The 57,671-nt window shown below is 67.1% G+C and carries 53 protein-coding genes (2 of these 53 cut by a window edge); 29 read left to right on the forward strand and 24 right to left on the reverse strand.

The genetic code is table 11. The features are described 5' to 3' along the window. The 7 genes from J2853_RS47140 to J2853_RS47170 form a co-directional block, all read left to right on the forward strand. Positions 1 to 836: the 3' portion of a DUF8094 domain-containing protein gene (locus tag J2853_RS47140; protein WP_307569373.1), read on the forward strand. It extends 247 nt beyond the left edge of the window; only the last 836 of its 1,083 coding nucleotides appear in the window; its start codon lies beyond the left edge, outside the window; the stop codon is at positions 834 to 836. A gap of 161 nt (positions 837 to 997) precedes the next feature. After that, the gene (locus J2853_RS47145; protein WP_307569375.1) at positions 998 to 1,486 is read left to right on the forward strand and encodes a hypothetical protein; all 489 of its coding nucleotides are present in this window, start codon (positions 998 to 1,000) and stop codon (positions 1,484 to 1,486) included. Continuing rightward, positions 1,483 to 2,478 (forward strand): DMT family transporter, encoded by a 996-nt coding sequence (locus J2853_RS47150; RefSeq protein ID WP_307569377.1) that lies wholly within the window; start codon positions 1,483 to 1,485, stop codon positions 2,476 to 2,478. Before J2853_RS47145 ends, J2853_RS47150 begins: the two co-directional genes overlap by 4 nt. Positions 2,479 to 2,547: 69 nt before the next feature. Next, the gene (gene speD, locus J2853_RS47155) at positions 2,548 to 3,078 is read left to right on the forward strand and encodes an adenosylmethionine decarboxylase (protein ID WP_307569379.1); all 531 of its coding nucleotides are present in this window, start codon (positions 2,548 to 2,550) and stop codon (positions 3,076 to 3,078) included. A gap of 131 nt (positions 3,079 to 3,209) precedes the next feature. After that, positions 3,210 to 3,740: a DMT family transporter gene (locus J2853_RS47160; protein WP_307569381.1), complete on the forward strand. Its 531-nt coding sequence runs from the start codon at positions 3,210 to 3,212 to the stop codon at positions 3,738 to 3,740. 26 nt (positions 3,741 to 3,766) lie between these two features. Continuing rightward, positions 3,767 to 4,552, forward strand: coding sequence for an MFS transporter (locus J2853_RS47165; protein ID WP_307569383.1), 786 nt, complete (start codon positions 3,767 to 3,769; stop codon positions 4,550 to 4,552). A gap of 564 nt (positions 4,553 to 5,116) precedes the next feature. Further along, positions 5,117 to 5,458 (forward strand): histone-like nucleoid-structuring protein Lsr2, encoded by a 342-nt coding sequence (locus J2853_RS47170; RefSeq protein WP_307569386.1) that lies wholly within the window; start codon positions 5,117 to 5,119, stop codon positions 5,456 to 5,458. A gap of 285 nt (positions 5,459 to 5,743) precedes the next feature. Here the strand turns inward: J2853_RS47170 and J2853_RS47175 are convergent, their stop codons facing one another. The 3 genes from J2853_RS47175 to J2853_RS47185 all read right to left on the reverse strand — a co-directional run bounded on the left by J2853_RS47175 (position 5,744) and on the right by J2853_RS47185 (position 9,915). Continuing rightward, complete coding sequence (locus J2853_RS47175; protein WP_307569388.1) at positions 5,744 to 7,960, reverse strand: hypothetical protein; 2,217 nt, start codon at positions 7,958 to 7,960, stop codon at positions 5,744 to 5,746. 291 nt (positions 7,961 to 8,251) lie between these two features. Continuing rightward, a complete protein-coding gene (locus tag J2853_RS47180) occupies positions 8,252 to 8,755 on the reverse strand; it encodes a DUF6283 family protein (RefSeq protein ID WP_307569390.1) in 504 nt (167 codons plus the stop codon). A 14-nt stretch (positions 8,756 to 8,769) separates the two neighbouring features. Then, positions 8,770 to 9,915, reverse strand: coding sequence for a coiled-coil domain-containing protein (locus tag J2853_RS47185; RefSeq protein ID WP_307569392.1), 1,146 nt, complete (start codon positions 9,913 to 9,915; stop codon positions 8,770 to 8,772). Between the two features lie 323 nt (positions 9,916 to 10,238). Between J2853_RS47185 and J2853_RS47190 the strand changes: the two genes are divergently transcribed. From J2853_RS47190 to J2853_RS47205, 4 genes are all read left to right on the forward strand, one after another. Then, the gene (locus J2853_RS47190) at positions 10,239 to 10,493 is read left to right on the forward strand and encodes a hypothetical protein (protein WP_307569394.1); all 255 of its coding nucleotides are present in this window, start codon (positions 10,239 to 10,241) and stop codon (positions 10,491 to 10,493) included. Between the two features lie 111 nt (positions 10,494 to 10,604). Further along, complete coding sequence (locus tag J2853_RS47195; protein ID WP_307569396.1) at positions 10,605 to 11,171, forward strand: hypothetical protein; 567 nt, start codon at positions 10,605 to 10,607, stop codon at positions 11,169 to 11,171. Positions 11,172 to 11,213: 42 nt separating this feature from the next. Continuing rightward, on the forward strand, positions 11,214 to 11,621 hold the full coding sequence (locus J2853_RS47200; protein ID WP_307569399.1) for a hypothetical protein: 408 nt from the start codon (positions 11,214 to 11,216) through the stop codon (positions 11,619 to 11,621). Positions 11,622 to 11,810: 189 nt separating this feature from the next. Further along, entirely contained in the window at positions 11,811 to 12,014 is a 204-nt protein-coding gene (locus J2853_RS47205; protein ID WP_307569401.1) for a hypothetical protein, read from the forward strand. 211 nt (positions 12,015 to 12,225) lie between these two features. Here the strand turns inward: J2853_RS47205 and J2853_RS47210 are convergent, their stop codons facing one another. Continuing rightward, a complete protein-coding gene (locus tag J2853_RS47210) occupies positions 12,226 to 12,405 on the reverse strand; it encodes a hypothetical protein (RefSeq protein WP_307569403.1) in 180 nt (59 codons plus the stop codon). 98 nt (positions 12,406 to 12,503) lie between these two features. Then, positions 12,504 to 12,818, reverse strand: coding sequence for a hypothetical protein (locus J2853_RS47215; RefSeq protein WP_307569405.1), 315 nt, complete (start codon positions 12,816 to 12,818; stop codon positions 12,504 to 12,506). Between the two features lie 333 nt (positions 12,819 to 13,151). On the opposite strand from J2853_RS47215, the gene J2853_RS47220 reads away from it, so the two are divergent. Beyond that, positions 13,152 to 14,243 carry a site-specific integrase gene (locus tag J2853_RS47220; RefSeq protein WP_307569406.1) on the forward strand — a complete coding sequence of 364 codons (1,092 nt, stop codon included), beginning with the start codon at positions 13,152 to 13,154 and terminating at the stop codon, positions 14,241 to 14,243. Between the two features lie 215 nt (positions 14,244 to 14,458). On the opposite strand, the gene J2853_RS47225 is transcribed toward J2853_RS47220, so the two are convergent. Continuing rightward, a complete protein-coding gene (locus tag J2853_RS47225) occupies positions 14,459 to 15,304 on the reverse strand; it encodes a hypothetical protein (RefSeq protein ID WP_307569408.1) in 846 nt (281 codons plus the stop codon). A gap of 554 nt (positions 15,305 to 15,858) precedes the next feature. On the opposite strand from J2853_RS47225, the gene J2853_RS47230 reads away from it, so the two are divergent. Continuing rightward, positions 15,859 to 17,952, forward strand: a complete 2,094-nt coding sequence (locus J2853_RS47230) for a hypothetical protein (protein WP_307569411.1) — start codon at positions 15,859 to 15,861, stop codon at positions 17,950 to 17,952. A gap of 50 nt (positions 17,953 to 18,002) precedes the next feature. Here J2853_RS47230 and J2853_RS47235 read toward each other — a convergent pair whose 3' ends face one another. Beyond that, complete coding sequence (locus tag J2853_RS47235) at positions 18,003 to 18,410, reverse strand: hypothetical protein (RefSeq protein ID WP_307569412.1); 408 nt, start codon at positions 18,408 to 18,410, stop codon at positions 18,003 to 18,005. 401 nt (positions 18,411 to 18,811) lie between these two features. Here J2853_RS47235 and J2853_RS47240 point away from each other — a divergent pair, with 401 nt between their 5' ends. The 8 genes from J2853_RS47240 to J2853_RS47275 all read left to right on the forward strand — a co-directional run bounded on the left by J2853_RS47240 (position 18,812) and on the right by J2853_RS47275 (position 27,209). Then, positions 18,812 to 20,149 carry a helix-turn-helix transcriptional regulator gene (locus tag J2853_RS47240; RefSeq protein WP_307569414.1) on the forward strand — a complete coding sequence of 446 codons (1,338 nt, stop codon included), beginning with the start codon at positions 18,812 to 18,814 and terminating at the stop codon, positions 20,147 to 20,149. A gap of 12 nt (positions 20,150 to 20,161) precedes the next feature. Beyond that, the gene (locus tag J2853_RS47245; RefSeq protein ID WP_307569416.1) at positions 20,162 to 20,770 is read left to right on the forward strand and encodes an HAD family hydrolase; all 609 of its coding nucleotides are present in this window, start codon (positions 20,162 to 20,164) and stop codon (positions 20,768 to 20,770) included. Between the two features lie 589 nt (positions 20,771 to 21,359). Then, positions 21,360 to 21,698: a hypothetical protein gene (locus J2853_RS47250; protein ID WP_307569418.1), complete on the forward strand. Its 339-nt coding sequence runs from the start codon at positions 21,360 to 21,362 to the stop codon at positions 21,696 to 21,698. Positions 21,699 to 22,243: 545 nt separating this feature from the next. Next, the gene (locus tag J2853_RS47255; RefSeq protein ID WP_307569420.1) at positions 22,244 to 22,390 is read left to right on the forward strand and encodes a hypothetical protein; all 147 of its coding nucleotides are present in this window, start codon (positions 22,244 to 22,246) and stop codon (positions 22,388 to 22,390) included. Between the two features lie 160 nt (positions 22,391 to 22,550). Continuing rightward, complete coding sequence (locus J2853_RS47260) at positions 22,551 to 23,978, forward strand: coproporphyrinogen-III oxidase family protein (protein WP_307569422.1); 1,428 nt, start codon at positions 22,551 to 22,553, stop codon at positions 23,976 to 23,978. Next, positions 23,975 to 25,120, forward strand: coding sequence for a pyridoxal phosphate-dependent aminotransferase (locus J2853_RS47265; RefSeq protein ID WP_307569424.1), 1,146 nt, complete (start codon positions 23,975 to 23,977; stop codon positions 25,118 to 25,120). Before J2853_RS47260 ends, J2853_RS47265 begins: the two co-directional genes overlap by 4 nt. Then, on the forward strand, positions 25,120 to 26,172 hold the full coding sequence (locus tag J2853_RS47270; RefSeq protein WP_307569426.1) for a hydroxymethylglutaryl-CoA lyase-like TIM-barrel protein: 1,053 nt from the start codon (positions 25,120 to 25,122) through the stop codon (positions 26,170 to 26,172). The genes J2853_RS47265 and J2853_RS47270 overlap by 1 nt, the downstream gene beginning before the upstream one ends. Next, complete coding sequence (locus tag J2853_RS47275) at positions 26,169 to 27,209, forward strand: pyridoxal phosphate-dependent aminotransferase (RefSeq protein WP_307569428.1); 1,041 nt, start codon at positions 26,169 to 26,171, stop codon at positions 27,207 to 27,209. The genes J2853_RS47270 and J2853_RS47275 overlap by 4 nt, the downstream gene beginning before the upstream one ends. 22 nt (positions 27,210 to 27,231) lie before the next feature. On the opposite strand, the gene J2853_RS47280 is transcribed toward J2853_RS47275, so the two are convergent. Beyond that, positions 27,232 to 27,942 (reverse strand): DNA alkylation repair protein, encoded by a 711-nt coding sequence (locus J2853_RS47280; RefSeq protein WP_307569430.1) that lies wholly within the window; start codon positions 27,940 to 27,942, stop codon positions 27,232 to 27,234. Between the two features lie 43 nt (positions 27,943 to 27,985). On the opposite strand from J2853_RS47280, the gene J2853_RS47285 reads away from it, so the two are divergent. The 6 genes from J2853_RS47285 to J2853_RS47310 all read left to right on the forward strand — a co-directional run bounded on the left by J2853_RS47285 (position 27,986) and on the right by J2853_RS47310 (position 34,289). Then, positions 27,986 to 29,248, forward strand: coding sequence for an ATP-grasp domain-containing protein (locus tag J2853_RS47285; protein WP_307569432.1), 1,263 nt, complete (start codon positions 27,986 to 27,988; stop codon positions 29,246 to 29,248). Between the two features lie 36 nt (positions 29,249 to 29,284). Further along, on the forward strand, positions 29,285 to 29,683 hold the full coding sequence (locus J2853_RS47290; protein ID WP_307569434.1) for a VOC family protein: 399 nt from the start codon (positions 29,285 to 29,287) through the stop codon (positions 29,681 to 29,683). Positions 29,684 to 29,773: 90 nt separating this feature from the next. After that, complete coding sequence (locus tag J2853_RS47295) at positions 29,774 to 31,048, forward strand: cation:proton antiporter (RefSeq protein WP_307569436.1); 1,275 nt, start codon at positions 29,774 to 29,776, stop codon at positions 31,046 to 31,048. Between the two features lie 109 nt (positions 31,049 to 31,157). Further along, positions 31,158 to 32,375, forward strand: coding sequence for a HEPN/Toprim-associated domain-containing protein (locus tag J2853_RS47300; protein ID WP_307569438.1), 1,218 nt, complete (start codon positions 31,158 to 31,160; stop codon positions 32,373 to 32,375). Between the two features lie 741 nt (positions 32,376 to 33,116). After that, entirely contained in the window at positions 33,117 to 33,377 is a 261-nt protein-coding gene (locus J2853_RS47305; protein ID WP_307569440.1) for a tyrosine-type recombinase/integrase, read from the forward strand. 75 nt (positions 33,378 to 33,452) lie between these two features. Continuing rightward, positions 33,453 to 34,289 carry a hypothetical protein gene (locus J2853_RS47310; RefSeq protein WP_307569442.1) on the forward strand — a complete coding sequence of 279 codons (837 nt, stop codon included), beginning with the start codon at positions 33,453 to 33,455 and terminating at the stop codon, positions 34,287 to 34,289. A 463-nt stretch (positions 34,290 to 34,752) separates the two neighbouring features. Here the strand turns inward: J2853_RS47310 and J2853_RS47315 are convergent, their stop codons facing one another. The 8 genes from J2853_RS47315 to J2853_RS47350 form a co-directional block, all read right to left on the reverse strand. Further along, positions 34,753 to 37,830, reverse strand: coding sequence for a type I restriction endonuclease subunit R (locus tag J2853_RS47315; protein WP_307569444.1), 3,078 nt, complete (start codon positions 37,828 to 37,830; stop codon positions 34,753 to 34,755). 3 nt (positions 37,831 to 37,833) lie between these two features. Then, the gene (locus J2853_RS47320) at positions 37,834 to 39,030 is read right to left on the reverse strand and encodes a restriction endonuclease subunit S (RefSeq protein ID WP_307569446.1); all 1,197 of its coding nucleotides are present in this window, start codon (positions 39,028 to 39,030) and stop codon (positions 37,834 to 37,836) included. Then, positions 39,023 to 40,624 carry a type I restriction-modification system subunit M gene (locus tag J2853_RS47325; RefSeq protein WP_307569448.1) on the reverse strand — a complete coding sequence of 534 codons (1,602 nt, stop codon included), beginning with the start codon at positions 40,622 to 40,624 and terminating at the stop codon, positions 39,023 to 39,025. Before J2853_RS47325 ends, J2853_RS47320 begins: the two co-directional genes overlap by 8 nt. Before the next feature lie 138 nt (positions 40,625 to 40,762). Continuing rightward, complete coding sequence (locus tag J2853_RS47330) at positions 40,763 to 42,220, reverse strand: phospholipase D-like domain-containing protein (RefSeq protein WP_307569450.1); 1,458 nt, start codon at positions 42,218 to 42,220, stop codon at positions 40,763 to 40,765. Continuing rightward, positions 42,217 to 45,669, reverse strand: a complete 3,453-nt coding sequence (locus tag J2853_RS47335) for an AAA domain-containing protein (RefSeq protein ID WP_307569452.1) — start codon at positions 45,667 to 45,669, stop codon at positions 42,217 to 42,219. The genes J2853_RS47330 and J2853_RS47335 overlap by 4 nt, the downstream gene beginning before the upstream one ends. 300 nt (positions 45,670 to 45,969) lie before the next feature. Beyond that, positions 45,970 to 46,299, reverse strand: a complete 330-nt coding sequence (locus tag J2853_RS47340) for a hypothetical protein (protein WP_307569454.1) — start codon at positions 46,297 to 46,299, stop codon at positions 45,970 to 45,972. A 282-nt stretch (positions 46,300 to 46,581) separates the two neighbouring features. Then, positions 46,582 to 46,719 (reverse strand): hypothetical protein, encoded by a 138-nt coding sequence (locus tag J2853_RS47345; RefSeq protein WP_307569455.1) that lies wholly within the window; start codon positions 46,717 to 46,719, stop codon positions 46,582 to 46,584. Next, positions 46,716 to 48,620, reverse strand: a complete 1,905-nt coding sequence (locus J2853_RS47350) for a hypothetical protein (RefSeq protein WP_307569457.1) — start codon at positions 48,618 to 48,620, stop codon at positions 46,716 to 46,718. Before J2853_RS47350 ends, J2853_RS47345 begins: the two co-directional genes overlap by 4 nt. A 795-nt stretch (positions 48,621 to 49,415) precedes the next feature. On the opposite strand from J2853_RS47350, the gene J2853_RS47355 reads away from it, so the two are divergent. Next, complete coding sequence (locus J2853_RS47355; RefSeq protein ID WP_307569459.1) at positions 49,416 to 50,345, forward strand: hypothetical protein; 930 nt, start codon at positions 49,416 to 49,418, stop codon at positions 50,343 to 50,345. 90 nt (positions 50,346 to 50,435) lie between these two features. Here J2853_RS47355 and J2853_RS47360 read toward each other — a convergent pair whose 3' ends face one another. The 7 genes from J2853_RS47360 to J2853_RS47390 form a co-directional block, all read right to left on the reverse strand. Next, on the reverse strand, positions 50,436 to 51,107 hold the full coding sequence (locus J2853_RS47360; RefSeq protein ID WP_307569461.1) for an HAD family hydrolase: 672 nt from the start codon (positions 51,105 to 51,107) through the stop codon (positions 50,436 to 50,438). Between the two features lie 133 nt (positions 51,108 to 51,240). Beyond that, the gene (locus J2853_RS47365) at positions 51,241 to 51,495 is read right to left on the reverse strand and encodes a lantibiotic dehydratase (RefSeq protein ID WP_307569463.1); all 255 of its coding nucleotides are present in this window, start codon (positions 51,493 to 51,495) and stop codon (positions 51,241 to 51,243) included. Positions 51,496 to 51,638: 143 nt separating this feature from the next. Then, positions 51,639 to 51,800 carry an FDLD family class I lanthipeptide gene (locus tag J2853_RS47370; RefSeq protein ID WP_307569465.1) on the reverse strand — a complete coding sequence of 54 codons (162 nt, stop codon included), beginning with the start codon at positions 51,798 to 51,800 and terminating at the stop codon, positions 51,639 to 51,641. A 196-nt stretch (positions 51,801 to 51,996) separates the two neighbouring features. After that, positions 51,997 to 53,235, reverse strand: a complete 1,239-nt coding sequence (gene fxlM, locus J2853_RS47375; protein ID WP_307569467.1) for a methyltransferase, FxLD system — start codon at positions 53,233 to 53,235, stop codon at positions 51,997 to 51,999. Positions 53,236 to 53,341: 106 nt separating this feature from the next. Continuing rightward, the gene (locus J2853_RS47380) at positions 53,342 to 54,004 is read right to left on the reverse strand and encodes a 3'-5' exonuclease (RefSeq protein ID WP_307569469.1); all 663 of its coding nucleotides are present in this window, start codon (positions 54,002 to 54,004) and stop codon (positions 53,342 to 53,344) included. A 332-nt stretch (positions 54,005 to 54,336) separates the two neighbouring features. Continuing rightward, positions 54,337 to 55,008, reverse strand: a complete 672-nt coding sequence (locus tag J2853_RS47385; RefSeq protein WP_307569471.1) for an HAD family hydrolase — start codon at positions 55,006 to 55,008, stop codon at positions 54,337 to 54,339. 367 nt (positions 55,009 to 55,375) lie between these two features. Beyond that, positions 55,376 to 56,410 carry a phosphotransferase enzyme family protein gene (locus tag J2853_RS47390; protein WP_307569472.1) on the reverse strand — a complete coding sequence of 345 codons (1,035 nt, stop codon included), beginning with the start codon at positions 56,408 to 56,410 and terminating at the stop codon, positions 55,376 to 55,378. A gap of 244 nt (positions 56,411 to 56,654) precedes the next feature. Between J2853_RS47390 and J2853_RS47395 the strand changes: the two genes are divergently transcribed. Then, positions 56,655 to 57,392 carry a phosphotransferase family protein gene (locus J2853_RS47395; protein WP_307569474.1) on the forward strand — a complete coding sequence of 246 codons (738 nt, stop codon included), beginning with the start codon at positions 56,655 to 56,657 and terminating at the stop codon, positions 57,390 to 57,392. 173 nt (positions 57,393 to 57,565) lie between these two features. On the opposite strand, the gene J2853_RS47400 is transcribed toward J2853_RS47395, so the two are convergent. Then, positions 57,566 to 57,671, reverse strand: the end of a protein-coding gene (locus tag J2853_RS47400) for a methyltransferase domain-containing protein (protein ID WP_307569476.1). 686 nt of this gene lie beyond the right edge of the window; 106 of the gene's 792 nt are visible here — the last part of the coding sequence; its start codon lies off the right edge, out of view; the stop codon is at positions 57,566 to 57,568.

Here is a 57,671-nt window from a genome sequence, read left to right on the forward strand (position 1 = left end):
AAATCTACAGTGTAAAGGGGAAGGGTCTGGAGAAGATCCTCTCCAAGCTCGCTCTGGAGATCAGCCGGGCCGACTACCGACTTGCCCAGTTGGAAGGATGGAAACCCTCCGACTCGGGCCGGGTCGCCGCGGTCGAGGTGACCATCGCGCGGGTACCGGTCGGCCACGCGCGATGGTTCGTGGCGACGCTCACCTATGCGAATGCGCGTACGGCGCGCACGCATCTGATTTTCCAGGAGGGCCCATCGGGCGCAGGGGAGATGGAGGGGTGGCGAGTGGTGGCCGGCTCCACCGCGGCGGCCGGACAGGCGCTGCCACGCGTGGCCCGTAATGGTGACGGCGTTGCCGAGGCACTGGCGGAGGATGTGGAGGGCCTGGTCGCCACGCCGCGGCAGGTTGCCGAGGCGCATGCGACATGGATATCGCATCTGGATGGCGAGACCGGCTCAGGGAGAGTGCTGGCGGCCGATGGATATACGAAAGACGCGGTAACAGATCGACGAGCTGAACGCGCGAAGCTGCGTGGCCAGTGGACGTTGAGAATGCAGACGAGTAACCCCGGGACGGTGTATGCGCTGCGCACGCAGGACGGGGGAGCGCTGGTGTGGTATGCGCTGCGTGAGCAGCACACCTATAGCGTCGCGGTGCCCGGAGCCGGGCAGATCAGTTTCAGCAAGCGCGGGCCTCGACTGCTGAGTGCCGGCCGCCAATATACGCACACCGCGCAGGTGCGGTTCGCGGGATGGTTTTCAGCGGTCGTTCCGTCCAAGTCCGCAGCTACTAAGGCAATGGTCGTCGGCGACTGGTATAGCGCGCTCAGCGTTCGCGGTTCGTGACCTTTGGTGACTCCTGCGATGGAATCACATACCTCGCATGAAATCCCCGAAGCGGTCTAAATTATTTTTCGGCACAGATTGCGGAAATGAAGATATATCAAATTTCGACTCGGTGGCATGAGTTCGAAAATGGAAGTCTCTAAACGCTTATTCAAGGGAAGGTGTTTATCGTGTTTCCTTTCGGGTTGGTTTGTCGTGCATTTATTGCAGCTGGGCTTGCCGTGATCTCTGTCGCCTCGATCCTCGCCGCACCTGCTACGGCCGCGCCGGACCGGACCTGTGGATCCGGTTACAGCCTGAAAAAAACCTACCCGATTGACCAGCGGGGAGCATCGAGGATCGCTGTCCCGGTCGGATACATCAAGCTCTACGCCAACGCTAAGAACAGCGAGGCCTGCGCGGTCGCTGTTGTGGCGGACGCGCATACGGGGAAGTCGTATATCCATGGAATGTCACTTACCATGTGGGAGAGCTCCACTATTCCTGTGCGCGAGGTTGGCGACGCGTCACAATATTATAATTCCCGCGTGGGGCCGCTGTATTTAAAGACGCCTGGTTATTATCATTGCGTAAGCGTTTGGGCCTGGATTATGTCCGGTGGGACTTACTATTGGGGTTCTGCGTTTTTCGTTATGTGTGATTCTCAGTGAGTGGGCTCCAGGCGTCGAAGGAGCGCCTCCCCGCGTGGCCGTCTTCGACCCGCCACCTGGTCCGACGCAGATGGCTCCTCCTGGTGGCGGCGGCATGCTGGGGCGTGTCCGCGCCGGCGACCAAGTACGCCCTGGCGGAGTTCTCGGTGGCGGACTTGCTGGTGATCCAACTAGCCGCGGGCGCCCTCACGTTGTGGATCATCACCCTCGTGCGAGGGTATCGGCCGGTGCGGCAGTTGCGCCGGGTGGCGATCTTGGCATTGGTCGAACCGGCTGGCAGCTGCGCCCTGTTCGGGGCGGGACTGCTTTACAGCAGTGCGAGCGCTGGATCGATCGTCGCCAATGTCGAGGGGGTGGTGGTCGCTCTGGCCGGGGCACTCTTTCTCAGGGAGCGTCTACGGCCGCTGGGGTGGATCGGGCTGAGCGTCAGCATCGTGGGCGTCTGGCTGCTGGACGGGGCCACGACCTCCTGGGGAGATCGCATCGGCACGCTGCTGATCTTGGCGTCCGTGGTGTGCGCGGCCATCTACTCGGTGCTGGCGGCCAGGGTGCTGCGTCACGACTCCAGTCCCGCTGATCCGATAACCACAACCGCCTGGCAGTTCACGATCGCCCTGATGGCGATCGTGCCGGTGGCCGGTGGCATCTCGCTGTATCACCCCTCGCTGGGTGAGCCGCTGGCTCTGCACTGGGCTGCCGCCATCGGCAGTGGTGTGGTCGGCCTGGCGCTGCCGTTCGCCGCCTACAACTACGCCATCGCCGTCATACCGGTGGGCGAGGCGGCGCTATTGCTGCAGGCCACGCCGCTGGCTGGGGTGGCCGTTTCGGTCGTCGTGCTGGGGGAGCAGATGGCTCCCACTCAGATGGTCGGTGCGTGCGTTGTCGTCGTCGGCGTGGCGCTGGCCGGTGGCGCCTTCACCTCTGAACGCGGGCGGCGCCTTTTACCCGCAGGCCGGCCGGTCTCTGATGTTCGTGAGCTTCAGCCGCCCTGATGTCCGGGCGTACCCATCGCTTACCACCGCGTTGGCCCAAGCACCCCAAGATTGCTAGGCCATTCGATCATGTCCCTGCATCGTCAAGGAATCCACGTGTCTATATCTCAGAACGTCATCAGGCAGGCCGATTGCGGACTCGCCCCAGGGCCGTCTCTGGCATCTGTTCAGCATGCCGAGCCGTCAGCGTCACCCATCATCCGCGGCCGTCATGTGGTGGCCACCATGTATGGCGTGCCATTCGACGTGCTCAACAATACGGAATTGCTGTGGACCGCGCTGACTGACGCCGTCCTCGCAGCAGGAGCGACCATCATGACCGGGGCGGCGCACCACTTCACGCCATTCGGGGTCACTGGGCTGGTGCTGGGCGAGTCGCATGCCTCCATCCACACCTGGCCGCAGAGGGGGATCGCGATGGTCGATTTCTTCACCTGCGGCCCTGTCGCCGACCCGCAGGTGGCGCTGGCGTACCTGCAGCAGGTGCTGGCGCCCACTCACATCGAGTCCGCGATGATGATTCGGGACGTCGTCGATGCGCCTTTCTCGGCTCCTCGCCCCGCCCCGCAGACAGCGGTATTCCACGTGGCCCCGGCCTAAGCACCGGCTACTGCGGCTGCCTCCCACATCCCTCGCCCTCAGAAAGGCGTGCGGTATTTCATGTCGCTGACGCGTGGTATCTGTCTCCTCGCCGCTTTTGTTTCCAGGACCGAACTCTGCCCGGAGGCGACGTGACGGCGGCCTGGTGGTTTTTGACGGGGGCCATCGTGGTGGAGGTCGCATCCACGAGCGCGCTCAAGATCGCTTCTGATGGAGGAGGCGCGCCGGGCTGGTACGTGGTGCCGTCCCTGGTCGGGCTGGTGATTTCCTATCTGCTGATGAGCCAATCGATGAGCATGGGTCTGAAAATCAGTGTTGCCTATGCTGTTTGGTCCGGTCTGGGCACCGCGGCGATCGCTGTCATCGGTGCCGCCTTTTTCGGTGAAAGCTTGACGCCCGTCAAGATTGTTTCCATCGCCGTGATCATCGCGGGGGTGGTTGGACTCAACCTCGCCCCCCAGCAGCGCCCCATCGCCGCTCCGGCCGGCTCGGGCGCAGCCCTCGTCGTGGACGCAACCAGCAGAGCGTCCACCGATCTGGTCAATGCGCTCGGTGACCTCAGTGCGGCGCTGCGAACAGCGGATCCTTCATCTTCGCGCTCACCGGAGACTGCCTTACGCAACCACGGCCGGCAGATGCATCGTGCCCGAGCTGGCCGATGATGAGACGTTCTGGTCTGGCGCTGACGGTGAGCATCACCGGCCAGGGCGCCGTGCTGGGTGATGTCGTGGCCATCACGCAAGGGCTGCCGCGCATGATCGCTGAACTGCAGCCCGCCCAGGAGTTCCAGCTGGCCGCATCCTGGATCGGTTTGGCCTATATCGCGGGTTTCGTCGTCATGTTGGCCATGCATCGCCGGTTGCTGGCTGTGTCGGACAAGCGGATGGTGCTCGGCTGCGCGCTGACCGTTTTTGCCGTTGGCGCTGCAGTCGCTGTAGCCGCCCCGACGTGGACGATCCTGCTTACGGCCCGGGCATTTCAGGGAGGCAGCGCCGCCATTGTCGTCACCGCCTGCCTGCCCGTGCTGTTGTCCCAACTCGTCGACCGGCAGGTGCAGATGCTGCCTCTGTGGGCCGCGAGCACCACCATCGGAGCGCTGTTCATCCACGCGGCGGGTGCATGGCTGGTGCACACCGCGGGGTGGCGGGCGCTGCTCGCTCCAGGACTGATCACCGCCACGGTCACGATCTTCATGTTGGCCGCAGTACCTCGTCCTCGGCGAGGCAAGCACCTCAAGCCGGCCTCCGCGAACGATCAGAATGCTGACACCGTGATGCTTCCCCGCGCGCTGCTGGTCGAGCTGCGATCAGCGCTGGTCGAGGTGGCCGACAGCGCTGAGCAATCCCTTCCCAATCATGAGGCCGGCCCCGTTGCGCCTTCACCTCTGTCGCCCTATGTGCCTTATCCGGCGCGCGGGCTCAATGGTCGCCGCCCGGCGTTGCTACCCCCGTCAGGAGATCTCCATGGTCAATGAACTGCCGTCCTCTTCACCGAACCGGAGCCGGCTGCGCGCACCAGGGCCAAGAGCTCACCGCGCCTACCCCGCCCGGGACGCGCGGATCGATGATGCTCCCTCCGGCGACCGAAGCGCCATCGACACCTTCGGACCTCCGCAGCACCAGTCGTTGGACACCAACGTTTTGGAGCGGACCCGGGATGCAGCCCGACGAGCTGTCCAAGCGATCGACCGCATTCTGGCCGCTCCTGCGCGAAAATCGCCCACACAGCGGTAACCACCTTCACTAATTAAGGCTGCCCGGGTTCGCGGCGAAGACCATCGTCCCCGACCGCCCTGTGTCTCGATGGGGTCCGGCTCTCTTACGGATTTCTTCTGCGCGCAGAAGATGAAGACGTGCCTTGTCTTGCATGACCGGCTGCAAGGGCATCGATGTAGGCGGCCCATGCTGGGTCGTCTTTTCTCTTTCCTTGATGTGTCATCGGCTCACAAGAAATACCGGAATCATTTAGGTTTCTGCCGCGATACTGACCTTTTCATGCGCTAGCATGTTTCATTATCCATGTTCCTGGAGGGGTTTTTATGGTGAGGTGGATTAGGGAAATACTCATCGATGATCTTGATGGTGGGGAAGCCCATGAGACGGTGAGGTTTGCGATTGACAGCACCAGCTATGAGATCGACCTGCATGAGGCTACCGCGCAAAAGCTCCGAGAGCTTCTGGCGCCCTTTATGGCAAGCGCTCGTCGCTCTTCCGGAGATACGGTTTCTCGTCGTCGCCGCGGCAGCGATAGCAGTACGCGAACGTTGCCCCGGGAGAAAAGCTCCGACATCCGTACGTGGGCGAAGGCTCACGGCCTCAGCGTCAGTGAGCGTGGACGAATCGCCGCCAAGGTTGTCGAGCAGTACGAAGCAGCGCACTAGCAGCACCTCACCGCCCAGTAAACATACTTTCTCTAAATCGCGAAACAAGCCTTATGGTCATGACGCAACGATCAGCTTTCCCAGGGGATTCTGTTCTGTAATCTGTGTTACGGCTCCTTGCGCCACCATTGAGACACCCATCGCATCCATCATGTTGTCGGCAACACTCTCCCCTCAGTAAGCCACACCCGTGTGGTGGTCATGGGGCGCCGCGCCTCGAGGTCGCGGTCCGCAAGGATCTGCCTGCCACGCTGGCAGATCAACGGGGTTACGCTGACGGGCTGCTCACTCCTGGGAAGGGTAGCGGCGGTCATACCACTGCTGGAAGAAGTCGACGATCTGGCCGATCTCAACCGGAAGTTCCAAGATGACCCGCTCAAGGTCTGAAGATGGCGGCCGCGGATCCAGCGACTGCAGAACGGCGAAGTCGGCATCGCGCAGCGCCGCGACTCCGGCCGCGTGCCGCGTGGAGAACAACAGCGGCCCCGCGGCGGCGTCCGCGGCGGCCAGGTAGCAGGCCGCGAACGGGTCCAGCGCGCACCGGTGCGCGGCCAGGTGGCGGCGGTAAGCAGTGCTGTCGACGCTCGCGATGTTGGCCGCCTCTCCGTCGCGGGTCGCCGGCAGCACATAGTCTTGCTCGACGATAGCGGTGATACTGCCCAGCTCGGGGCGGTTGTCGGGCCCGCTCCAGTGCCCATCAGCCGCGCTGGTGTAGGTCGGCCCGGGCTCAGGCCCGCCCGCCAGGTGGAGTTCTTGGTCGGCGAATGTTCGCAGCGAGGCGACCAGGTCGAATAAGTCCAGCACCTGCCCATCCGGGGCGGCTTCGGTGATCAACTCCGGCAATGTTGGATCGGCGTCGGCCGGGAGGGAGCGGGGAATGAGCAGGCGCCGTTCAGCGGTGCGCAGCTTTTCTGCCCCCAGTGAGGACTCCAGAGCTGCGTGTTCGGCCATTATTATCGCGGCCGCCAGCGATGGGCCGGTGCCGAACCGCATCGCGGGCTGCGCATGGTGAACCCACACCGGCACCCCCTCAGGGCCGGCGTGGATCTCGTAGCAGAACGTGTTGACCGAACCGCCGTAGTCCACGCGCAGTTGCAGCGGGACCTGGCTGCCGGGCAGCGGGTGCGCGGCGACCCACCGGGCGTGCGGCAGGAGCCGCGGGAAGTCCTCAGTGGCGGCCCGGGGGGTGATCTGGTGCCAGCGGTATCGGGGGGCCGCAGGCCGGGTGGCCGCGGCCAATGCCCAGTCCAGGAGCGCCAGCAGAATCTGGGTGCCCTCCTGCGGGAGTCGCGCCGCCAAGAGGGGATGGGCATCAACGTCGACCGATGGCAAGTACCCCAGGCGGCCCAGCGCGCTCAGATCCAGGGTGTGATCTCGCAGCAGGGCGATGGCGCCGGGCGGGTCGACGGGGCCGGTCTCATTGACCCAGTCCTCGGCGTAGCGGCGCCGGTTGGCCACCCACCCGCCCGGCTCATCGAAGAGGTAGCCGGCCTGCGGGTCGGCGAGTTGGCGATCGGCGACGTCCAGCGCCCACGTGGCGGCGGCCACCGCGATCGGCTGGATCGCCAAACCGGCCAGCATGCACAGTGCCAGCGCATCCCCGCCCTCCTCGATCGCGGCGTCCCCGAACTCGTTGCTCGGGCGCCGGTCGATCACCTCGGGAAGCGGGGGAGCGGCAGCCAGCAGCGCGCGGACCGCCGCACCCGCGCTGAACCCGTGGCGCTGTGCGCCGACGGCCGAAGGCCACAGCTCGGCGGGGACGTGCAACCGTACCCACGGCGCACTCAGGCGAGCGCGGCCAGTAGAAAAGTCGGTCAACCGCAAGACCCCGGCAGAGTCCGCGCGCAACCGCAACTCCACCGCCGACTCACTGTTGAAGGGGAGCTCGGCCAGTTGATCTACCACGATGATCCTGCGCAGCAGACCGGCGAGCATCGCCGCGCACCCGCTCAACCGGACTTCCTCCTGCTCTGCCCGTTCCCGCTCGGCTGGCCCGATCGGCGCATCGCCAGGGCCCGCCAGCAGTCGCCCCCCTGCGGTGGCTTCGGCGAGCGCGCGCTGCCAGTCCTTGGCGAAGGTCCCGGCCAGCACGATCCGCGCACCCGGGGACGACAGATGCAACACGATCGCCTTGCCCGTCTCGATCCAGCGCAGTCCGGCGAGTCCGGTCATCGACCCGTCGGCGTGCTGGATCGGCGCCAGCGCGGCCGCCCAGCGCGGCAGTTGGGCCCGGCCGACGTTCACACGGATCTCGGCCAGGCGCGGGCTGACGCGAGTGATACCGTACGGGCCGCCAACCGCCGTGGGCTGGTGCCGGCCGAATTTCTCCAGGAGCGCGGCCAGCACCCGGGCCTCGAGCATCTCTTGCGCAGGCTCAGGGGCGGTGAGGACCAGCCCGGAATCGGCGATCTCGGTGCGGGCGGTCTGGAAGGACTCACCGGTCAATTGGCAGCGGAGCTTGGCGGCCTCGAATAGGGAATGCCCGGCGAACAGCGATGACATGACGGTCCTTTCGCGCGCTGCCCGACCAGCGCATCGAAGGACACCGCATGCTTGCCCATTGCACTGAAGGTGAACATGCCCCGACGCGGAGGCTTGGTGATTCTGCCTTCCCGGTGCCGCACGGCCGGGCGCGGCACCCCGGCATGGCCGATTCCCCGGCCGCCACTATTCTCCCACCTCCCCGCCCATCAGGTCCTGGAAACTGAGCTCGCCATCCTGCCACCGCTGCCCAACCTCAATCCCGCCCAGATCCGCACCGATCTGGAAACCCCGCGTCGGACCGAGGCCGCACTACTCTTCCTGATGGGTCATCGTCTGATCGCTGCGGTGGAGACTCGGGGCGTTCATCTGCTGATCGCGGCAGGTCAGCAGGTCTTCCAGCGACGCGTGCAGTTCGGGCCAGGAACGGGTGTCGGGGTAGACGGCCTCGAGAGGCAGCGTTCCTTCGATGAGGTTCATTCGGACCGGCATGTGGTGGGGGCCGACGGTGGCGAGCCAGCCCGCGCACAGGCGAAAAGGGTGCGGGCCATCTGGCTGGTCCCGGTGACATGCCATGCGGGGGGCCGATCGCATGCGTACGGCATCGTCGCTGGAGGTATCACTGCGGCGGGCCACACCCTGCTGAGCACGGTCGAGCCGCGCCATGTCCTCGTCCGTGAACTCGGTCAGGTCGGCATCCACGCGCCAAGGGCATTTTCCGCACGGGGCGGTCCGGAACTCGTTTGTGCCCTCGCCGGTCGGCCGGGCTTTTGGCTCCGCCTCGGCGGGCAGTCGCGGTGATCGCGGCGGGGACATTCTTCCGGAGTCCTTTATGACGGCCCGGCCGCGGGCTCGTGGTCGGTGTGTTGGTCGTCGGCTACGACGTGGGCCGCGGGGCCGGCGGTCAGCTGGGCTCGCAGGGCGGCGATGGTGGCGTTGGCGGCCTCCAGCGCCTTCTCGGTCTTCATCACCGTCTTCTCGGCCCAACGCAGCGTCTGCTGCTGGGATTTGGCCACCCGCGCGGCCGCTTTCGCCTGCTCGCGTTCGGTGCGCAGCTTCTCGGTCAGCTGGGTGAGCTGGTCCTGGACTGTGGTGGCCGTCGCCTGGGATTGGTCGCGGTCGGTCACGGCCTGCTGAGCGAGATCGGTGGCCTCCTGTAGCTGCTGCGCCTGCTCGGCCAGGGCGGTGTCGCGGCTGGCCAGCTGCTCTTGGAGGTCGTCGATCTGTTTTTTCTGCTGGCGGTCGTGTTCGGTGACCCGTTTCCGATCGGCGTTCCAGGCCTCTTCCAATCTCGATAGCTCACCGGCCAGCGTGTCGCGGGCGGCCTCGGCCTCTTTGGCGCGTCGGGTGGCGTCGGAGGTGGCCTGTTCGTCGCGGGCGCGGGCGGCCTCGAGGGTGGCCACCTTGGCCCAGGCGGCGCGCTCGCCTTCTTGCGCCTGGTCGCGGTCGCGTTCGGCGCGGCTAGTCGTCTCGGTGGCCTGCTTACGGGTCTCGAGGGCCTGCGCCCTGGCGGTGTCGCGCTCCCGGTTGGCGGTTTCGGCGTGCTGGGCCTCGGTGGCGGCGCTGGCCCGGGCTTCTTCGGCGGCTTCTTCGGCGGCGCGCGTCTGTTCGGCCAATCCCTGGTTGGTCAGGCGCAGCTGCTCGGTGAGCGCGTTCAGCCCGGTGAGCCACTGCTCGCCGCGCGGCAACAGCTGCTCGCTCAGCGCGGTGGCCCGGTCGGTGGCCGCGCCGACCGCCGTGGTGTAGGTGGCAGTGCGCTCCTTGTAGGCGGCGGCTCGGCAGGCGTCGCTGCAGTACTTGGCCTGGCGGCCGCCTTGGCGGCGCCCCTCGGCGTCCATCGGCCGGGGTTTGAGCTGGTTTGCGCAGGTGGCTCGCGCGCATACCGGGCCGGGGGAGAGGGTGTCGGGGAGATTTTCCGCTTCCTCCGCATTCGGGTGGTTCATCGTGGTTTGCGCCGCTATCTGATCGTCTGTCATGAAATCATCATACCAAGTTTCGTTTCCGTTAGGATCGAAATCGATTACGTTTCCAACAAAAACGAAATCTTTAAAATTTTGTTGATCATGATGCGGTCGCGATAACATCCGTTATCACGAGTGATTTACATCATAAACTAAGAATTAAACTAAGAGATAAAATAAGTGTCGCGGCACTGGGGAGACACCCTCGGCGGGGTACCCGCCGCTCTCGGTGGCGACTGCCCGAGCCGCCCGTGTGACCTCCCCGGAGCGGGCCAGCCGATGCCCTAGCAGCGGACCGCCGCGCAGCGCGCCCTGCTTGTGCTGCTCACCGCGGCCCGGTGTTCCTCGACCCCGAGTGCGTCGAGCTCGCCCTGGAGCGGGGCTTCAAGCACGCTGGGCATGTTGAGTGGAGCAACGGTGACGGCGTTTCCGCCTTGGTCTACTGGCTGAACAGCGCCTACCGGCGCGGCCTGCGCAAGGCGAAGATTGAAGCTCACACGCTTCGGCGTGCCAGCCTGGACCCCGACGCTGACGCCCTCCTGCTCCAGGCCGTGGAGGACGAGGAATTCGAGGTGGAGCTGCTCGCCGCTTGACCACCGGTGCGAGCCCGTTAAGGCGGGCCCGCACATCGTCTTCCCCCGACCCCGGAGGTCCCGTTGCTCGTTAAGAACTTTCGAGTTCGAGCCATAGCCGGCTGCCTCGCCGTGACCACGATCCTCACCGCGTTCGCCCTGCTAGCCATCCATTATGGCCTGACCTGGTTGGCGGTAGCGATCGGTGTCCTCGACATCGTGCTGTGCGTCTCCTTCTGGTCCTTCTGGCTCATTTCCCGCGTAGATACGTTCACGGTCCCGAACGCGCTCAGCGAGCTACTTCAGTTGGCCCGCGCGCTCCCGTTCAACCAGCCGCTCCCTACCCTCGGTGGCTTCTGGATATGGATCCGGGCCGCGGGCTCGCCCGTCGTCATCGAGCGGGTTCGGCAGGCCGACGTCGCCGAAGCTGAACGCGACCTCGCCGACGGCCATCAGGTCAGCACGGCGCCCTGCGACGTGTTCATCGTCCACAGCCCCAGCATGATCACTCTTCGTCGGTTGTCCTTGCCCGCCACGCTTAACCCTGATGGCGGGTTGCGTCTCTTGCCGCTCCCCCAGATGTCGCTGCGCGAGCGGGCGCGGACGCTGTGGCTCTTGAGGACGACCGGGTCCGCGCACCTGTCCGAGTCGGAGATCGCCGAGCTGGTCGAGCAGCTACGGCTCGCCAGACCTTTCTAATCATGTTGCTGACCAGGCCGCGGGAAAGGGCTCGAAAATGTCGTGGCCGCTACGCTGAAGCCGCAGCAAATCGGCCCAGGCGGAAGTGGTGGAGCAGTGGCCAAGCGCGATGTGTGGGTGCGTGTCGGAAACGAACTGGTGCGCGGCGACAACATCGTGGGCATCACCGTGAACGGCGGGCACTCGTTCAACCAGTCGTACAAGGAGTCGTACAAGCTCCTGATGAAGGTCACGGGACATCGCGACCCGTTGGCTGTCGACTCCGGGATCAGCTGCGACGGGACGGGCGAAGATGAATGCCGCAAGCAAGCGACGGCTCTCGCCGACTCCTTCGTGAACACGCTCGCGCAGGCAGCGGCTTTTCCCACCGGAGCGCTGATCCGACTCGGCTCCGACACCGATAATGAGGGCGGCGGTAGTTCCGGCTGGGACATAACCGTCCTGGGATAACCACGCTCGAGACCGATGACGAGTGCGACCCGATGGTCGGCCAGTCGGCCTCGACGCTCAGCGGATGCGGCAGAGTACCGAGTCGGGGACCGTTCAGGGCGTAGACAACGAGACGGAGGCCGAGCATCACGAGTTCCCCCCGCTTCCGGAGTTGACACATCCCAACTCGGGGATGCGAGGGTTACCCGCATGAACGATCACACCGCGTTGACCAGCGAAATTGCCGCTCTCGGACGCGCTACGGACAGCATCGTCAGTGCCACCGCTGATGCGATCATCGACGGCGAATGGGAGACCGCCACCGAGATGGCCAGGACCGCGCAGACCCTGAGCCGCCAGCTCCAGTTCAGGCGCGACGATTTAGCCGACCTCGCCGACGAAGCCGACGTGTAAGATCCGCCCGATGCAGATCAATGAGCACAAATGGGTCATCAAGGCAATGGTCCCGATCACCGAAGCCGAAGCGCTGCAGTCGTTCGTTGAAGGTGGTCTGGACGTGGCGGGGAGAACAGCGCGGGTCGAGAGCGTGTTCTGCTCCCAGTGCGGTGTGACCTTCAGCGACGAGACTGATGGCACTGCGTGCGGGGTCGCACCATCAGAGCCATCAGAGATAGGAGCGACGGGCCCGGATCTCTAGGCCGGACGCGCCGGTCGTCGACGTCGCCGAGCTGGTCACCACGACGGCCCGGGAATGCGGGTCACCGGCCGCCATGTCGGGGACGAGGTGCAACCACCTGAACGCCGAGCCAGAGCCGGTCGCGTCGATCGTCCCGGTGACGTCCACGCCGACCAGCCTGGTCTGTCGTGGTCGACGCAGGACATCATCTCGTCGATAGCGGCCGAAACCGCATCCGTGCCCGGAGCCGCCAAGCGGCGGCACACCTAACCTGTGCCGCCGCGTCCTTCCGTCTCCATACCGAGCCGGCGGCCGAGGGCGTCCAGCATGGCGGTGGCCATGCGCTCGGGATCATGGCCCGGCAGAATCCCGATCCGGGTCCGCAGCTCGGCGGCCTGCTCGGCGGCCAGCTCGCCCAGCGGCTCGTTACTGACCAGTGCGGCCAGGGCCTCCAGGAGATGCGCGATGACGTCGCCTTCAGACCAGCTCAGCAAAGGGTCCGGCAGCCGGGGATCGTGCCGGGTCATGTCGACCTGGACGGCCAGCATCATGGCCAGGCGCATCCGCTCGTCACGGGTCATACTGGCCAGCGTGGCAGATCCTCCCCGGACCGGGGTGTGTTTGCCGGCGGCGGTACGGACCGTGAGAGGGTTTCCTCTTTACCCGGGCCGCGATTATCAGGCGGAATCGGGCGGTGCGCACCCCCGGCTGATCGGGCAGAATCAGAAGGCGCCGGGCCGCGCGGTGGCAGCTCGTCCGCCTTTTCCCGAGGAGTACACGCTGGTGATCAGCACCCCCGCACATTCTGGGCGTAGGAACGCCGATAGCGCGCAGTCCCGGCGCGCCCACGCCTGCTGGCTCGTCACGGAGAGCGCGATAGCCCGGCCCGGCCAAAACGCCGGAGTCGTATCCCGATGAGCCTCGACATCCCCGACCGTCCCGGATCCAGTGTGGCAGCGCGCATCGCCCGCGCTTCCGCCGCGTCCGCGGTCCGGCTTCTGTCGCCCCTGGCCCCGGTACCGGTGACCGGCGAGGAGCCGCTGTACACCGAAGCCGACTTCGCCATCCCCGACAGCACCCGGAACCGGGCGATCCGCGGGGTGGCGGCCAACACTCGCCGCGCCTACGAACGCCAGTGGAAAATGTTCACCGACTGGTGCCGCATCGAGGGCCGCGTCGCACTGCCGACCACCGAGCACAGCCTGGCCGCCTACGTCGACGACCTGTGCACCGCGGGCCAGGCCCCGGCCAGCATCGAACAGGCCATCGCCGCGATCCGCACCATGCACCGTTGGGCCGACTACCGCAACCAGCCCTTCACCGATACCGCCCGACTGGTGCTGCGCGGCTACCGGAACGAACTCGTCGAGGATGGCAGACGTGTCCAGCGCCAATCGCCGCCGATCACCATCTCGACGCTGCGCGCCATGGTCGAAGCATGTGACCTGCGTACCGTCGCCGGGATCCGCAACCAGGCGCTGTTCGTGCTCGGCCTGGCCCTGTTCGGCCGCCGTGAGGAGCTGGCGGCCGTGGTCCAAGATGATGTGCGCGAGGTCGATGACGGCCTGGAGATCACCATCCGCACCTCCAAGACCGACCGCGACAGCAAGGGCGAGACCATCGGGATCTGGCGGGGTGAGCACCCGCTGACCGACCCGGTCGCGGTCTGGAGAAACTGGACGAGGGTGCTGGCCGAGCACGGTCAGCACGGCGGTCGGCTGCTGCGCCGGGTCGATCAGGTCGGCCGGATCGGCCCCAGCCTGAGCGGGGACTCGGTCAACACTCTCGTGCGCGAGATTGCCATCCAGGCCCGCGTGCCCGGCGCCGAGCACTACACCGCGCACTCGCTGCGCGCCGGCGGCGCCACCGTGTCCTACGCCGCAGGCCATCCGGTCTCGGTGATCGCCGAGCACGGCCGGTGGAACATCGGCTCCCCGGTCCTGCTGGGCTACATCCGCGCGGTCGACAAATGGCGGCAAAACGCCACCCGCGGCGTAGGACTGTGATCAGTCGGCCCAGCCTGACGGCACGGTGCCCAGCGGGCCCAAGCCGAATTCGACCGGGTCTCGCACGCCCGCATCGGGGGAGCCGCCAGATCATCGCGGCTGAACTGGAGGGCAACGGCGCGACGCACGACACGATGGGTAAGGCGTGAGACGCTGACCGGGACATGATCGAGACTCTGCCTAACAGCCACACCCACCGCTGTAACTCCCAGACGTCAATTGCTCGTTGACGAGGCTCGCTCGGCAAGACGGTCCGCGCGTTGGGAAGCACCCTGTTTGGTGATGTGCAAGGCGTCGCCGACCGTTGACCAGGCCGCTTTATCCGCGCGGACGGCGGTGATCAGGCCGAGTTCCAGGCGGTCGAGGTCGGCGAGCTGCGCCTCCAACTCGGCGCGCACCACCGGCGCGAGGGTCAGCGCGGCCACCCGAACGCGGGGGGAGTCGGGGTCGGCTGCTGCCGCCCTGAGGGCCTCTGGCGTCGGCATCGGGTGCAGGTGCAGGTCCCAGGCGGCCCGGTGCTCACCTTCGGCGTAGCGGGCGGTGAGGTACTCGGCGGCCCAGATGCGGTCCCCGGGCCGAGAATGGTCCAGGTCATCGGCCAGCAGCCCGGCCAGCCCGTGACGGAGTAACCGCTCAGCCAGAGCTCGCGGGGTGGCGTAGCCGTCTTCGGCGGCCAGAAGCCGGGCGGCCAGGACTGCCTCGCGGTCGTCAAGCGGCCGGTCGGGATGGTCGGTGTCCTGGGCGGCTTTCTCGATGGCCCAGCCGAGCGTGAACTTGTACTCATAGGGGTCTTCGGCCCGGACGGTGCGCACGTAGCGCACCGCCTGAAGAGACAGAGCACCGTCCTGGACGATACGGTGCAGGTCGAAGAGAGCCGCATCGAGGCCGGTCTTCTTGGCCAGTTTCGCGAGGTGGGCCTGCATGGTGGCGTGGGTGGGGCCGTTGGAGTAGGACAGGGTCCATCGGTGAGCACGCTCACCATAGGCGGCATCGATGGACACCTCTGCGATCTTCTCCAGCTCGCCGACGAGGCGGTGGACCTGCGTCGAGCGGCTGACCATCGACCCTCTTCCCCTTCACGCGTCAACACAGTGTTGACGCGTCTCATCATGTCAGCTACGAGGCCCTGCGGACAGGAGCGCAGAGCGGCACGACCTGGGCCAGGTCAATGCCCGGAGAGGATGCGGCCGATGCCGCCAAGGGCCAGGGCGATGTCGGGCAGCAGGTACGGCAGCGGCGCCCCCGCGGAGCGCGTCGGCGCGCACGGGTATCAAACCGGCAACATCACTGAACTTCAGGCTGCAGGGCTCGCCAACCAGGCCACGTGACACTGGCCTGCCCCTTCCCCTTCCCCAGCCGCTCCCCGGTGTCTCTCACCGCCGACGTGGTTCCGGCGAAGCAGAAGATCATCTCGGGAAATGTGGATTCCACCAGGTAGATGTGCGGCTACCGTGGAGGCCACGGCTAGACGCGTACTGCCGTCCGCTGTTGCCCGGCGCCCACGTCGCCCAGCATCTTCGGCCAAGGTCTCTCGGGGCCCGCGAGGTTCGACATCTTGTCCGGCGTGCTCCACGTCCAGGCGGATGCGTGGGATCCGCCCAGGAAAGCGAGCATCATGCCGAAGCACCAGTCGACCGTGGGGAAGAAGGCGCGCGCCGCCGCCAACACCGGGACCAAGTACACCACCGCTCTGCGCGAGCAGGCCGCCGGGCTCGCCGGCCCCGACCCGGACGCCATGGTGTGGCTGCTGGTGAGCCTGACCACCGACCCGGGCCAGGACGGCCGCGGCGTGGACGACCTCCGCGCACCGGACCGGGCCGCCGTGGCCCTCGCGCTCTCCGGGGTCTGGCAGTACGCGGGGATCCCCTGCCCGCGGGTCATCGTCTATCCGGCCGTCACCGACCCCGAGCGCGTGGTGCTGCTGGCCCGGGTCGCCTTTGCCCGCCCGCCCGCCGGCGGCATCACCGAGAAACTCGACCGGCTGGCCGACACGGCCCAGCACGCCCTGGCGATGCGGGATCGCCCAGCGGTCACCGCTGTGGCGCAGCTCGCCCCGGCCGCCGACGTCGAGCGGTTCGGCGCGCTCGCGATCGAGCACGGCGAGCAGAGCCCGGAGATCGCCGAGCGCGACTGGTGGCGGCATGCCATGGTCCGGCTGACGCGGGACGTCATCACCGACAGCCCGTACGTGAACCGGCCGACCCGCCACCATGCAGGCCAGGTGATGACCCTGTGGCAGCGCGGCCGAAAGGACTGGCCGATCGACACGAGTCTGTGGAGCACGAGCCTGGATGCGGACCTGACCGGGTTCGTCCCGGACGACGCGGTGACGCTGGTGGAGGTGCTGGAGGAGCAGCCGCCGCGCGAGGCCGACCCGGTCGAGCCGCTCCATGCCCGGCTGGCTCGCCGGTGGACCCGCGCGATGGCCCTCGCCGCGAGCCTGACCGATGACGATGACGACACCGCGACCATCGGGGAGCGGGTGCAGGTGCACGAGCACCGCAAGGAAGTCACGAGAGCGGTCCGCAATGAGGTCCAGCGGATCCGCCGGCACGCGCACGGTCACGCCGAGCCTGCCCTGGTGGCCCTGATCGCCGACGTCCTGGAGGACGTGCCCCTGCAGTGGTACGTCCAGGAGGTGCGGGCCACCGCCGCCGCGCTGCGGACCCTGATCGGCTCCGGTTCCGACGCGGTGCTCGACCTGAGCGCGCGGATGGACGAGGTGGAGAGGGCCCTCGATCAGGTGCTGATGGCAGACGGTGCGCTGGGCGTGGATGCGCGACTGACCCCGCGCGAGCGCACCGCGGCGAAGGCGGGGTTCGGGGCGCGCCTGGCGGCCGTGTTCGCCGCCGAGCAGGGCACCGGGAGGAAGGCCATGACCGGCGGCCAGGGCAGCGCCGAGGAACCCGACAGGAAGGTCGTGACCGGCGAGCCCGACACCGCCGAGGGACCCGAATGGTGGCCGATGGTGGCCGCGCTGCCGTACCAGGTGCGCCAGTTGCGCCCGGCAGGCTCTGATGGGCGCGCCCGGTGGGTCTTGGTCGGCTGGTGCGAGCAGCCCGCGCGCGCGGTGGAGCTGGCCGAGGCGGTGGTGGCCTGGCACGGCGGTGCCGAGCGTGCGCAGGTGTGGGACTACAGCGCAGCCCTGCAGCACGGCGATCGGCGGCAGGTGCCGGCCCGGCTGCTGCATCAGGCCGTCGCCGCCGCTGATCGCCCGGCCCGGCCGGAGTGGTCAGACAGCCCGAGGCGGCCGGGACGGTATCGCCCCGAGGGTGTCGGCGCGCAGCTGGCCGCCGAACCCGAATGGCTGAAGCGGCAGGACGCCGATGGCCTGTTTCAGGTTCGGTACGCCGTGCACACCTGGTCTCCCACCGAGCGGGGCGCGGGGGTGTGGAGCACCGCGGCCTGGTGCTGGGACACCTACACCGCCCAGGCCGCGGCCGCCGCGCTGGGCGTGGGCGACCCGGACGGACGCTACCCGTGGGGAGCCATCACCGGCCCGGCCGGAGACCGGACCACCTCGCCCCCGGAACGGCGCACCGTGAGCCTGTTGCCCAAGCGCGCCCCCGGCGAGGCGCTGATGAGCTGCCTGTACACCGCCGAGCTGGAGGACCCCTACGAAGAGGGGGTGCGCGGCTGGCTGACCTGCACGCTGGAGCGCGGCCACGCGCAGGAGCGTCACCAGCTCGCCGTCACGACCGAGGAGTAACCGCCCGCGACAGCCGTACCACCCGAACCCCGGCCACCGGCCGGGGTTCCTTATTTACCGAGCCAGCCCCTGATGGTCATGCGGTCGACGCCGGCCTCGCGGGTCAGGGCGGACTCATTCACTGTGCCCTCCTTCTCCTGCATCTCCTCGGCGCGACGGTGGACGCGTGCACGAAGGAGTGAGGTTGCCTCGCGCTCAGCGCGGATGGCTGCGGTCCGGAAGCGGCCGAAGGTGGGGAGCTCTGGGAGGTCATCGTCTGGGCCGTAGATGGAGACGGGCGGGAGTTCCCGGCCGCAACCGATGTGATGCTCACGCTCGGCTGATGCCTCTATCTCGGTGTCGGCGTACACGCCGCAGTAGTGGTCCCCGCTCCGGCTGACCACGGCGTAGCGGGGTCCGCGTGCCGCGATGAACGCATCCAGCTTGTCCTTGCCGATCAATCGCCGTTCGGTGTTCACGTGATCCTCCCTGCATGACCTCACCCTGTAGACCACCCTACATATGAGTTGTAGAGCTATCTACAGGTTCCCTTGTTGATCGGGGTGTGAGGAACATCGGAATCGACCTGATTGTCGGCGGGTGCGGCTACCGTGGAGGCCACGGCTAGACGCGTACTGCCCCGCTCCTGCAAGATCGCGGCGACCTGTCGCTCGTCTCGCTCTTGAGCGACTACCAGCGCACCTGATTTGATGTCGAAGGCCACACGTCTGTCAGGTGGGCGACTGCGGCGACACACACGCACATCCATGACGGGCAGAGGCGACCGCGATGATCACAGCCAGGTCAGGGGGATGGGGTTAGCTTCGTGGTGCCTGGCGGGGACGGGTGACGGTATCGGACTCAAGACGGCAGGTGCGCCATGAACGAGGTCGACGTCCTGGTCGGGCGCCGGGTGGCCGCGGCCCGCCGACGTAGAGGGCTGTCGCAGATGGCCTTCGCCGCTTTGATCGGGCGCAGCGAAAGCTGGGTGTCCAAGGTCGAAACGGGCGTGATTCGCCTGGATAGTCTGAGTCTTGCTCAGAGCATCGCTGACCTGTTCGGGATTCCTCTGCAGCATCTGCTCGCCCTGGAAGCCCGTTCCGGACATGGGCCAGCGCAGGCCGGGCAGGGGCAGACCCTGAAGCTGATGCACTTGCTGATCAATCCACGTGACTGGGAGATGTGGGACGAGGTGAAGCGCCGATGGTTCTTCGGGCAGGCTGCCGCTTCGGTGATGACCATGCTGGATCTGCTGCGTACCCATCCGGCGCACGCCCATGACCTCGGTGACAGATTCGAGTCGGTCCGAGCTGGCCGGGTTCGGCTGGACGGGGAGACGGTGGAGGGGTTGGAGCAGGCCACACTCGGCTACCGCCGCGCCTACCGGTCCTCCTCGGCGTTCTCCTTGATCGGTCCGGCCTATGGCACGTTGAACGTGCTTCTCGAACTGGCGCCGGATGCCGGTGAGCACCATAAGCGTGTGGTGTCGATGATCGGGCAGATGAGCGCGTTGGTCGGCACGATGCTGATGTTGGACCTGGGTGACTTCGATTCCTCCCGGCAGTACCTGGCGATCGCGGCGCGGGCCGGCCAGCAGATCGATGACCCAGAGCTGCTGGGGTTCGCGCTTGGATGCCGCGCCTTTCACGCCTCCTACAACGGTAACCGCGGGGCCGGTCTCGGCTTCGCCCGGGGCGCTTTGGATCTGGCGGGACGAGGAATCCACCCGGTCACCCATGGCTGGTTGTCGGCGGTGGCCTCGGAGATGCACGCCGCCTCCGGTGAGGATCGGGAGTGTGAATCTCTCCTGGATGAGGCGGCCACTCACTTGGGGCGCGCTGATCCGGCTGATCAGTGGCTGGGAATCGGGGTGTTCAACGCCGACAAGCTGGCGGCCTATCGGGGCGGTGGGTTGATGCGCCTGGGACGGTATGCCGAAGCGCAGGACGCGCTGCTGGGCGCGCTGGGTCGGCTGGAGCCGGCGTTGCGCAAGCACCGCTGCACCGCCCACATCGACCTGGCCGAAGCGTTCGTGCTGGACCGGAAGATCGATGACGGCGCCGAGCACGCGATCGAGGCGTTGAGGATCATCGAGAGTACGCGGCATGCCGACAGTCTGCGGCGGGTGGAGAAGCTCTTCGCCGCGGTGCGGCCTGCTCGGACGGCGACAGTTCGGCGACTTGGTGAGAAGCTCATCGCGTTGAAGGCGATGTCGTAGTCGGAGGCGCTGGTGTATCGCGGACTGATTTTGGACTTCGGTGGAGTGATCACCACGGACTTCTACGGGGCGCTCCGCGCGTTCGGGGTGCGTGAGGGTCTCGGCGCCCACGCCGTCGAGCATGTGCTGCGCGGCACCGAGGAGGGAAGCGCCGCGCTGGCCGCGGTCGAGGACGGGCGCTTGCCCCAGCACGCCTACGAGGCCACGTTGGCGCGTTTACTGGGAGTCGACGCCGAGGGGTTGCTGGGCCGGATGCTCGCCGACCTGCGCCCGTGCCAGCCGGTTCTGGACCTGGTCGCGCGTGCCCGCAGCGCGGGGATCGCCACCGCGGTGCTGTCGAATTCCTGGGGCGCTGGCGTCTACGACCCCTACGCCGGTTATGACTTGGAGGGCCGGTTCGACGTTGTGGTGATCTCCGATCAGGTCGGGCTCCGCAAGCCCGGTGAGGCGATCTATCAGCTCACCCTCGACAAGATCGGTCTGGAGCCGTCGGAGTGTGTGTTCGTCGATGACACCGCCCACAACCTTCCGCCCGCTACCCGGCTCGGCATGGCCGGGGTGTTGTTCTCCGACGTCGATGCGGCCATCGCCGAGCTGGAGAACCTTCTTCAGCTTCGCTGACCTGGGGCGCCGGCAACCTGGTTCCTACCCCGTAACCAGGTTCCGTACGTGAAGCGCCGGGCCGGCTTACCTTCCGGAGTGGGAATCTGCTCCTGCCCACGGAAGGCGGCCGATGACCGTGCCGTACACGCTCCTGCCTCGCCTCACGCATGACCAGCACACCGGCGGTTGCCCGTGCTGATCCACAGCCCGCACGACCGCCTGACCCACAGACCTCCGACTCCAGCGGCCACGTTCTTCTCCTGGCTGGCCTCCACCTTGCCTGCCACTGACGCGGCCTGCCTGATCATCACCCATCTGCTGCCCGGACAGATGGACTTCCTGCATGCGCGGGAGCGCCGACCGGGAGCAGTGCCGCACCGTCAAAGGGCGCAGCGCAGCCGAGTTGTGGCAGCACCTGCAGAACGTCGAACGTGAGCTCTGGCGAACCTCCCCGCACCCCACGCCCGCGGAGCGGCCACCCATCCCACCCGACCGGGTGGCCGTGAGGATTTGCCAGGGGCGGCCCCGAGACGATCACCAGAGGACACCGGCCCCCACCGGCCTGGCAGACCTCGGGGCCCCAATCACTACCTGGAAGGAGCACGCCATGCTGCCGCTCTACGAAACACCAGGCGGTGACGAGCTCCGCGCGACCGTCTGGTCTCCCGGAGCCCGAACCCTCCTGCAGCGCCTGAAGACTGAGCTTCACGCCCACCAGGTGATGAGCACCCTCACCGTAGGCGAGGGTCAACCCCGCCTGCTGATCAGCGCCGAGCTGATCGTGTGGGTCGATCCCGGCGGCACGCTCCTGTGCGGGGGCCGGCACTTCCTCGAGGAGCCCGCCGACCGCTACGTGATCGGCGAAGATGACCTGCCTGGCGCCGCTGAACGGATCGCGACGCTTCACGCCAGCCTGGCGACGGTTCCCACGGCGCCAGCGCCCTAAAACAGGTGCAGATCGGCCAGTGGTGGCTCTCATGGCCGGTCTGCACCTTCCCGTACCGCATCACTCGGTGAAAAGGGGAACGGTATGACCGTGTTACAGCAGGAAAGCCCAGCCGTGCAGGAGGAGGCCGCCCTACGGTTCCCGTGATTGGGAATTGCCGGTAAACACCAATTGGCGTGCGTCATTATGGCGGGTCGTCGCCGAAGGGCGCGAATATCCGGCCTGCTGTGCGGGCGAATTTTACAGGTCATCAGGTCCTCACCCACGCCGCATACCGAAGTCCTATGGGCAATCTCATTCATGCCGGGGCGCTACTGAGCCGAACGGCGCAGCGGAAGGCGCACCCGATCCACCCCCTGATCAGGGGGTGGATCGGGTGTGATGAGCACCGCTTGAGCGGCGACCGTCCTATAGGGCCCGCCATTTTTGCATGCCTTTTTTTGTGAAGAACATTAATTGAATTAAAAACGCAAGACTCTCTGGACACCGCCCCGTCCGACTGTTACGTTCCGGGGGTCAAGAAAAGAAAGGAGAGAAATTACAGAATGAGGTTCGACGCACATGCGTCGGCACTCGAAATTGAATTCCAAGCACGCGAAAACCAATTCTCTTGCCAAAAATGGTCATTTACTTCAGCGATGGAGGTGAGCCAGATGAAGAAGATGAACAAGTGGGTCGTCGGCGGCGCCTGACCGCCCCGTTAACGCGGACACCGCGTTAACCCTCCATACGTGATCTGCCGGCCCCGGCCCCGGCCAGCGACTGGCGGCCGGGTCCGGCAGATCACCCAAAGGGCCGCGTCAACGGCCCGCCGATCCGCACCCCCGGCCCGCTCACGAAGTGAGGTGTCCCATGCTCAAGTTCGAATCCTTCACCTATCCGTTCTTCGACCTCGGCTACCGCGTCGACCACCCGGCCCTGGTCTCGGCGTTCCTCGGCACGGGCGACCTCGCGATTCCCGGCGACCACACGCCCGGGAACAAGGCCCTGTACCTGCACATCCCGTTCTGCGACACGATCTGCTCGTTCTGCCCGTTCGTGAAGGCCAAGGGCAGCCTCGAACGGATCGCCGCCTACCTGACGGCCCTGACGGTCGAACTGCGGACGCTCGGCGCGACGAAGCGGGTGGCCGAGTGGGAACTCGACAGCGTCTACATCGGCGGCGGCACCCCGTCGGTCCTGTCCGAAGAGCAGATCACCGCGCTGTTCGCGGCAATCCGGGCAAACTTCCGGATCAAAGCGGACGCTGAAATCTCCTTCGAGTTCGAGGCCAAGAGCGTCAATGAGGCGAAGTTCCAGCTCCTGGCGAGTCTGGGTGTCACCCGGGTCAGCTTCGGTGTCCAGTCCTTCGACCCGCTCACCCGCGACCAGGTCGGCATCACCGCCACCCTCGACCAGGTCCACGCGGCGGTCGACTGGTCGACCCGCTACTTCGGCAACACCAACCTGGACATGATGGTCGGGTTCCCCGGCCAGGACCTGGACGCCGCCCTGCTGGACGCCCGGCTGGCCGCGACCTCGGGGATCGGCAGCGTGTCGATCTACCCGGTCGACTACGTGATGACCCTGCCCGGCTGGCAGGACCGCATCCGCTCCGGCGAGCTCCCGCGCCCCGCCCGCCTGGACGAGCGGTCCCAGATGTTCCACGCCGCCCGCGGCGAGTTGGCCGAGCACATGGCCGAGCAGAACATGTACTGCTTCGGCGCCGCCGGCGCCCCGCCCACCCGCTACATGTTCTCCACTCTGTACGGCGGCTACCGCGACGAGGCCGTCGGCGTGGGGTCCGGCGCCTACTCCGTCATCCGCGGCCTGGCCTACTACAACGAAGGCAAGGAGAGCGAGTACGTCCGCCGCGCGAGCGCGGGTGAGCTGCCGGTCGTGCAGTCCGCGCCGGGCCACGCCTATGAGAAGGGCCTGGTCTTCTTCCCCAAGCGACTGACCCTGGACCTGCGCGACCTGAAAGTCCTGTCGCTGGAAGAGGTGTACCGCCCGCGCATCGAGGAGATCGTCGACCGCGACTTCGCCACCATCGACGGGGACACGCTGCGGCTGACCGAGCCGGGCAAGCTCGTCTACAGCGAGCTGATGGCGCACTTCTTCTCCGACCTGCAGCGCCGCCTGTACCTGCGGATCGTCGACCGGATGAGCACCCAGGTCGGGATGATCGACGCCGAGGACTGGGTCGGCGACAGCGGCCGGCAGCGGCTCGGCGCGCTCAACGCCCTGCCCGGGGCGATCAGCCCCCGCCGGGACCTGCTGAAGGTCACACCGGTGTCATGAACGACCCGTTCTTCGCCCGGTCCCTGGCTCAGCTCACCGGCCCAGGCTCCGGGTACGCCCGCACCACCACCACCGCCGGTTCCGAGATCGACCTCGGAACCGGCGAAGTCCGCTACCCGCTTCCCGCCGAGGTCCGCGCTGACCTCGCCGCCGCGATCGGCGGTATGGACGAGCCCTGGTACGGCGACCCCGCAGGGCAGAAAACTCTCCGGGCGGCCTACCTGCGCCACCTCCTGGGCCCGGCCGCCAACCAGGCGCAGGACATCGGCCGGGTTCTCGTCACCGGCGGCGGGAAAGAAGCGTGCTGGCTGGCCGTCCGCTACCTGCTGCAGAGCGACGGCAACGGCACCCTGGTGCCGCGCCCGGGCTGGGAACCCTACGGGCTGTGGGTGAACGCCGCCGACCGCCAGCAACTGCCCTACGACCCGGCCGAGCTCGCCGCGGACCCGGCGGTGCTGCGGCGGCTGGCCGGCGACGCGCCGTCCTGGCCAGCGCTGCTGGTGCTGAACTATCCGCATAACCCGACCGGTGTGCACGTCGACCAGCCCACCATGGACGCCATCATCGAAACCGCCGCCGACCTCGGCCTGGCCGTCGTCTCCGACGAGGTGTACCGGGCGTTCGCGCCTGGCCACGTCTCCGCGGCACTCGCTCCGGCCTACGACCCGTTGCGGCACCTCATCATCGACTCGACGTCGAAATGGCTGGCCGCCGCCGGGCTACGGGTCGGGTTCCTGGTCGCCGACCCCAGCGTCATCGGTGACCTCACGGCGTTCCGGGCCTCCTACGCCTCCATGACCAGCGCGATCGCTCAGCAGGCAGCGGCCACATTGCTGACCAGCCCGACCGCCACCCGCTGGCTTGCCACCATCCGCACCGACGTGGACGGCACCCGGCGGGCGACCGCCGAACACCTGGCCGACCTGGGAATCTCGGTGACCTCGCACGGCGCCCTCTACCTGTGGTGCGCCAACCCCGGCCCCGCGAACCTCCCGCCCACCGCGGCACTGGCCGGACGGGCGAAGATCGCCGACGGGAGCGGGTTCGGCGCCCCAGGGCACGTCCGGATCTGCCCGGCCCGCGACGGCCTCGATCCCGCGACCGCCGCCGCCGCGGTCGCCAACACACTGCGGAGCCGCTGATGTTCGACCACTTCACCCCGCCGCCCACCGCCGACGCCGGACCGCTCGCCACCCTGCTGGACGTCACCCTGCGCGACGGCGGATTCGAAGTCGGCTTCGCCTGGCCCACCGACCTGTTCGCCCAGCTCCCCGCCGTCCTCGCCCCTGCCGGTGCCGACATCGTGGAACTCGGCTACCTCGGCGGCGTCCCCGTCGAGCACGGTGTTGCGACGCCCGGAGCCGGGGCGTTCCTGCAGCCCGAGCACGTCGAGGCCGCCGCCGCGAGCGGGATGCGGCTGGCGGCGATGGTGCACCCCACCGCGCTGGAGGTCCACCTTGACCTGAAGGCCTACCAGGTCGCCGGGCTGTCGATGCTGCGGCTGGTCTATCACCCGGACTGGTTCGACGCCATCGGCGCGCTCGCCGCCCGCGCCCGCGACCAGGGTCTGACGGTCTCGGTGAACATCGCGCTGGCCTCCCGCTATGGCCGCGAGGACCTGCTACGGCACGCCGAGCGCATCGACACCGAGATCGCCCCGGACGTCCTCTACCTCGCCGACACCTGCGGAGCGCTGCTCCCCACCCAGACCGCCGACCTCATCGGCGACCTGCGGCAGATGAGCGAGACCGCGCTGGGATTTCACGCACACGACTTCCTCGGCCTCGCCTACGCCAACACCCTCGCCGCCGCGAACGCCGGCGCGACCTACGCCGACATCTCGATCCTCGGCCTCGGCCGGGGCGGCGGGAACCTGCCCGCCGAACTCGTCCTCGCGCGCCACCGCCTGCCCGGCCGCCACATCACCACGGCGCTGACGGCGCTGCTGGAAACCCGGACCGCCCTGGCCACCCTCGCAGAGCGGCCCACGCCGAGCCTGCTGCCCACGGTGTGCGGGACGCTGAACCTCACCCCGGTCGAGGAAGCGGCCGTCGTCGACTTCGCCGCCGGCGAAAGCCTCGACCTCGACCTGGCCGCGCTGTGGCTGGCCACCGCCCACGGCCGCCTCGCCTCGCTACACACCGGCGACCTGACCGCCGCCTGGAAGGCCGAGACGACGGGACAGGGCCAGTGAGCGTCCGGGTGGGCCGCCGTGGTGCGGCCGTCATCGCCCACCGCTACGACGACTTCCCCGTCGGCGCCGGGGACCTCGATCTACGCGGGGACACCTCCGCCCCGCTCGACGCCACCCTGACGATCCTCCAGCGGTTCACCCCGAGCACCGAGGAGACGGCTGGGTACGGCGACGTCGCCGGCGACCTGTCGCTGCGGCAGACCCTGGGTGGACTGTTCGGCGTCGACGCGGGCCACGTCGTGGTGACGGTGGGCGGCAGCGAGGCCCTCCATCTGGCGCTGACCTGCCTGACCGACCCCGGCGACCCGATCGCACTTCCCCGGCCCGCGTTCCCCGGCTACGACCAGCTCGCCCACCTCGCCGGGCTGCGGCCCGTCCACTACCCGGTGCCCGGCCCGCTCCCTGCCCCGACCGGGATGCCACTGCTCGTCTGCACCCCGCACAACCCGACCGGCGTCACCACCAACCCCACGCAGGTCGCAGACCGGCCCGGCGGCGTGATCTGGGATGTCTGCCACTCCTCACTGACCGCGCCCCAGATCGACGGCGTCCGCGCCGCCCTGCAGCGCGGCGATGTGGTCGTGTTCAGCCTGTCCAAGCTACTGCGCCTGCCCGGTCTGCGCATCGGCTGCCTGATCGCCGCCGACGCCGCGTTCATCGGCGCGGCCGTCGCGGTGAAAACCCACCTGTCGATGTCGGTAGACCTGCTCGCGCAACGCCTCGCCGGCCAGATCCTCACCCACCCGGGCGCTCTGAAGGAGGTCGCCGCCCGAAGCCGCGGCATCGGGGAGAACCGGGGCCGGGTGCTGGAAGCCGTCGCGGGCTGCGCTGCTCTGGACGCGGTCGCCGCCAAAGACGGCACGTTCGTCTACCTGCAGGCCCCGGACGGCTGCGACGCGGCGCGGCTCCTACACCAGGCAGGCGTGATCGGCCTGCCCGGGACGGTGTTCAACGGCACCCCGAGCAGCGTCCGGCTGTGCATCGCCCAGAACCCGGACGTGATCGACCAGACCATCGAACGGATCACCGACCTATGAAGACCACCAGGCCGCCCGCCGCCTACGCCCCGGCGGGCACGACCGTCATGGCCTTGTCGAGGAGCCGGATCAGCGGCTTGGGGTCCGGGCCCGGCAGAACAGCGCGCAACTGGACGACCGCGCCGGGCCGAACCCTGATCACGTTGGTGATCAGCCAGATCGCGGCCTTGCGGACCGGCGGCGCCGGATCGGACAGGACAGCGGCCAGGTCCGGCACCAACACCGGATCGAGACCGAACCGGATCGGCGTGATCAAGGCGACCAGGTACAGGCGGCGCTGCCACGGCGAACCATCGGCGGCAAGGAACAACAGGTCCGCGACGTCCAGGTACCCGGCCTGGACCGCGAGGCCCAAGACCGCGCCGAGCTCGTCCACGCTCAGCCAGTTGTCCAGCAGGGGCGCCCACGACGCCAGGAGTTCCGCAGTGGGCGGCACGTCGGAAAGACGCAGCAGCATGCACGCGGCGAGCTCGTCCTCATGGGCCTCGCCGTGCCACAGGATCTCAGCGGCCGCCCTGATCAGCTCGGGGTCGGCGGCCGTCCTCGGCGGGACGGCCTGCCGCAGAGCGGAACGAACGGCGCCGCGCAGCAGCGGGATCCGCACGCCCAGCACCGCCTTGCCCGGCCGACGGGCCTCGACCGTCCCCGCCACGTACTCGGGGTCGGCGTGCTCACGAACTCCCACGACGATCGCGGTGGCCAGCTGGGCGGCGGGATCTGTCGTGTCGGCCATCTGGCCAACCTACCTTTCGCCCTCGTCTTCATAGGAGAGATCTGTGACCGGCACGGCCCTCGACATGACCTCAACCCGGCAGCAGGCCGTAGGCCCCGTCTACGCCGCCTACGGCACCCTCGACCCAGGCGCCGTGACCCTCGCCGAGGCGTTCACGACCGGCCTTACCCTGGCCCAGGTCCCGCTGCAGGTGCTTGTTGCGCTGGAGACCGGCAGCCCTGCCCTGGTCAAGGAAGCCACCGCCGCCCTGGACGGGCTCTGCGACCGGCCACTGATCGGCGCATTCTGCCTGAACGATTACTGGAACACCACGCTGCGGATCCTGAACCCCGGCTCCGTCCTCGATTCGGCGCGGGACCTGGTCGCCGACAAGGCCGCCCTGTACCCCGCGCTGACCCGCCACGGCGCGGCCGCGCCCGGGTTCATCGTCGGCACGCTGGGCGAAAATCTACTCGAGGACGCTCTGGACAGGTTCGGTCCCTGCCCGATCCTCAAACCGGCCCGAGGCGCGGGCTCTCGCGGGGTATATCGCTACCGCTCGTATCTGAGCATCGCCGACAACCTGGCCCTGTACCGGGAACTGCTGTCGGTCGGGAACATCGACTCCAGCACGCCCATCCTGGGCGCCGCCTACGTGGGCGGCGAGCACGCCCTGGAGATCAGCGTCGACGTCATCGCCGCCGACGGCCAAGCCGTCCACGCCATCGTCCACGAGAAACTCACCGCCACCCAGAGGCACCCGTTCGTCGACCGGGTGATGGCCTCACCGCCCGAACACCCAGCGATCATTGACGCGCTGCCCCAGCTTCCGGCCACCATCGCCGCGATCATCACGACGCTGGCGCTGGCCGACGGCGCCCTGCACGTCGAACTCCGCTTAGAGAGCGGGCTCTGGCACGTACTGGACGTCGGGGTCCGGCCGGGAGCCGGACTCATCCCGCACTCGGTGCAGGCCCTCACTGGCGTCGACCCGCGCCTGGTCCACCTCGCCGCCTCCCTCGCCCGGCCACTCACCAAAGATGTCCTCGCCGCCGCGGTCCCGTCCCACTCCGCCGCCGCGCTCGCCTGCTGCTACATCGCCGAGCCTGAGCGAGACGCCGTCACCCTCGCCCGCCAGGCCGACCTGACCGTCCTGCTGCGGGAGGCTCCCGACGTGCTCGGATGGCACCTCAACGCCTGCGAGTCGGTCGAGCAGATCTACCGCCCGGACGCGGGCCTATCCGTAGGGTTGGGCGCTGCGACCCCGAGCCGGGCGCTGCAACGCCTCCGGTCGATCGTGGAACCGTTCACCTACTCAACTACCTGAAATTACCCGTCCAGCACTCTCAAGGAGACACCCGACATGCCCCAGCTCCACCACTTGGCCCTCACCACCGCCGACCTGACCACCGGCGCGGCGTTCTACGACGCGGTGTTCGGCGTGCTCGGCTACAAGAGCGGCTACACCTCCGACGAACTGCGCACCTGGGTCGGGCACAGCCCCGAGATCCTGCTGTACCCGGTCGAAGGCGACGACACCGCTCCGCACACTCACGGCCGCCCCGGACTTCAGCACGCCGCGATGGAGGTCGAGAACCGGGCGATGGTCGACGCCGTTCACGAAGCGGTCGTCGCGGGCGGGGGGACCGTCGTCCACGCACCCCGCGAATACGACTACGCCGAGGGCTACTACGCGGTGTTCGTCACCGACTCCGACGGCAACCGCTGGGAGTTCGCGCACATCCCCACCCCGACGCAATAGACCGGTGCCGCCCCGCGCCTGACCCCATCCCATCCCCGCCCGGCCGCCGTGCCCCCCGCACGGCCATTCGCCCCGACCCCTGGAGCTGCCGTGTCCGACCTGCTGCCGCACGTGCTCCTTGCCATCCCGGTCGTGGTCCTCGCCTGCCAGGCCGGCGGCCGCGCTGTCCGGCTGCTCGGCCAGCCGCCGGTCATCGGCGAAATCCTGGCCGGAATCCTGCTCGGCCCCTCACTGCTCAGCTGGCTCGCCCCCAGCGTTCAGCACCACCTTTTTCCGCCCTCGGTCCTGCCCATCACCTCCGCCCTGGGCAACCTCGGCCTCTTGACGTTCCTCTTCCTGATGGGACTGGAACTCAACCTCCGCTCCCTGAGCATCACCCGAGGCGCGATCGCCGCCGTCAGCCTCAGCGGCGTCCTGCTCCCCATGGCCCTCGGCGCCGCGCTGGCCTCGGCCCTCTACCCGCACTTCGCACCCCCCGGGGTCGGGCAGCTGCCGTTCACCCTGTTCGTCGCCGTCGCCCTGAGCATCACCGCGTTTCCCGTCCTCGCGCGGATCCTCGCCGACCGCGGCCTGAAGAACACGCCCCTGGGTGCCTTCGCCCTGGCCTGCGCCGCCATCGACGATGCCCTCGCGTGGTGCCTGCTCACCACCGCCGTCGCACTGTCCACCTCCGGCACCGTCCTGTCGGGCCTGACCACCCTCGCCCTGACCGCCGCCTTCGCAACCGGCCTCATCCTCCTGCGACCCGTGCTGCACGCCCTGCTCAAACGCGCCGGCCGCACCTCCGACGACATCGTCGGAGTCCTGCTCTTCGCCGGGCTATGCCTCAGCGCTTACGCCACCGACCAGATCGGCGTACATCCTGCCTTCGGGGCCTTCCTGTTCGGCGTCGCCGCACCCCGCGCTCTCCCGGCCGTCGAGCGCAGCGCCGCCCGCATCCACGCCGTCGTCCTGCCGCTCCTGCTGCCTCTGTTCTTCGCCGACATTGGCCTGCACACGGACTTCTCCACGCTGCCGGCCGGACAGTGGGGCTGGGGCGCGGCGATCCTGGCGGTCGCCGTCATCGGCAAGTGGGGCGGCGCGGCCGGCGCAGCCCGGCTCACCGGCTCCGACTGGCGCTGGTCGGCCGCGCTCGGCACGCTCATGAACTGCCGTGGCCTGACCGAACTCGTCGTGCTCGGCATCGGCCTCCAGATCGGTGTCATCAGCAAGACCTTGTTCACCCTCCTGGTGGTCATGACCGTCATCACCACCGTGGCCACCACTCCGATACTCAGGCGCGTGGCCGGCCACGACCCGAGGATGACCCCGCCGGCGCCGCACGACGGTCCGGAGCGCGCCGCCGCCCGGGAGATCACCCGATGACCCGCCCCCGAACCCGGTTCTGGAAGCGGTCCTCAGCTGGCCAGCAGGCGATGTCGACGCTGGGCAATCACGGGTGCGAACAGCGGCATCAGCAGAGCATCATGCCGGTATGGGACATCATTCCTACCTTCAGATCGGTACCGCCACCACGCTCCTCTGCCGCGACACCTACTACCGGGACCTGGCCGCCCTGTTCTTCGAGAGCGACTGCTACCGAGGAGACGATACGGCGGACGACGAGGGCACCGACAGGCCGTACGGCTACGAGACTTCAATCCGCGCGATGTCCCAGCGCCTGGAGATGCAGGGCATCACGGTACCGGTCGCCGTGGCGGATCTGGTCGAAGGCCTCCGCAAGTGGACCGAGCAGCAGACCAACACCAAATCCCAGAACCAGGAGCCAGTACCGCCGGACATCGAACATGTCGAACGAGAGATTCGATTCTTCCTCAGCGCCGACTTCGACACCCTCCCCCATGTCGAGTTCGCGCGAGCGGGCGACGGCGCGGAGCTCGTCGACTACCTGCACTGGCACATGGGTACCCGGAGCCTGGTGCGTCTACTGCTCGACTGGGCGCCAGACCAGAATGCCACGATCGCACTCGACATGAGCGAGCTGACCGGATGCTGCGTGGAGCTCGACCCCATGGAGCCCTATGCCGACCAGGCGCGAGCAGAACAACTGGCCGTCGCCACAACCAACCTACCGCTGGTCGTGATCACAGAAGGCTCCAGCGACGCACGGCTTCTCTCCGAGGGGATGAAGGTGACTCACCCCCACCTGGTGGGTTTCATCAGGTTCTTCGACTACGGCGCGGGCGTCCGGCCGCGCGGCGGAGCTGACGCCGTGGTCGAGCTGTTTAAGGCGTTCGTGGCCGCTGGAGTCGGGAACCGATTTGTTGCTATCGCGGACAACGATGCCGCAGCGCACGAGAAGCTGCTCGGGCTCAAAAGGGAACGCTGGCCGAATACGTGCCGGCTGCTCCACTACCCGGAGCTGCCCCTCCTGCGGCAGTACCCCACGCTGGAGGATGGTGCCGTTCTCCCCGTGCCCACCGACGTGAACGGCCTGGCAGGCTCCCTCGAGCTGTACCTCGGCACCGACGTCCTCACCAACAAGGACGGCAATCTGATGCCCATCCACTGGAAGGCCGTGGAACCAAAGACGGGCCTACGCCAGGGGAGCCTCAGCAAAGCGGACAAGAGGACGGTGCAGGGGAAGTTCGACGCCAAGCTGAAGGCAGCCCGCGCCGGCCAAGTCCCGGATAGCGCTGACTGGAGTGGTATCAAGGCGATCATCGACTCGATCGTTCTCGCCTTCCACTGACCCGCTCAACGCCCCAGTCCGTGACGAAGCCCCCGGCGCTTGCATCGGGGTGTCAGTAAGGGGCGTGCAGCCAGGTACACGCGATTGAGTCCGCAGCTTAAGGGAGGGCGGCGCTGGTGCGTTGATCGGGCCAGAAGCCCCGAAATCACGCTCAGTCAAGCCGGTTCTTGGAAGCGCTGGACAGGATGTCATCAAGATGATGACATATTCGTCATCATCTTGACGACGTGGAGGTGTCTTGTGCGTCCCGCCTATGACGGGGCGTGATCGACAACGGAACGGTCAGTGGCGTTAGTGAGCCAACACGGGCGGAGTTACCGCCATCTACCGTTCCGATGCGGGCGGGATGGGGAGCTCCCACGCTGATGTGACACATAACGTTGCTGAGTCGGGCCTGGCCCGGCGTCCGGCGAGCTGGGCGTCTGCTCGGCTCGCGAGGCCGGTGTGACAGGTAATTCAAATTCTGTGTCGTAGCCGCCCGCACCTCGGGAAGACGAAGGATGGCAACTCCGCCCGTGTCGGCTCACTAACGCCACTGACCGTTCCGTTGTCGATCACGCCCCGACAAGGAACGGCTCGTCTACATCTCCTCCACCACGGTCGGCCGCATCGAGGCGTGGTTGACGGTGCGCGGCCGCGCACCGGGCGGACTGTTCCCCGCCGTTCACCCCGCGCGGCGCTTACATCCGCGTCGACGAGCACGGCAGCCCCGCCCACATCAACGGGCAGACGGTCGGCGATGTGCTCAACCTGCGCGGCGGACAGGCTGGCGTGGGCAACCAAGCCGCCCACAACTTCCGGCGCACGTTCATCGGTGAACTCCTCGACGCCGGCGTCGACTTGGCCACCGCCCAGGCCCTGGCCGGGCATTCGTCGTCGGGTACCACCGCCCGCTATGACCGGCAGCCGGAGAAGACGCGCCGCGACGCCGTCGACCGGCTGCGCACGCCGCGGGCGGCCCCGTTGCCGGGCGCTGTACGCAGCCGGGATCGGACAGGCTGAGCGAAAGAAGAGGTGGTGACGGGGGCTCCCTCAACGGATACTGAGCGCACAGGACCTCGAACGAGATGGGATGCCGTGGAGGACACCACCCGCTCAAATGACGTGCAGCATCGCAGAGCAGTCCAGTACGCCTTTTGCGCCTATGCGATCCGCTTTGAGCGTGTCGGCGCTGGGGTGGAAGGCGTGTTCGACCAGGCGTTGACCAACGGTCTGGCCGCGATCGTTGCCGCCCGTTGGAAAGGCCAGGAGTGCAACAGCAAAGGCCGAGTGGAGTCCGCTGCCAAGCTGCTGAAAGTCGTCGAAACTGAGGGGGTGTTGGTCAGGGACGGCGTCTACTGGCTCACGGACAACCCGCACATCCCCAAACCCACCACATCGCGCTGGGACCCATTCGAGGAGAGGCCGCCTATGGAGGTGAGGGTCACGGTTCTGAGAGAAGCCCTGGACGTCACGCAGGCGATCCGGCACGCTCGGGACACCGGCGACGAAACCGCCTTAGGCCTGACTGCAGCCCATGTTGAAGCCTTGTGGGAACTCAGCGAACACCCGACATTGTCCAAGCTGGTCGACGACCTGAGCGACGGGAGTGAGGAGGCAGGCCGCTACGCGATCACGGCAGCGGATGACCGTGAACGAGACCGTGCCTCTATCTACCTTGAGTTGCTGAGTAGCGAGGAGCTCGCGCGCCGAGGGGGAGTCGACTACGCCGCCGAATACTCACAAGAGTTCAGCGACGTCGAAGAGTGCCCCGTGTGCGGCAATAACTCGCTTGTCCTCAGCTCCCGTGACTCGGAGATCGACGAAATCGGTGTCGGGCGCTGCGTTGTGTGCAGCTACGAGCGCACGATGGATGCCGCTAACGACATCGCGGCCAGCGTCCAGTTTGAGCGCGCGGTCGAACGCGCGGACTAGCGCGATCGCGTCGATGATGCTGCTGGCTGACCTACCCGTACGACGTTAACGACGGAATGCTCTAGCTTCCTCTCCAACAGGGTGGGAGGAAGCTAGAGCCCGCATGAGCACACCCCCTGCCGTCCCCGTGTCGGCGCTGCCGCCGTACAGCGGCCCCGATACCGTCTGCCCGAAGTACGGAACCAGCGGCGCGAGCACCGAGCACCGAATAGCCCGCGGCGAGATCGTTCTCCCCTGGAATCCCCGGATGCGCGTCGACGGGCCCCAACCGGAGCGGAGGCATTGTAGGTGCCGCTCCTGCGGCTACCAGTGGGCCGAGGCTCCCCTGGACGCCGCCCTCACCACAGCGGTCGAGGTGGCTTGCTGATGCCGTTTGTCCAGCGTGGTGAGCGTTTCTGCTCCTGGCACGTTCCTTAACCGGCACACCTTGTGATCATTTCGTGCAGGTACCGCCCTCCGTTCGTCAGTCAACTAGGTAATGGGCTTCGATGTAGGCGACGGTGGAGTCATACGGCTCCCCCACCGGCTTCAACATGTACCGGCGGAAGACCGCGGCGGTGGCGCGACGGACGCCTCGGTTGCGAGCGTCGGCGTTGTCCCATGACCGGGTGAGAGTGCGGGTGACCACCTGGTCGATCTCCTCGGCCAGGTTCCTCTCCGTGACGGTGAGTCCGGACGGTGCGTGGTCATGGATGATCCGCGACAGGACACCCACGTGGTCGTCATCCAGCACGACGACGGCTTCGTAGGGATGCTTCTCGGCGTCCACGATGGCGCGAGCGATCCGAAGTGCTTCAGCCAAGAACTCCAAGGCGTCCTGGGCGTTTTGGATAATCCGGTCCCGCAGCAGCTTGATCCGCTCCGCGAGGGCGGTGTACTTCGCAGACCCCGGCTCGACGCCCTTTTCGAGGGAGGCCTTGATGCGGTCCAGGATCTCCGCCGCGGACGGCGGCGTCTTGTCCTCACCATCGTCGTTGTCGGGATTGGGGCGGACAAGTGACAGCAGTTCCTTGAGGATGGCGATGCCCTGGGCGTCCAGGACAAGGGCTTCCTCCTGGGAGGCGACCGCGGAGAAGGAGTGGACGTGGGCATTGATGATCTCCAGGACCATCGGCCCCAGCTCGCTCAGCCGCTCCTTCCTCTCCTCGTCGGAGGACTTCTTGAACAGGGTCGTGTACACCGACCCGAACAGCCCGAAGCCGTCCCGGTACTTGGCGACCCGCTTGTCGGTGTTGATGAGCGGGTACAGGCGGGCCAGGAGCCGGTAGTCCTTGGTGAACACCTCGGCAGCACCAGGGCTGGCGTCCAGGAAGACGTTAATGGCTCGCACGGACTCATATCCGTGGACCGTGAGGTCCAAGCCGTCCACGTCCACGAGAAGGTCTTCGATGCGGGCGAAGGTGGTGCGGAACTCCGCGACCAGCTCGGACAGGTCGGTGACGAACCCGCCACCCTTGCCAGCCTCCGGCGAGGTGGGGTCGACGACGGCCCGCTGGACCTCTTCGGCCAGGCCGATGTAGTCCACGACTACGCCGGAGGTCTTCACGAACCCGGTCGGGGACACCCAGGTGCGGTTCGGGCGGGTGATCGTCTGGAACAAGGTGTGGGCCTTCAGCGGCTTGTCCAGGTAAAGGACGCCCTCGTTGGGGGCGTCGAACCCAGTCATCAGCTTCGCGGTCACCACCAGGAAGCACAGCGGGTCGTCCGGGGTGAGGAACCGCCGCTTCTGCTCCTCCTCCTTGGCCTCCGAGAGCTGGAACGGCCGCATGGCGGGGTCTTCGTCCTTGGCGTCCGAGACGGAGATGTTCACCTCGGCGCTGATCCGGTCATGCTGGCCGACTTCGACGAACACCTGTGACGCCTCGAAGCCGGCCAGCAGCTCGTTGATCTTGTCCGTGTACGCCACGGCCAGCTCACGGTTGTAGGCGACGACCTGGGCCTTGAGGCCGTTGCGGTAGGCGCCAGCCAGGTAGTGGTCCACGATGTCCTGGCAGACCGCGTGGATGCGGTCGGGGTTGGTGAACACCGAGGTGAGACGCCCGAACTTGCGGGACAGGGCCTCACGGTCGGGATCGTCGAGGTCGAAGTCGTCGGCGAACTGGTCGAACTCAGCCTGCAACGCCTGGTCGTCTACCTCGAAGGCGACCGGGTGCGGGTCCAGCATGACCGGGACGGTCGCCCCGTCCAGCAGCGACCGGGACACCGAGTACCGGTGCAGCACCCTGCCCGGGTCGGTCTCCTCGCCGAAGAGGACGAAGGTGTCGGTGGCGAGGTTCCTGACGGGGGTGCCAGTCATGCCGAAGAACTTCGCGTGCGGCAACGCTGCGCGCATCTGCCCGGCCAGGGACTTCGACTTGGCGGACTGGGTGCGGTGTGCCTCGTCGACCAGCACGATGATGTTGTCCCGGGTTGACAGGTTCTTGCCGGCGTCGGCGAACTTGTGGACGGTCGTGGAGATGACGCCGCGCACGTCGTCGGCCAGCAGGGAACGTAACTCCTGGCTGGTCGTGGGCTGGTGGAAGTAGGCGTCCCCCATCGCTGAGGTGAACACCCCGGAGGTCTGCCGGACGAGCTGGGTCCGGTCCGATAGCAGGATGATGGTGGGCGACTCAGTGCGGGTGTCGGTCAGCAGCAGCGAGGCGGCGAACACCATCAGCAGCGTCTTCCCGGACCCCTGGTGGTGCCAGACCAGGCCCTTCGACCCGCCCTTCAGGACCCGATCGTGAATCAGGTGCGCGGCCTCCATCTGCGGGTAGCGGGGCAGGTACTTCTTGTCCACCCCACCCCCGGAGGTGTCGATGAGGGCGAAGTTGGCGAGCATGTCCAGGATCGTGGCCGGGTTCATCAGCAACTCGACGGAGCGCTGCACGTCGGCCTGCCCGGACAGGTTCTCGTCGTCCGCAGTGGACCGGAACGGCTGCCACAGGTTCGTGGGCGCACCGGCGGCACCAAACCGCAGCTTCAGCCCGTCGGAGGCGACGGCAAAGACGTTGGGAGTGAAAAACCACGGGTACTCGATGGCATACACATCGTTGATCTCACGGGCGGCGTCCACCCAACCAGACTTCGCGGTCGGCGACTTCACCTCGACCACCACCAGCGGCAGCCCGTTGACCCAATACACGAGGTCGAACCGGCGGGAGGTCTTGCCGGGAACGGTGATGGTCACCTCGTCCGACACGACCAGCGTGTTGGCAGTCGGGTGCTCGAAGTCGATGACCTTCAGGGCGTGCCACACACCGCCGGCGTCCCGGAACTCCTTACGCCCCCGCAGCAGGCGTAGCACCTGCTCGTTGGCCCGCACCAGCCCGCCTTCGACGGCGTTGACCGTGGCGACGATCTCCTGGACTACCGCGTCCACCTCGAACCCGTTGATAACTCCAGGGTTGAGCCGGACGATGGCGTCCCGCAACTGGCCGGCGACCACCGACTGCGTCGTCTCACGCGGTAACACTCGCCCAGCCGTGAAGGCCCAGCCCATCGGGAGGGACCACTGGATCATCAGGTTCTGGAACTCACGCTCCCGAATGCCTTTCCCCACGTCTCAGACCCCCAGTTCGGCAGAATCAATCTCGACCGTGCCGTCCAGCAAGCCCGAGAGCAGGCTGGAGCGTGTATCCCGGAGTCGAGCGGCCTCAGCACGTGCCGCATCGGCGTTCGCACGAACGGACAGCACTGCGCAGGAAACCTCTCGCTGCCGGTCCAGGCCAGGAAGCGGGATCGGTGTCTCACGAATGCGATCCTGGCTGACGTTGACCATTGAGGCGCTGGTGCCTGTAGCCGAACTTGTGAGCTGGGTCCGGGCCAACTTCAGCGCCATCGCCACCACAAGGAAGTCCGGGTCCAGTTTGGACGACGGCATGAGTCGCAGAGTCTTGTCGGCGAGGTAGAGGCCGTTCCGAACATTGGCAGGGACTCGCGCGACAGCCCCGACTCGCAAAGGAGTGTTCGCTCGCGTGATGAGTACGTCGCCGGGCTGAACAAGCGCGGACTCAGGCATGGACGTGCCAGGTAGAAGAGCTTTGGATTCGTCCGGGAGGAACCGGAAGGGCGTGACCGCGCTGACCTTCAACACGCCAAGTTCGTCAGCGCCCGGTGGCCTCGTATTGGCCTGGGGACTCCTGCCCCCTTGAATGTCATCGAGCATCGTTCCGAGCGTCACGACCGGTTCATTGGAGAGTAGGTCCTCGGCAACGACCGCCGACATGCGATCCAATGCCTCGGCCTCTTCACCGAGTGCGGCAATCTGGTCGTCGACTGCGTCGAGTATCTCGACGATCCCCGCTTGTACCTCGCGGGGTGGGATCGGGAGTTCGATCTGCAAGAGTTGCTCTGGGTTGAGGCGCTTACGCCGTTGAACTGTCCCGCTCACCCGGTTCTTCATTTCTGCCCACAGTCGCGGTGAGCGGCAGAGGTGCCTCATCCAGTCGGGCACCAGTTCTGGGCCAAGCGTGAATGTCGGGAACTCGTTGCTGACGACGAATCCGTCGAACTCGGCAGGTACTACGGTGATCGGGCCTTCCCACGCGGTCAGCTTTCGCATCACGACCTGGTCGACGCGCAGCACGTTCATTGCCGAGTACTCTGTGTCTCCGCCATCGAGTTCGCCTTTAGCGACAAGCCCCTGTCCTGCGTTCAGGACCCCGGCCAGACGGTAGGTGGTTGCAGGCATCATCGGTGTGCGCTGGATGTCGAGGCGTATCACCTCTCCGAGCGGACGAAGCGGATAGCCGTCACTCATCGAAGCCCTCGATCCCTGCGGCGGCGAGGACGGCAAGCATGCGCTGCTCGGTCTTCTGTCGTTCAGCACGGGCGATGTTGTAGGCGTCGATGAGAGTGCCAAGGTCTTCCTGCTCGTCGGCGGCCTGCTTGATGTAACGGCCGATGTTGAGGTCGAACCCGTTCGCCGCGATCTCCGTGGCGGGGACGAATTTCGCCGCGAGTCCGCCTTCTCCATCGGGGTCCACCGGGTTGCCATCGGCGTCGAATTTCGAGTGGTAGGCGGTCACGATGTCGGCGATGTCGGCGTCGGTGAGGATGTTGCGATTCTTGGCCTTGGTGAACCGCTTGGAGGCGTCGATGAACAGCACACCGTCCTGCCGCTCCAGGGCCTTGGTGCCGGGTGCACGGAACACCAGGATCGCCGTGGGGATGCCGGTGTTGTAGAAGAGGTTGGCAGGCAGGCCGATGACCGCTTCGAGCAGGTCGTCGTCCAGGACGCGCTGGCGGATGGCTGCTTCCTGGCCACCTCGGAAGAGGACGCCGTGGGGTAGGACGACGCCGGCTCGACCCTTCTTCGGGCCCATGCTGGCGATCATGTGCTGCACGAACGCCCAGTCCGCCGACGACTGCGGGGCGACCCCGCCGAGGGCGCGCGGGTCATTGCTCCAGGGCTTCCACTTCATGCTGTAGGGCGGGTTAGCGACGATCACATCGAACTGCGCGACGGACCCGTCCGGCTTCTTGAAACGCGGGTCCTTCAGAGTGTCGCCGACCTCAACCTGGAACTGGGTGAGATTGTGCATGAAGAGGTTCATGCGTGCCACACCCGCAGTGTCCGGTACGGCCTCCTGCCCGTACAGGCTGAGCGTGTAGCCACGCCCGCCGCGGGCCTTCAGGAGGTTCGCGGAGGCGATGAGCATGCCGCCCGACCCGCAGGTCGGGTCGTACACCGACTCGAAGCCCTTGGGGTCCAGGATCTCGACGATCAGCTCGACAACCTCGCGCGGGGTGAAGAACTGGCCGGCACGGGTGCCGGACCCGTCGGAGAACCGCTTCAGCAGGTACTCGTACGCCCCACCGAGAACGTCGTGGGACATATTGCCCTCGTGCATTTTCGGGGTGCGGTCCATCGCCTGCATGACCGCCGCCAATACCTCCCCCGACAGCACCTCTTCGGAGGTCCAGGTCATGGACCCGAACAGGCGGGAGAACTTGTCAGGGTTGGCCGTCTCGATGGCCTGTAGGGAGGCGCGGACGCGCTGGCCGAGGCCGGACTGGGTGATGGTGGCGAGGATGGACGTCCAGGAGGCGCGACGCTGCTGGACGGTACCAAGGTGGATAAACGGGATCTCGAACGACTGGTAGTCGCGGTACTCGATCTCGTGGGCTTCCTCGGCGGACAGGTCGTCCAGGCCCTCGTTGTCGGCCAGAAACTCCTCGTGTTGGTGCTCCCAGGTGTCCGACAGGTACTTCCAGAACATCAGCGGAAAGACGACGGAGGAGTATTGCGCTTCGGGCATCGCCACGCGCAGCTCGTCGGCGGCATCCCACAACCGGTTCTCGATCTCTTGCTGGGTCACGGCCATCAGTTGGGGGGTGTCCTTGCTCGTCAAAGGGGGCGACCCTAGGGCGTGGCCTGTGGATCTTTGATGGCGATTTAGTGTAGATCAGCATGGTGGATGATCGCCTGAATCATCAGGACTTATCCGAAGAAGGATGAGCACCCTAGTACGGAAGCGGTAGAACCGGGTTCAGGTGTTCTGATCAGATGCGGCGCTGGAGGCCGATTCGATCAAGGCCGAGTACCGTGCGTGGCGATCGTTGACGAGGTCGGTCGCTCGAATCAAGGTGCCTTCCTCTCGTCGGTAGACCCGGAGGGCTCCGCCCCGGTGGGAGAGCCAGTCGAAGCTGCTGTTGATCCAGGTGTCGTCGAAGATCAGGCAGTGGGGATGGGGCTCATCGAGACGGGTGACGGTGAGGCTGTCGTAGCGTTTGGCGAGGTAGTGGAGACGCTTGGCGGCGCTGGCGTCGAGGTTCCCGCTCGAGTCGGAAGGCCCATAGGCGATGTGCGCGACGATGCCGGTGCGGCGCACCATGGTCTCAAGTCGTGAGACAAAGTCGTCGGTGACCACAGCGTTGCGGACGGTCGAGGTAATGAGTAGGAACCGGCGGCGAACGTTTGTCAGCGCGTGTGCCAGTAGTTCACGGTGTTCGAAAACGGGCACGCTGCGTACGGTCAGGGTGTCCAGTTCAGCGCGGGCCGTGACGCTGTCGTCGGTGGCGGACGAACCGGAGCCTGACGGGTCTGCTGTGAAGGGGGCGGCGCGCCGTTGTAGGTCCCGGACGGTTTCGTAGGGGACTCGCTGGTCGAGCAGGTGCGGGGGCAGGTCGGGTTCGCCTTTGGGGGGCGCCACGCTGATGCCCAGTCTGTCGGCGCCGCCGACCTGTGCAAGTGCACGATCGTGTTCCGAGCTGGACAGGTCATCGACAACAACGTTCAGACGTACGTCGTCGAATTCGATCGCGGAGTACACGAGCAGGACGGCCGGCAGGTAGCACCGGCGCTGGCGGGTGACCTCGTCAACGGAGAGGACTTCGGCTGTCCCCGAGCTTGGTCGGCGATGAGGGAATCTTGGAGCGGTGTTGTCGGCTTGGCCTGAGGCAGCGAGCATGCGGTTGAGGGTGCGGGGTGTGACCTCCTGGGTGGTCACCTCGTGAGTACGGGCCGAGGGTAGGAGCAGCACACCGCGGACCATCGCGTCGCCGCGGGTGATCAGATCGTTCCGGCGTTGCGTCGAGGGGACCCACAGGAGACGGTCGAACGCGTGCGGCAGATCGATTCGTTGCGGTGCGGTGGTCTCCAGATCGTCGACCGCGCGGGTCCCTGCTGCCGTGAGACTGATGATGCGGGTACCGCGGTGGTCGGGACGGTAGTCGAGGTTCTCGATGGAAAGGTGTTGAGCGACGGAGTCCCGGACGATCTCGTCGCTCATGCCAAGCACGGCGGCAATATCGGGGATGGTGTCGACGCCCTGGGCGCAGAGCCGGAGCATAAACTCGTCGACCACCGGCAGCGGCTTGCGTTTCTGAGCGAGTACATCGAGGGTGAGCCAGGAGAAGGGAACCGCAGCGTCCACGGCGGCGACCAGCTGATAGCCGGGGTGTAGGTCGTTATAGCGGCGAGCGGCGAGTGCCGTGGCGTCTGTCATGCGCGGGCGTCTCCGATCCAGCAGCTGTCTGGGTGCTTGCGGATATGGGCCAACACGTCCTGCAGCGGACCGGAATGGGTCTCGCAGAACGGCGCGTCGCCGACGATGACCAGTCCATAGCGGGAGCGAGACAGAGCTACGTTGACGCGTCGCCAGTATCTGCTGCCGAGGAACCCGAGCTCGTGGCGGTCATTGCTACGCACTACGGAGTAGAAAGTGATGTCGACTTCGCGGCCTTGGACGGCGTCAACGGTGTTGACCTCGACCTCCAGCAGCGGCGAGGTAGGGCTGGCCACAGCGCGGCGCAGTTCCTCCATCTGCTTGCGATACGCGGTTAGAACCAGGACCCGCAAGGGCTTGCCGTCATCGGTGTAAACCTTGCGGGTATCGAGCGCTCGGCGTAGGTCGGCCAGTGCCCGTTTGACCACCTGGGCCTCGTGGTGGTTGACCGTGCTGGTTCCGGCGCGCTTCTCGTGCCGCTGCTGGGAGCGTCCAGTGTTCAGCCAAGCGACCGGCTTTCCGAAGAGGGTATTCCAGCCTGCCAGTACCGAGCGGTTCACCGAGCGGAGGGTGCCCTCGTAGAAGCATTCGGAGATGAGGTCGCCGATGGCGGGATGCATCCGGTACTGCTGGGACAGACGGTGGCGCGCTGTGGCTGGGGCGCCGTCCAGCAGTTCCTGGAACAGGCTGCGTTCGACGTCGACGCGTTCCAGGTTATGGCGCTCCATGATCTCTGCGTGATCGAGCACTTCCTCCTGCATCGGGGGAAGCTGATGGGGGTCGCCGACAAGTACCCATCGCCGGGACCTGGCGAGCGGGACCAGAGTCTCGGTGGCGGTGGCTTTGGACGCCTCATCGAGGATGCACAGGTCGAACTCCAGGTCCCGCGCTGCGGGATGGGACAGGAATCCCAGGCAAGTACCGGCCACGACACGGGCCTGGCGTAGCAGGACAGCTTCCAGATCCCGGCCGGATTCGATGCGCTGAAACCATTCGGCCTGCAACCTCAGGGTCTCGGCCAGCTTGCGCAGCTCGGGGGTCTCATCAACCACGGTGTCGAAGGCGGCGCGGGCGGTGTCTGGTGTGACTTCCGTGTCGGCGGGCAGCAGGGCGTCCAACGCTTCGGCACCCAGCAGTTCGGCAGCGCGGCCGCGCAGTTCTCCGATCTGGTCGGACAGCCGCTGGAGGCTGTCGTTGAGCCGCCCCGCCTCGGAGGCGTTGTCCTCCTCATCCATGAGCTCGGACACTGGCGGCGGCGTCGCGGACCGAGACGGGATGTCGGTGACCGTCTCGAGCCGAGCGCGCAGAACCTGCTGCTCATCAAGCACGGCGACCAACTCGCCGAGCTTGGCCGCGCCGCGCACATACACCAGATCCACGGCCGCGGTGTGCGCCATCTGCTCCAGGTGGCCTTCCGCCCGGCTGCGGATGTCCCGCACCCAGCGGGGCACCCGCTGGTCGAGCAGGTGCGGTTGAGCCTCCTCGGCGATGCGTGAGTCGTCGGGCCGCCCCAGCCGGACGACGTTGTCCAGTCCTGCGTCGACGAGCCGGACCAGGGCGTTATCGACCGCCACGTGGGTCTGGCTGACCAGCAGAATCCGAGCATCGGGGTTGCGCCGGAGTTCCTGCCGCACGAGCTCGGTGATGAAACTGGTTTTCCCCGTGCCCGGTGGCCCCTCAAGGAGGTAGAAGTCTTGACAGCCCAGGGCGCCGGCGATCGCGGCCCGCTTGTCCTCATCCAGGCGGTCGTCGAACCAGTCCATCGCCGTCGGTGGCACGGGCTCGGCGATCCGCGAGGGGTCTAGGAGCAACCGGCGGAGCTGAGGGCGTACGGATGTTTCGGAACGGACGCTGTGGACCGCGTCCCGTTGCCGCCGCAGCGCCGCGGAGCTCGCGATCGTGTCCAGGACGAGTTCGCCGGTAGAGGGAAGGTTCATCGGCTTGCGCTTGTAGGCCAGGGTGATGCTGTGGCCATTTTGGGCGACCACGACTCCGGGACCGCCGATGATCTGGGCGCGACTGTAGTCGGATGCGCGGACGCGGCAGACGCGTTCCTCACCGAGGACGTCGGTTTCGGGAGCGGCTGTGAGACGGAACTGGATTCGTTTGCCATCCGCTGAGAAGGAGGTGTAGGAGAGGCTCGCAGCGCGCCCGGCTTCGAGGGACTCCTTGGCGTCGAGTAGATCGAGCCATTTGTCGAACGGCCGGTTCTCATCCCGCAGTTGTTGCAGGTCATCCTGATGCAGATAGTGCTCATCCAGGGCTGCGAGTATTCGGTCTCTGGTCTGGCGTGCTGTCGTCGCTGGCTGGGGGCGCGAGGTCCAGACGACCTCTTCGACGACGGGCCAGGCGTTCTGCCGGATCCCATCGAGCTCTCGTTCGTCGGCGTCGTATGCCCTAGAGACGATGAACGCCGGCTGGTCGCGGATGAAGGCCAGTCGTAGCCGCCGTTGACTTCCGACCAGGTCCAGCGTGTCGACCAGCCGTTGCCCGGTGCCAGGATCAACAAGGCGTGCCAAGTGGCTGCCGTGGGCGAACTCAGCCCGCAACGCGCGCTCAATTGCATCGGGGTCACGGTCGTTTGGCGGAGCAACCAGGCGGCGGGCGGCATCTTCACGCACGATGAGCTGCGCTTCGCGCCTCTTCACCCATTTACGGGTACGGCGCCGGTGGATCTCCCGGATCCGGTTGTGCAGCACGATAGCGTCGCGCGGGCGGGATTCGGGATCGCGGCTGGTGCACTGCCGCAGGATCGTCATAACTTCCGGCGGCGCGTCGACCTCGTCGAGCGCGGTATCCAGGTGTGGGTAGTCCTCGAAGGGGCCCTCGGTCAGGCACTGTAGTGCCGTCGCGGCGAATCCCCATACGTCGCGGCTGGCGCGGCTCATTCCTGCCATGTCAGGCGGCGCGAAGGGTGGGGAGGCGAAGCCAGCCACGGTGGCCTCGGTGACGATGCGGCCGCGGATCGTACTGATTCCGAAATCGGCCAGCAGCAGCGTGCCGTCGCCATCGATGAGAATGTTGGACGGTTTGACGTCGCGATGTACCACGTTCTGCTCGTGGGCGTAGGCAAGGGCCTCAAGCAGGGGCAGACCCCAGCCTTCGATGAAATCATCCCACCCGAAGCCCTCGTCCAGCGGCGGCAATACATCCCGCAGTTGCCGTTCCAGCCACGGGAATACCAGGTAGAAGGCGTCTTGGTCGTTGTCCTCGCCGTGGTCGAGTAACGACACGATGTTAGGGTGGCGCAGCCGACGCAGCGCCTCGACCTCGCGCCGGAAGAGCACACGGTGTGTGTCGTCGGCATCGGCCCGCGGGATCAGTTTCACCGCGACGTGCTGCCCATCGGGCGAGTGTGAGTCCATCGCCTTGACTACCACCGTGGTCGTGCCACTTGAGCGCTCTTGCTGAGGCAGCAACACGTACCGATCAGCCACTATGCGGATCACATCAGCCCCTTCGCTGGTGCAAGCACATCAACCTATCGCTTTTGGAAGGGTTTGCACTGCCCGTAGGAACGCGGGGTGCTGGTGGGTGTTCAGGAGGATCGCCACGCCGGTCTGGCTGATGGCGGGATCGGGGAGCGGATGGACTTCGGCGGCGGCCACCCGGGTGTCGACGACGCGCAGCCGTCGCGGCTCAGCGTGATCGCCCGAGCTCAGCTGGGCGCCAGGCCACGCGACTTCGGCACACCCGCAGCTCACCGACGACGTTCCCCTCGGTGCAGTTACCTCAAGCGCGCGAATCCGTTATCGACGATCCAGCACCGGTGGCGGGCTCATCTTCAACAGGCCTTCGGCGAAGGCGATCTGACACAGCGCACCCAGGCGAACGGCCGCGGCTGAATAGCCGAGAGCAGTGAAGGAGTCCATCTGCTGGTAGGGGTGCGCGACGGCGGAAGCCACCACACCCGCCCCATAGCCCGCCAGGAAACTACGCAGCTTCGCCGGGCTGGTGAGCGCCGCGGATTCAACTTGCATCGCCTGGCGGACACCGATCATCGCCAGCGCGGGTGAAGTCGAGGCCTCGGCCAAGACGTCTTGCCCGTAGTCGCGGTAGAGGCTCTCCAGCGACCACACCCCGCTACAGGCACATGCAGCCGACCCTTCAAGACGAGCAAGCCCTGGCAACGCGCCCACGATCCGCCAGACTTGTCGCATCACCGACATCGACCGCCTGGAACTCGACCTGATCACCGCCGTCCGCGCGGATAAAGCGGCCTGGTCAACGGTCAGGGACGCCTTGCACGTCACCAAACAAGGTGCTTCCCAACGCGCGGACCGCCTCGCCGAGCGAGTCGCGTCAATGAGCCGTTGACGCCTGGGAGGTGCCGCGGTGGGTATGGCCGGCGAGCGTGCCGGTCACGGCCTGGCTGGCATCCCCGCCGTACCCATCGCGGCGAGCATCGCCTCGTTGCACTCCACCCCAGCCGCGATGATGTGGGCGAAGACGACGTCGCGTGGCTTTGGTTGGGACTGCCTGGAAGGGGGCGGACTCATGCCGGATCCCGGGTAGAGGCAGCGATCGGGATCAGGTCGATGCGCCGGTCAGCCAGTGGCCGAAACCGCCAGGTGCCAAGGTCGGCGATCTCGGGGACGCCGTTGGTCGGCCAGCCGATCGCGAAGGCCTCAGCGGCAGGGCAGTGCATGACCAAGCGTCCGAAGGGGTCGTAGCCACATGCCAGCCCGTCCTCGCCGTCGTGTTCGTAGTCGAAGAACAACCGTGCCAGCAGATAGGCCATCTCCCGATCCTCGGGGCGGGGTCCCCACCAGGCGATGGTCTGCAGATAGGCCGCACCCTCCGTGCGCTCGCCGACGTGTTGTCGCGCGACGGATGAAGCGGCAGTGGCCAGCTCGATGCGGGCGGGGATCCACTGTTGACTGCCTACCCGAAGGCGGACCTGCGGATGGAAATGCTCACCAATCCCGACCACGGCCTGACGCAGCGCGGCGGCCAGCTGAGCGCCGGGGTCAGGGGCGCCGTCCTGATCGGCGCTCGCCGCTTCGGCCGACACCTCATCGGCCAGCGCGGTGATGGCGGCCAGGTCGCGCAGCAAGACGCTGTACTGGTACGGCTCGCTTTCGTCGTCGGCCAGAACCTGTTTGATGAGCAGCCGGTCGGCATCGGTCGGGAGGGGCATCTGCAAGGTGACGGCCGGCAGCTGTTCAGGGGCGTAGGGGTCGGTGAAGCAGCCGTGATTCAGGTTGCCATGAGCGATGGAGGCGACCCAGGACGCGGCCGCCCGGATGACGGCGACGCGCCGCTGCAGCGGACGCCGGTCGGCGTCGGGGGTGGCGCGGGCCAGCGCGGCGCGGGCGGCGCTTAGGGCGTCAACCAGCACGGGCAGCTGAGCCAGGTCCTCACCGAGACCGACCGGATCCCACGCTACGGTGACGGGACGTTCCCCAGCGCTCCAGCGGGCGATGACCGCGGGGGTGTGCATACCCCGGGGATAGATCTCCAGGCGCTCTCCGACCAGGTGCTCCAGCTGCGCCGCGGTGGCCGGCAGGCGGGTGGGGAAGCGCAGCGCACGGGCGGGGCCGCCGTCCAACTGGTGGAGCGTGGCGGAGATGCGCTGTCCGACCCGCTGGCGCAACGGCAACTCGGTCACGCGGTCCGGGGCGGCCTCGAAGATCTCGAAGCTGAGGTAGGTCAGCTGGGGGCGCCAGAGCATCCGCCCCGCCTCAACGTCTGGATGGTGCGATGGGCTCTGCATGAACCACAGGGCCCGGCGCGCCTGCTCGCCGGTGATCAATCCCGCGTCCCGGAGATGGGCGGCCAGGTCCTCGTCGTCCAAGGCGAACCCGCTGGCCGGATCGGTCGCGGCCAGCAGCACCACGGTCCGGCGCGCCACCGTCTCGCCGCCGGGCACGGAAGGAAGCGGGCCGTCCCAGATCCGCAGATGCAGATCCTGGGTGGCGGTGGTGCGGTATCCGGCGGGCACCTGCACGACAGCGTCCACGGTTCGAGGCAGCGGCGCAGACAGCGCGGGCAGGTCCAGATAGAGCGGGACGGGCAGCCGGTAGCGATCACCGTCGCGGACGGCGCGGCCCGTGGTCGAGGCCCATGCGGCGATCACCTGGGGCCGCCACAGCGGACGAACCGACTCCACCGCCCACCACTCGGTGGCCGCCGGGCCGCGGACGTCGAAGAACCCGTGCACGCCGGCGCCTTTGTCGGGGAGAAGGAAGTCGGGTACGGGCAACGCGTCGGCCGCGGTGGCCGCGTGAGGGTCAACGGCCCGCGCCCGGCTGGCCAGCCAGTACAGGCGGACCGCCTCCCGGCTGCGGCCGAGGTAGGTGGCGACCTGACCCAGCCCCCACATCGCCCCCGGTCCGGCCCCGGGGGCGATGCCCGGCGGGAACTGCTCGTGCTCATCGCCGCCGGGGAGCAGCCGCAAGCCAGCTCGGCTGGGTATTCGTGGAGTCATCTGCGTCCTCTCGAAACCCGCCCACGGCTTTCATGGGCAGTTAGCTGAATACTACGAGGATCACTCTGTCGTGATAGGCAACTTGCTTGAAAAGTCACATCCAATCCACAGAGATGGGCAACTGCCCAATGCCCTTCCAAGGGGAGGTACCGGGAGGGTGACTCCCCCTGGAACGGATGAAGTGAAGGCACCGACGAAGTACACCGACCAGGAGCGAGATTAAGCAGGGGCAAGGACGCGGGCATCGCGAGGGTGCTGTGGTCCACCGGGAATCGCGCAGCTGTTGCCGGGGAACCAGCATCGGATGTAAGGGACATAGCGCGGCTGGTCACACACCCCGCCTGCCGCCTTCAGGCGTGCCTGACGGCCGACCAACCGGCTGATCGACCGCATCAGGGCGACCGTCCAGTCCGCCGGGCACTCTGACCACGTCCGTGGTTGACTGAAAACAACAGCCGACCCACACCCCTTGAGGACCCCATGAAGCCAGCACGTGACCTCGACGACCCCAGCACAAGCAGCACCCTGAGCAGTGGCTCCCCGAATGCCGTGCTCGCCAAGGCACTTGCTCACAGGCCGCGAGTCCTGGTGGTCGACTGCGACCCGCAACCGAGCGCCTCTTTTTGGTCCTCGCGCGTAGAGCTCCCGCTGTCCCTCACCGAAGCCGACCAGCCAGAGCATTAAGCCGCTGCGTCTACCCCGCCGCGTTGCGGCGGCTGGTTTCCAGATCGACCATCGAGACGTGACAGGCGAGGAGCCCCGGTGATGACGTCGAGGACCCCGCCTGCGGCGCTGCGAGCCGCGCTGGCGCAGGCCGGTGCCCGGAGCCGCACCGTGGACGAGCACATGTTCGCCGTGCCCCGCCCGGGCGGGCAGCTGGCCACGTTCCGGCTCCAGTTGTATACCGGGTCCGGACTGCGTCCGGTTGCGGTGGTCACACAGAACATGCGCGAGGGCGCGTCCTTGGGCAACGCCGCTGAGGAGTATGCCAGCGCGGTATGGCAGCGCCATCTGCCCGCCGAGCAGCAGCCGCCGCTGTGGATCCAGCGTCAGCTGCTGACTTCCGGCCGATTCGACGGCTTCACACTGGTCACCTTCACCCCCGGGGAGGACTACCAACTGAGCTCTCCCCGCTGGTGCGCGATCTCCGCGGCCGAGCTGACCCATTTGGTGGGCGAGCCGGTCGACGCCGAGCGCGGCGCGGGATACCGGCCTCGGCCGCCCGAGGCCGTAGAACAGCCACGCTATGCCGCCGCCTGGGTGCTCGCCCTCCCGGCGCCTGAACCCTTTCGCGACGATGGATGCCTGAGCGGCGGCTTGTCACCGTGGCGAAGGATCGGTGCTCAGCTCCTTTCCACCCGTCAGGGCCGAGATTGCTGCTGGTATCACCACGGTGACTGGCATCGCGTCTGCTCGACCGCCCTGCAGCTGGCCGGCCGGGCTCAGCGGGCGGGCGTGCCGGTCGACGACATCGCCGAGCAGGTTCTGGCGCGCACCGAGGTGGCGCAGATGACCGGCTGGGAACAGGAGGCGCTCGAGAGCCTGCTGTGTATCGGAACCGCGATCCAGCTGCACGGACGGCTGGGCCGCCGCGAGTACACCAATGGTCAGCATCGCAGCCAGGCCTTGATGCAAAACGGGGTGCGGCGCACCCTGGTGGTCACCTGCTCATGGCCCTCGACGACCATCGGCTGACCACCGGTCGCTGGCGCCGGGAGCCGCGATCATTTCAGCAGACAATCCTCGCGGTGTAACGTCGCCCTCTCGCACCAGTGCCGATCTTGTTCAGGAGGGATCGATCCGGTCGTTTGGTTGCAGCAGTCCTGTGAGGTTTTGTAGTTCGCGGGCGGGTATGTCATCGGGCCGTGGTCGCCCCGTGCGATTCACCCACATCGCGGGGATGCCCAGAGCGTGCGCTCCGCGCACATCGGCCGCCCAGGAGTCTCCGACGTACACGGCTTGCGCCGGTGTGCAGTTGAGACGGCGAAGCGCCTCGCGAAAGCACTCCGGCCGGGGTTTGTAGGACCGCATCTGCTGGCTCGTGACCACGTGGTCAACGCTGAGCCGATGATGATCGAGTAAGGCGATCAGGTCCGCGGTGTCGATGTTGGAGACCACACAGATCGGGACCTGGGCATCGGCCAGAACGTGTGCGACCTCGGGAAAGAGCGGCGCCCTCTGCCAGTAGGCAAACAACAGTTGCAGCAGGTACGCGGCATCCAGCGGCGCACCGTAGCGGCGCAGTACCGCCGACAGCGAGTCGTACTTCACATCTCGCTGGCATCGAAACCGCGGCGCCGCGCACCCCGCGCGAAACTCCAGCCCCCAGGCGCGTCCCACCTCGCGGCTGCTCACTGGCCTGTCGGCAGCTGCAGCCACCCGATCGGAGATGTCAGATACGACCACGTCATCCTCGGCGACGAGCGTGCCGTAGCAATCCAGGAACAAGGCCTCCATCGCCGCTGGACCCCGATGGTGCCGGGTTCTGCCGGTCTTTCGTGTTCCAATCGTTCGCCGCGGTGCGTTGCCAGGTTGTTGGCAGCCAGAGTGAGCCGCGGCAGAACATCCAGGTCGGTCAGGACGCGGTCGGCTACCGCGGCGAGCCAGCCGAGGACGCTGCGGCCCGATGTTCGCTGCCCATGATCCAGCCGTCCGGGCCGCCGGAGTCGGAGAAGAACGCGATGGCGACGCCGGCGAACACCCCCTGCGGGGTGGGCCGGGTCCGGGCCCGGAGCGTGTAGCTGCGCACCGTTTCGCCGCCGCGGCCCTCCGGTGAGGCCGCGGCGGCGAGAACGGACGTCTGCCGGGAGGTCAGGAACATCCCCTTGCGGGCCAGTGGATCCATCGGTTCCCCGGCCCGCCGGCCTCGGCCGGACAACTCAGAAGGAGGAGCGGGATCCGCGCCAGCGCCGGGGCGGTGGGAAAACGGAACGGAGACCTGCGCCATACCCACCTCCTCCCTCTGATTTCACGGTCGCGGTCTGCGGCTCAGTTGCAACCGTCGCTGCAGCCGCAGCTCGCGGTGCAGGTGTCGTTGGTGCAGTCCCCGGAGGCCATCCCGGCAGGCAGTTCATGGACCGGCCCGACCTGGGGGTTCAGGTCGAACAGGTCGGAAACTTCGAGCGTCGGCGTGCTGGCTCTGGATCTCATGACGACCCCCAGTTACGGACGTTTCCCCTAGACCGGACGGTGAGGGGTGGTAGCGGCTGTTCCTTGATGGGCGTGCAGCCGCGTTGATCTCTTGCCCTCGACTCGTGATCGAGGGCTTGTCGGTAAGACCTTGATCTGGTGGTTGCGGCGATCGGACTACGCTGATCGCTGCCACGGCGACGAAGAGCGTGCCCCGTCAACCACCGGTCGTGGTGACGAACACCCTGCTGTGTCTCTTGTCCGCCGTGATCATGGCGGCGGGGTTATCGGCGCTCCCCTCCGGATGGACTTCGATCCGCAGGCCCTCCAGCTCATCGCGGACCCGGGCCGCGCCCCACGCCCGAACTCGATCGGCGACCTCACCGGCTAGCCACTCCCCGTCGGGCCCGTAGGCGCACGCCCCCAGCTCGACCATCTCCTGACCGGCGTCGCCGGGCGCGGGACGGCGGACCAGATACGCGAAACTGCCGTCGATGTAGCAGCCCATGCTGCCCCACGAGTAGATCGGGTCGACCAGGCCCGCCTCCCGCGCCCGGTCCGACACAAGGACCCGACATATCGGCGCCGCGCCGGCCAGCCAGAAATCCAGATGCGTCATCGGCGTCCACGGCACCACCACCCCCGACCAGGCCAGGACCGGCGCACTGGTCAGCGCCGTGCCGAGCGCGTCCGCGTCGATCGGCTGCCCGTCGTCGACGCGCAGCCACACCCCGCTGTCGGCGCCCAGCTCCAGGTTGGTCTCCTCCACCGCCGATGGCCCCCGCATCGGCATGAATCCGCACTCCACGATCGACACGCTTCGCCATACGGTGCCGTCGAGTTCCAGCGCCACCGAGCGGGTGACGCCCCGCATCCGCAGCGGGACGACTAGCCGCCCACCCGGTGCGAGCTGCTCGCGCCACGCGGGTGACACGTCCCACGCGCCCGCGGTGACGATGATCCGCTCATAGGGTGCGCCCTCAGGGTGGCCGGCTTCGCCGTCTCCGTGGACGACCCGCACCCGGTCGTAACCCGCTGCGGCCAGGCCGCGCCGGGCTCCCGCCACGATGTCGGCTCCGATGTCGACTGTCGTAACCTGTCCCTCTGACCCGGCCAGCTCGGCGACCAGCGCGGCGTTGTAGCCGGTCCCCGCTCCTATTTCCAGCACCCGAAGGCCAGGCTGGACATCCAGTTGCTCCAGCATCGCCGCGACCACCCCAGGGGCGGATGCAGAGCTAATCGCTCTTTTGTTCTCGTCCCGGTGAGTGACCACCGAGCCGGGCCCGTAGGCCTGTTCCAGTGTTGCCGACGGCACGAACGCGTGCCGGGGCACGGCACGCATCGCGGCTTCTACGGGCCCGGTGCGTGCACTTCCCCAGTCGCGCAGCTTGTCGACCATGGCGTCACGAAACGCACGGTCCGTGCCTTCTTCCTTGCCTACGGTGTTGGTTTCCACCGGGTGGAGCGTACTCAAGCGGGTCTCCTCGTCTCTTGCGAATCGCTGGTGTTGGCGGCCCCGCGCCTCCGGTAGGACACGGGCGTGAGCTGAGAGGGCGGGAGGCTTAAACGTCGAACAATCCGTCTTGGGCGGGCATGTTGCATTTGGCCGTGCGCCCGGCGATTTTCACCAGAGCCGTGAGATCGCTGAGCTGAGCATTTTCGTCCGCGGCGCTGATGAGCCGGAAGAACACCTGCGCGGTGACCTCGACGTCGGCGGCGGCCCGGTGGCGATCCGCTGGCTGCTTGATGGAGAAATGCGCCAGCAGCGTGTCGAGTTTGTAGTTCGGCAGACCTGGGACGAGGTGTTTGGCGAACGGGATCGTGTCAAGGAAGTCAACGCGGGCCAGCGCCGGGCAGTGCTCGCGCTGGTTGTGGATGAGGTAGGCCTCGGTGGCGGCGTGTTGAGCCACCAGCAGGTACCGGTTGCCGGCCGTGAATCGCCGATCCAGTGCGCCCAGCGCCTCGGCCGGACTAGGGGCCTGCCTGACCTGCTCGGGGGTCAAGCCGGTTTGGGCCGTAACGGCTGGCGTCACCGGGGCGAACGCGGGCGGCCGGATGAGGGATGTGCTCCTGCCGACCGCCGTCCACGCGTCTTCCTCGTAGCGGAGTGCGAGAGCGGCGACCTCGATGGGCTGGGCCGGGTAGCCCGTGGGGGTCGTCGCCTCGAAGTCGATGACCACGAACGTCGTCGCCAGGAAGGCGGGGTCTTCTGTTAAGCCACCCATGTACCCACCGTTCTCGCAGGTTCCGTGGTTGGGTGTTGCCAGCCCACGCCCGCCCCATTGAGGAGAGCATGCCAGAGTGCCAGCCGCCGTAGTGTGCCATCACTGATTGATAAGGCGGGCAATGGCCTGCGTGGCGGTCGATAAGTTCGGCGCGTTCCAGAGGCACTCGCCCGTCCAGGTCTCGCTCAGGGACTGGTACAGGTCGGACATCACCGGTAGGAACTCGGGCGGCGGTGGAGCAGCCCACCACCGTGGCGGGAACCGTCCCGCCAGGCCACCTCCGTGCTCAGCACGTAGATGATGCCGCCCCCTCATGTGACTGTCGATCTCGTTCAGGAGGAATCGATCCGGTCGCCTGGCCGCAGCAGCCCCGTGAGGTTTCGTAGTTCGCGAGCGGGTACGTCATCGGGCCGAGGTCGCCCCTTACGATTGACCCACACCGCAGGGATGCCCAGAGCGTGAGCTCCGTGCACGTCGGCCGTCCAGGAGTCTCCGACGTGCACGGCTTGCGCCGGGGCGCAGTTGAGGCGGTGCAGCGCCTCGCGAAAGCACTCCGGTCGCGGTTTGTAGGACCGCATCTGCTGACTCGTGACCACGTGGTCAACGCTGAGCCGATGGTGATCGAGCAGGGCGATCAGATCTGCGGTGTCGATGTTGGAGACGACACAGATCGGGACCTGGGCATTGGCCAGGAGATGTGCGGCATCGGGGAAGAGCGGCGCCCGCTGCCAGTAGGCGAATAACGGCTGCAGCAGGTGCGCCGCATCAAGCGGCGCACCGTAGCGGCGCAGCACCGCCGACAGCGAGTCGTACTCCACATCCCGCTGACATCGAAACCGCGGCGCCGCGCACCCCGCGTGGAACTCCACTTCCCAGGCGCGTCCCACCTCGCGGCTGCTCACCAGCCTGTCGGTAGCCGCGGCCACCCGATCGGAGATGCCAGACACGACCACGTCATCTTCGGCGACGAGTGTGCCGTAGCAGTCCAGGAACAAGGCATCCATCGCCGCCAGCGTAAGGCAGCTCTACCGAGTCGCACTGCACCTTTCCGCGGTGCGGGTCAGGAACCACCTCAGGGTTAACGCGAGTGAGGCAACCACATGGATAGGGGGCCGGGCCAGCGGCCGGATCGCCGCGCACTGAGCGACGGCTCGGGCCACGAGTGATCCCATCCCCGGGCGGCCAGCGCACGGGCAGCACCAGTCATCAGCAGCGTGAGCGTGTCGTGCAGGGCGGCCCACAGGCGCGTACCTGGGGGACCTGGGCGCGAGCCTTGATGGGGCGCGCTCGGCGGCGGGCCCGTCCTTGTCGTAGCCGACCTCGACGAGCAACTCCTCAACGAGGTGCGCGCGACAGCCGGCCAGCCGCCCCTCACGGGCTGGTGAAGGTCTGCTCCACCAACTCTAGGTGCGTACTCCACCACTCCAGCATGGCGCCGGCGGAGATGAACAGGTGATCGCAGGAGGTGTCGTGCCGCTCGTAATGCCGGTTCAATTGCCACAGGTCACACGCACGCTCCCAAAAAAGACGGCGCACCGCGTGCAGGACCTGCTCATCGCTCACCGAGACGACACCGCGGTAGGCGGCGACGAACGCCGCCGCCCGTCGCACATCCACAACACCGGTGGTGGCGTCGCTGAAGATCAGCGTGACCGAGCGGGCCAGCTCGTAGGCGTAGGCGCGGCGCCGGCCCATGCGGTCCCAGTCCAGCACTGCCACCACCTGCCCGCCCTGCCACAGCAGGTTCAGCGCATGGAAATCGCCGTGCACATACCCGGCCGGTTCCAGGTCGGCGCTGTCGTCAGGGCGCAGATGATCCATGCTTTCCAGCAGTTCACGCTGGGCGTCGAGCTGGGTGCGGGCGAACCGGTCGAAGTCGTCCGGGCGGGGTCGCTCACCGATCAACGCCTGGTAGCGGTCGATACCGGCTCGGGCTTTGGCCCCTTCCGGTACCCGGTGCTGGATCGCGCCCACTCCTTCGGGCAGCGCTTGGGCCAGACCCGCGTGGATGCGGCCCAGCAGTTCGCCGACCTGGCGGCACTGCACAAGGTTCCACCGGGTTCCAGCAAGGTGCTCGCCGTCCACCCACGCCACAGCGGAGAACACCGCCTCGCCCAGGTGCAGCAGCGTCTGCCCGTCGGCCGTGGTCAGTGGGGCGGGAACCGGTAACCCGGCTGCGGCCAGCATGGCCGTGGCGCGGTGCTGGAAGAGGGCTTGGTCGGCGCTGACGTCCAGGACTTCCTTGACCGCGACGCTGACGGCGCCGACATCGACGCGCCAGTTGCGATTCATCAGCCCTTCGGTGATCGCCGTGATGCCGGTGGGAGCGCCGAGCCCGAAGGATTCACACACCGTGGCCAGTATCCGCAGGTCAAGGGATGCACTGACCGGCGGCACGCTGTTCACCACGGTTCCCTCCGGTCACGGTTTGGCTCGCGCGGACCACAACGTATCAGCCGCGGACTGAGGAGACCCTGACCTGCGGGCTACGGCTAAGACCTGATCGCCTCCCCGTTTTTCAAGCCGGCAGTTGATCGCCGACGTCTAGCAACGCTTGAATTGCAGGACGGACTCTGGTGTTCTGTGGTGTATTGAAGTGCTCCACCATGATCGCGGGCAAGTCAGGAGTAAAGGCGTAGGAGCGGCTGCGATGATTGATGCGTCAAGTGGTGCAGTCACACTGACCGGCGGTCGCATGACCGAGGGCGTTGTCCTGGTGGACAATTCGGTGCGCAGACCGGCGAGCGTAGCTTCAGAATTCGTTGCGGCTCTTCTGAAACTTTTCGCGCAAAAGAAATTCGACGGCGCGCCGCGCTATCTCGGGCAATTCGATGGAATGGACATCTTTAGCTACCTTCCTGGAGAGGTCCCCGCGCGTTTCCGTACGTGGTCAGATGAACAGGTGGCCGCTGCCGGATCCCTCCTTCGCGCTATGCACGACGCAACTCGCGGGAGCGAATTGGCAGGCCGCTGTTCTGTGGTGTGCCACCACGACGTCGGACCCAATAACGCGGTTTTTCAGGATGACAAACCGGTCGCTTTCATCGATTGGGATACCGCGGCCCCGGGCAGTCCGCTGGAAGATCTCGGGTACATGGCCTGGACCTGGTGTATCTCGTCCAAGCAGGACGCGCCCGTGCAGAAGCAGGCGGCGCAGGTGCGCATTCTTGCCGATGCGTATGGCCTTGACCGTTCGGAGCGCGACGTCGTCGTCGACTGCGTGCTGGAGCGCCAGGCGCGAAACGCACGCTTTTGGGCTGAGCTTCTGGCCGTTCCCGGAGCGGCGCCGGCCAGTACCGAGGTCATCGGCGGGCGTATCGCCTGGAGCCGGCGGGAGCATGCTTTCACCCACGCGCATCGTGAGGTCTTTGATCGCGCTTTGGCTTGAGCCGCTGGAGCATGCCACGGGGGCGGGGTGTTCAAATCGGTGCCGAGGCAATCCGACACCGCCCCGCTGGTGCGCGCTCTTGCCGTGATGTCTGCGGTATTCGTCGATGTACAGATGTCCTGGCGGCGAGTCGTCGTAGGCGTCGTGAAAGGTAGGCGGAGCCGTCCGATTGTTCATTGCGCGTCCTGTTGCGGCTCACGGTGGGCGATGAGGTGCAGCAGTCGGGCCACCTGCCGATACGGATCTCGGGATCCGCCGTACCACTCCAGCTCGACAATC

It is taken from the genome of Streptosporangium lutulentum (assembly GCF_030811455.1).
GTDB lineage: Bacteria > Actinomycetota > Actinomycetes > Streptosporangiales > Streptosporangiaceae > Streptosporangium > Streptosporangium lutulentum.

Excerpts from the sequence above, each read along its gene's own strand:
- speD (WP_307569379.1), top strand. The coding sequence starts at position 2,548 with ATGTCCCTGCATCGTCAAGGAATCCACGTGTCTATATCTCAGAACGTC.
- J2853_RS47170 (WP_307569386.1), top strand. The coding sequence starts at position 5,117 with ATGGTGAGGTGGATTAGGGAAATACTCATCGATGATCTTGATGGTGGG.
- J2853_RS47175 (WP_307569388.1), bottom strand. The coding sequence starts at position 7,960 with ATGTCATCGCTGTTCGCCGGGCATTCCCTATTCGAGGCCGCCAAGCTC.
- J2853_RS47180 (WP_307569390.1), bottom strand. The coding sequence starts at position 8,755 with ATGTCCCCGCCGCGATCACCGCGACTGCCCGCCGAGGCGGAGCCAAAA.
- J2853_RS47185 (WP_307569392.1), bottom strand. The coding sequence starts at position 9,915 with ATGACAGACGATCAGATAGCGGCGCAAACCACGATGAACCACCCGAAT.
- J2853_RS47205 (WP_307569401.1), top strand. The coding sequence starts at position 11,811 with ATGAACGATCACACCGCGTTGACCAGCGAAATTGCCGCTCTCGGACGC.
- J2853_RS47215 (WP_307569405.1), bottom strand. The coding sequence starts at position 12,818 with ATGACCCGTGACGAGCGGATGCGCCTGGCCATGATGCTGGCCGTCCAG.
- J2853_RS47220 (WP_307569406.1), top strand. The coding sequence starts at position 13,152 with ATGAGCCTCGACATCCCCGACCGTCCCGGATCCAGTGTGGCAGCGCGC.
- J2853_RS47225 (WP_307569408.1), bottom strand. The coding sequence starts at position 15,304 with ATGGTCAGCCGCTCGACGCAGGTCCACCGCCTCGTCGGCGAGCTGGAG.
- J2853_RS47230 (WP_307569411.1), top strand. The coding sequence starts at position 15,859 with ATGCCGAAGCACCAGTCGACCGTGGGGAAGAAGGCGCGCGCCGCCGCC.
- J2853_RS47240 (WP_307569414.1), top strand. The coding sequence starts at position 18,812 with ATGAACGAGGTCGACGTCCTGGTCGGGCGCCGGGTGGCCGCGGCCCGC.
- J2853_RS47250 (WP_307569418.1), top strand. The coding sequence starts at position 21,360 with ATGCTGCCGCTCTACGAAACACCAGGCGGTGACGAGCTCCGCGCGACC.
- J2853_RS47255 (WP_307569420.1), top strand. The coding sequence starts at position 22,244 with ATGAGGTTCGACGCACATGCGTCGGCACTCGAAATTGAATTCCAAGCA.
- J2853_RS47260 (WP_307569422.1), top strand. The coding sequence starts at position 22,551 with ATGCTCAAGTTCGAATCCTTCACCTATCCGTTCTTCGACCTCGGCTAC.
- J2853_RS47265 (WP_307569424.1), top strand. The coding sequence starts at position 23,975 with ATGAACGACCCGTTCTTCGCCCGGTCCCTGGCTCAGCTCACCGGCCCA.
- J2853_RS47270 (WP_307569426.1), top strand. The coding sequence starts at position 25,120 with ATGTTCGACCACTTCACCCCGCCGCCCACCGCCGACGCCGGACCGCTC.
- J2853_RS47280 (WP_307569430.1), bottom strand. The coding sequence starts at position 27,942 with ATGGCCGACACGACAGATCCCGCCGCCCAGCTGGCCACCGCGATCGTC.
- J2853_RS47290 (WP_307569434.1), top strand. The coding sequence starts at position 29,285 with ATGCCCCAGCTCCACCACTTGGCCCTCACCACCGCCGACCTGACCACC.
- J2853_RS47300 (WP_307569438.1), top strand. The coding sequence starts at position 31,158 with ATGGGACATCATTCCTACCTTCAGATCGGTACCGCCACCACGCTCCTC.
- J2853_RS47320 (WP_307569446.1), bottom strand. The coding sequence starts at position 39,030 with ATGAGTGACGGCTATCCGCTTCGTCCGCTCGGAGAGGTGATACGCCTC.
- J2853_RS47330 (WP_307569450.1), bottom strand. The coding sequence starts at position 42,220 with ATGACAGACGCCACGGCACTCGCCGCTCGCCGCTATAACGACCTACAC.
- J2853_RS47345 (WP_307569455.1), bottom strand. The coding sequence starts at position 46,719 with ATGAGTCCGCCCCCTTCCAGGCAGTCCCAACCAAAGCCACGCGACGTC.
- J2853_RS47355 (WP_307569459.1), top strand. The coding sequence starts at position 49,416 with ATGACGTCGAGGACCCCGCCTGCGGCGCTGCGAGCCGCGCTGGCGCAG.
- J2853_RS47360 (WP_307569461.1), bottom strand. The coding sequence starts at position 51,107 with ATGGAGGCCTTGTTCCTGGATTGCTACGGCACGCTCGTCGCCGAGGAT.
- J2853_RS47365 (WP_307569463.1), bottom strand. The coding sequence starts at position 51,495 with ATGGATCCACTGGCCCGCAAGGGGATGTTCCTGACCTCCCGGCAGACG.
- J2853_RS47370 (WP_307569465.1), bottom strand. The coding sequence starts at position 51,800 with ATGAGATCCAGAGCCAGCACGCCGACGCTCGAAGTTTCCGACCTGTTC.
- J2853_RS47380 (WP_307569469.1), bottom strand. The coding sequence starts at position 54,004 with ATGGGTGGCTTAACAGAAGACCCCGCCTTCCTGGCGACGACGTTCGTG.
- J2853_RS47385 (WP_307569471.1), bottom strand. The coding sequence starts at position 55,008 with ATGGATGCCTTGTTCCTGGACTGCTACGGCACACTCGTCGCCGAAGAT.
- J2853_RS47395 (WP_307569474.1), top strand. The coding sequence starts at position 56,655 with ATGATTGATGCGTCAAGTGGTGCAGTCACACTGACCGGCGGTCGCATG.